Annotated in this window: 45 protein-coding genes (1 of these 45 only partly in view); 15 read left to right on the top strand and 30 right to left on the bottom strand. The window is 72.1% G+C overall.

Annotated features, from left to right (window positions below; genetic code table 11):
* Positions 1–25 precede the first annotated feature (25 nt).
* Entirely contained in the window at positions 26–1204 is a 1179-nt protein-coding gene (locus tag ACIBKX_RS09920; RefSeq protein ID WP_363271364.1) for a serine hydrolase domain-containing protein, read from the bottom strand.
* 257 nt (positions 1205–1461) lie between these two features.
* Between ACIBKX_RS09920 and ACIBKX_RS09915 the strand changes: the two genes are divergently transcribed.
* A complete protein-coding gene (locus tag ACIBKX_RS09915; protein ID WP_363271363.1) occupies positions 1462–3519 on the top strand; it encodes a phosphocholine-specific phospholipase C in 2058 nt (685 codons plus the stop codon).
* 34 nt (positions 3520–3553) lie between these two features.
* On the opposite strand, the gene ACIBKX_RS09910 is transcribed toward ACIBKX_RS09915, so the two are convergent.
* A complete protein-coding gene (locus ACIBKX_RS09910; protein ID WP_363271362.1) occupies positions 3554–5509 on the bottom strand; it encodes a hypothetical protein in 1956 nt (651 codons plus the stop codon).
* A 142-nt stretch (positions 5510–5651) separates the two neighbouring features.
* Here ACIBKX_RS09910 and ACIBKX_RS09905 point away from each other — a divergent pair, with 142 nt between their 5' ends.
* On the top strand, positions 5652–6608 hold the full coding sequence (locus ACIBKX_RS09905; protein ID WP_363271361.1) for a phospholipid scramblase-related protein: 957 nt from the start codon (positions 5652–5654) through the stop codon (positions 6606–6608).
* Positions 6609–6625: 17 nt separating this feature from the next.
* On the opposite strand, the gene ACIBKX_RS09900 is transcribed toward ACIBKX_RS09905, so the two are convergent.
* Both ACIBKX_RS09900 and ACIBKX_RS09895 read right to left on the bottom strand, forming a co-directional pair.
* Positions 6626–7531, bottom strand: coding sequence for a DMT family transporter (locus ACIBKX_RS09900; RefSeq protein ID WP_363271360.1), 906 nt, complete (start codon positions 7529–7531; stop codon positions 6626–6628).
* A complete protein-coding gene (locus tag ACIBKX_RS09895) occupies positions 7528–8361 on the bottom strand; it encodes a phosphatase PAP2 family protein (RefSeq protein ID WP_363271359.1) in 834 nt (277 codons plus the stop codon). The genes ACIBKX_RS09900 and ACIBKX_RS09895 overlap by 4 nt, the downstream gene beginning before the upstream one ends.
* A 205-nt stretch (positions 8362–8566) precedes the next feature.
* On the opposite strand from ACIBKX_RS09895, the gene ACIBKX_RS09890 reads away from it, so the two are divergent.
* Entirely contained in the window at positions 8567–9220 is a 654-nt protein-coding gene (locus ACIBKX_RS09890; RefSeq protein WP_363271358.1) for a TetR/AcrR family transcriptional regulator C-terminal ligand-binding domain-containing protein, read from the top strand.
* 154 nt (positions 9221–9374) lie between these two features.
* Here the strand turns inward: ACIBKX_RS09890 and ACIBKX_RS09885 are convergent, their stop codons facing one another.
* From ACIBKX_RS09885 to ACIBKX_RS09860, 6 genes are all read right to left on the bottom strand, one after another.
* Positions 9375–10343 carry a DUF2510 domain-containing protein gene (locus ACIBKX_RS09885; protein ID WP_363271357.1) on the bottom strand — a complete coding sequence of 323 codons (969 nt, stop codon included), beginning with the start codon at positions 10341–10343 and terminating at the stop codon, positions 9375–9377.
* A 57-nt stretch (positions 10344–10400) separates the two neighbouring features.
* Positions 10401–12515 (bottom strand): tetratricopeptide repeat protein, encoded by a 2115-nt coding sequence (locus ACIBKX_RS09880; protein WP_363271356.1) that lies wholly within the window; start codon positions 12513–12515, stop codon positions 10401–10403.
* 4 nt (positions 12516–12519) lie between these two features.
* Positions 12520–13350, bottom strand: a complete 831-nt coding sequence (locus ACIBKX_RS09875; RefSeq protein ID WP_363271355.1) for a 5'-methylthioadenosine/S-adenosylhomocysteine nucleosidase — start codon at positions 13348–13350, stop codon at positions 12520–12522.
* A gap of 78 nt (positions 13351–13428) precedes the next feature.
* Positions 13429–14598 (bottom strand): anhydro-N-acetylmuramic acid kinase, encoded by a 1170-nt coding sequence (locus ACIBKX_RS09870; protein WP_363271354.1) that lies wholly within the window; start codon positions 14596–14598, stop codon positions 13429–13431.
* Between the two features lie 196 nt (positions 14599–14794).
* Complete coding sequence (locus ACIBKX_RS09865; protein WP_363271353.1) at positions 14795–15784, bottom strand: acyl-CoA dehydrogenase family protein; 990 nt, start codon at positions 15782–15784, stop codon at positions 14795–14797.
* On the bottom strand, positions 15784–16941 hold the full coding sequence (locus ACIBKX_RS09860) for an acyl-CoA dehydrogenase family protein (RefSeq protein WP_363271352.1): 1158 nt from the start codon (positions 16939–16941) through the stop codon (positions 15784–15786). Before ACIBKX_RS09860 ends, ACIBKX_RS09865 begins: the two co-directional genes overlap by 1 nt.
* Positions 16942–17117: 176 nt before the next feature.
* Between ACIBKX_RS09860 and ACIBKX_RS09855 the strand changes: the two genes are divergently transcribed.
* The 4 genes from ACIBKX_RS09855 (at position 17118) to ACIBKX_RS09840 (ending at position 22544) form a co-directional block, all read left to right on the top strand.
* Positions 17118–17900, top strand: a complete 783-nt coding sequence (locus ACIBKX_RS09855; protein WP_363271351.1) for an SDR family oxidoreductase — start codon at positions 17118–17120, stop codon at positions 17898–17900.
* Positions 17901–17915: 15 nt separating this feature from the next.
* Complete coding sequence (locus ACIBKX_RS09850; protein WP_363271350.1) at positions 17916–18563, top strand: TetR/AcrR family transcriptional regulator; 648 nt, start codon at positions 17916–17918, stop codon at positions 18561–18563.
* A 46-nt stretch (positions 18564–18609) separates the two neighbouring features.
* Positions 18610–19767, top strand: a complete 1158-nt coding sequence (locus ACIBKX_RS09845) for an acetyl-CoA C-acetyltransferase (protein WP_363271349.1) — start codon at positions 18610–18612, stop codon at positions 19765–19767.
* A gap of 128 nt (positions 19768–19895) precedes the next feature.
* Positions 19896–22544: an AAA family ATPase gene (locus ACIBKX_RS09840; RefSeq protein WP_363271348.1), complete on the top strand. Its 2649-nt coding sequence runs from the start codon at positions 19896–19898 to the stop codon at positions 22542–22544.
* Between the two features lie 167 nt (positions 22545–22711).
* On the opposite strand, the gene ACIBKX_RS09835 is transcribed toward ACIBKX_RS09840, so the two are convergent.
* From ACIBKX_RS09835 to ACIBKX_RS09820, 4 genes are read right to left on the bottom strand one after another with little or no spacing between them, the layout of a single operon-like run.
* Positions 22712–23752 carry a nitronate monooxygenase gene (locus tag ACIBKX_RS09835; RefSeq protein ID WP_363271464.1) on the bottom strand — a complete coding sequence of 347 codons (1041 nt, stop codon included), beginning with the start codon at positions 23750–23752 and terminating at the stop codon, positions 22712–22714.
* Between the two features lie 17 nt (positions 23753–23769).
* Complete coding sequence (locus ACIBKX_RS09830; protein WP_363271347.1) at positions 23770–24555, bottom strand: CoA-transferase; 786 nt, start codon at positions 24553–24555, stop codon at positions 23770–23772.
* Positions 24552–25415 carry a CoA-transferase gene (locus ACIBKX_RS09825; RefSeq protein WP_363271346.1) on the bottom strand — a complete coding sequence of 288 codons (864 nt, stop codon included), beginning with the start codon at positions 25413–25415 and terminating at the stop codon, positions 24552–24554. The genes ACIBKX_RS09830 and ACIBKX_RS09825 overlap by 4 nt, the downstream gene beginning before the upstream one ends.
* Positions 25412–26206 (bottom strand): enoyl-CoA hydratase family protein, encoded by a 795-nt coding sequence (locus ACIBKX_RS09820; protein WP_363271345.1) that lies wholly within the window; start codon positions 26204–26206, stop codon positions 25412–25414. The genes ACIBKX_RS09825 and ACIBKX_RS09820 overlap by 4 nt, the downstream gene beginning before the upstream one ends.
* Positions 26207–26274: 68 nt before the next feature.
* Here ACIBKX_RS09820 and ACIBKX_RS09815 point away from each other — a divergent pair, with 68 nt between their 5' ends.
* Positions 26275–27066: an SDR family oxidoreductase gene (locus tag ACIBKX_RS09815; protein WP_363271344.1), complete on the top strand. Its 792-nt coding sequence runs from the start codon at positions 26275–26277 to the stop codon at positions 27064–27066.
* Positions 27067–27141: 75 nt separating this feature from the next.
* Positions 27142–28092: an SDR family oxidoreductase gene (locus ACIBKX_RS09810; protein WP_363271343.1), complete on the top strand. Its 951-nt coding sequence runs from the start codon at positions 27142–27144 to the stop codon at positions 28090–28092.
* A gap of 62 nt (positions 28093–28154) precedes the next feature.
* Here ACIBKX_RS09810 and ACIBKX_RS09805 read toward each other — a convergent pair whose 3' ends face one another.
* From ACIBKX_RS09805 to ACIBKX_RS09795, 3 genes are all read right to left on the bottom strand, one after another.
* Positions 28155–29657 (bottom strand): SulP family inorganic anion transporter, encoded by a 1503-nt coding sequence (locus ACIBKX_RS09805; protein ID WP_363271342.1) that lies wholly within the window; start codon positions 29655–29657, stop codon positions 28155–28157.
* Positions 29658–29809: 152 nt separating this feature from the next.
* On the bottom strand, positions 29810–30187 hold the full coding sequence (locus tag ACIBKX_RS09800) for a hypothetical protein (protein WP_363271341.1): 378 nt from the start codon (positions 30185–30187) through the stop codon (positions 29810–29812).
* 223 nt (positions 30188–30410) lie between these two features.
* Positions 30411–31847 (bottom strand): MFS transporter, encoded by a 1437-nt coding sequence (locus ACIBKX_RS09795; RefSeq protein ID WP_399375719.1) that lies wholly within the window; start codon positions 31845–31847, stop codon positions 30411–30413.
* A 113-nt stretch (positions 31848–31960) separates the two neighbouring features.
* Here ACIBKX_RS09795 and ACIBKX_RS09790 point away from each other — a divergent pair, with 113 nt between their 5' ends.
* A complete protein-coding gene (locus ACIBKX_RS09790; RefSeq protein WP_363271340.1) occupies positions 31961–32632 on the top strand; it encodes a TetR/AcrR family transcriptional regulator in 672 nt (223 codons plus the stop codon).
* A 75-nt stretch (positions 32633–32707) separates the two neighbouring features.
* Here the strand turns inward: ACIBKX_RS09790 and pcaD are convergent, their stop codons facing one another.
* The 6 genes from pcaD to ACIBKX_RS09760 all read right to left on the bottom strand — a co-directional run bounded on the left by pcaD (position 32708) and on the right by ACIBKX_RS09760 (position 38047).
* The gene (gene pcaD / locus ACIBKX_RS09785; RefSeq protein ID WP_363271339.1) at positions 32708–33823 is read right to left on the bottom strand and encodes a 3-oxoadipate enol-lactonase; all 1116 of its coding nucleotides are present in this window, start codon (positions 33821–33823) and stop codon (positions 32708–32710) included.
* On the bottom strand, positions 33820–35175 hold the full coding sequence (pcaB, locus tag ACIBKX_RS09780) for a 3-carboxy-cis,cis-muconate cycloisomerase (RefSeq protein WP_363271338.1): 1356 nt from the start codon (positions 35173–35175) through the stop codon (positions 33820–33822). Before pcaB ends, pcaD begins: the two co-directional genes overlap by 4 nt.
* Complete coding sequence (gene pcaG / locus ACIBKX_RS09775) at positions 35172–35726, bottom strand: protocatechuate 3,4-dioxygenase subunit alpha (protein WP_363271337.1); 555 nt, start codon at positions 35724–35726, stop codon at positions 35172–35174. The genes pcaB and pcaG overlap by 4 nt, the downstream gene beginning before the upstream one ends.
* On the bottom strand, positions 35726–36511 hold the full coding sequence (gene pcaH, locus ACIBKX_RS09770) for a protocatechuate 3,4-dioxygenase subunit beta (protein WP_399375718.1): 786 nt from the start codon (positions 36509–36511) through the stop codon (positions 35726–35728). Before pcaH ends, pcaG begins: the two co-directional genes overlap by 1 nt.
* Before the next feature lie 82 nt (positions 36512–36593).
* Complete coding sequence (locus tag ACIBKX_RS09765; RefSeq protein ID WP_363271336.1) at positions 36594–37265, bottom strand: CoA transferase subunit B; 672 nt, start codon at positions 37263–37265, stop codon at positions 36594–36596.
* Positions 37265–38047: a CoA transferase subunit A gene (locus ACIBKX_RS09760; protein ID WP_363271335.1), complete on the bottom strand. Its 783-nt coding sequence runs from the start codon at positions 38045–38047 to the stop codon at positions 37265–37267. The genes ACIBKX_RS09765 and ACIBKX_RS09760 overlap by 1 nt, the downstream gene beginning before the upstream one ends.
* A 205-nt stretch (positions 38048–38252) precedes the next feature.
* On the opposite strand from ACIBKX_RS09760, the gene ACIBKX_RS09755 reads away from it, so the two are divergent.
* The gene (locus tag ACIBKX_RS09755; protein WP_363271334.1) at positions 38253–38720 is read left to right on the top strand and encodes a MarR family transcriptional regulator; all 468 of its coding nucleotides are present in this window, start codon (positions 38253–38255) and stop codon (positions 38718–38720) included.
* A 51-nt stretch (positions 38721–38771) separates the two neighbouring features.
* Here ACIBKX_RS09755 and ACIBKX_RS09750 read toward each other — a convergent pair whose 3' ends face one another.
* The 3 genes from ACIBKX_RS09750 to ACIBKX_RS09740 all read right to left on the bottom strand — a co-directional run bounded on the left by ACIBKX_RS09750 (position 38772) and on the right by ACIBKX_RS09740 (position 42814).
* Complete coding sequence (locus ACIBKX_RS09750; RefSeq protein WP_363271333.1) at positions 38772–39722, bottom strand: DUF3048 domain-containing protein; 951 nt, start codon at positions 39720–39722, stop codon at positions 38772–38774.
* A gap of 30 nt (positions 39723–39752) precedes the next feature.
* Positions 39753–41543, bottom strand: coding sequence for an FAD-dependent oxidoreductase (locus ACIBKX_RS09745; RefSeq protein ID WP_363271332.1), 1791 nt, complete (start codon positions 41541–41543; stop codon positions 39753–39755).
* 209 nt (positions 41544–41752) lie between these two features.
* The gene (locus ACIBKX_RS09740) at positions 41753–42814 is read right to left on the bottom strand and encodes an ATP-dependent DNA ligase (RefSeq protein WP_363271331.1); all 1062 of its coding nucleotides are present in this window, start codon (positions 42812–42814) and stop codon (positions 41753–41755) included.
* A gap of 73 nt (positions 42815–42887) precedes the next feature.
* On the opposite strand from ACIBKX_RS09740, the gene ligD reads away from it, so the two are divergent.
* Entirely contained in the window at positions 42888–43901 is a 1014-nt protein-coding gene (gene ligD / locus ACIBKX_RS09735) for a non-homologous end-joining DNA ligase (RefSeq protein WP_363271330.1), read from the top strand.
* Between the two features lie 75 nt (positions 43902–43976).
* Here the strand turns inward: ligD and ACIBKX_RS09730 are convergent, their stop codons facing one another.
* The 3 genes from ACIBKX_RS09730 to ACIBKX_RS09720 all read right to left on the bottom strand — a co-directional run bounded on the left by ACIBKX_RS09730 (position 43977) and on the right by ACIBKX_RS09720 (position 50934).
* On the bottom strand, positions 43977–46097 hold the full coding sequence (locus tag ACIBKX_RS09730) for a HEAT repeat domain-containing protein (protein ID WP_363271329.1): 2121 nt from the start codon (positions 46095–46097) through the stop codon (positions 43977–43979).
* A gap of 116 nt (positions 46098–46213) precedes the next feature.
* Positions 46214–48409 carry an OmpL47-type beta-barrel domain-containing protein gene (locus tag ACIBKX_RS09725; protein ID WP_363271328.1) on the bottom strand — a complete coding sequence of 732 codons (2196 nt, stop codon included), beginning with the start codon at positions 48407–48409 and terminating at the stop codon, positions 46214–46216.
* Positions 48406–50934, bottom strand: a complete 2529-nt coding sequence (locus ACIBKX_RS09720; RefSeq protein WP_399375717.1) for a ThuA domain-containing protein — start codon at positions 50932–50934, stop codon at positions 48406–48408. The genes ACIBKX_RS09725 and ACIBKX_RS09720 overlap by 4 nt, the downstream gene beginning before the upstream one ends.
* A gap of 199 nt (positions 50935–51133) precedes the next feature.
* Between ACIBKX_RS09720 and ACIBKX_RS09715 the strand changes: the two genes are divergently transcribed.
* Entirely contained in the window at positions 51134–52114 is a 981-nt protein-coding gene (locus ACIBKX_RS09715; protein WP_363271327.1) for a multicopper oxidase domain-containing protein, read from the top strand.
* A 269-nt stretch (positions 52115–52383) separates the two neighbouring features.
* Here ACIBKX_RS09715 and ACIBKX_RS09710 read toward each other — a convergent pair whose 3' ends face one another.
* On the bottom strand, positions 52384–53862 hold the full coding sequence (locus ACIBKX_RS09710; protein ID WP_363271326.1) for a hypothetical protein: 1479 nt from the start codon (positions 53860–53862) through the stop codon (positions 52384–52386).
* Positions 53863–54058: 196 nt separating this feature from the next.
* Here ACIBKX_RS09710 and ACIBKX_RS09705 point away from each other — a divergent pair, with 196 nt between their 5' ends.
* Both ACIBKX_RS09705 and ACIBKX_RS09700 read left to right on the top strand, forming a co-directional pair.
* Positions 54059–55648, top strand: a complete 1590-nt coding sequence (locus ACIBKX_RS09705; RefSeq protein WP_363271325.1) for a GMC family oxidoreductase N-terminal domain-containing protein — start codon at positions 54059–54061, stop codon at positions 55646–55648.
* 84 nt (positions 55649–55732) lie between these two features.
* Positions 55733–56284, top strand: the 5' portion of a protein-coding gene (locus ACIBKX_RS09700; RefSeq protein WP_363271324.1) for a LacI family DNA-binding transcriptional regulator. The gene runs 468 nt beyond the window's last position; only the first 552 of its 1020 coding nucleotides appear in the window; its start codon is at positions 55733–55735; its stop codon lies beyond the right edge, outside the window.

Below are 56284 nucleotides of genomic sequence, written 5' to 3'. Positions count from 1 at the left end.
ACCGCCCGCTGCCCTTGGCCGCCCGCTACCGCATCCCCTCGTACACCGCCCCCACCAGATGCACGCTCCGGAGGTCCTCCCCGGACGTCCCGGCGCCCATCCGGTTCATCACGTACGCGTACGCCACCCCGTTCTCCGGATCGGCGAACGCGTACGAACCGCCCATGCCCCCGTGGCCGAACGCCCGGGGATTGGGCCCGCACTGGCCGAACATGTTCAGCATGTAGCCGAGTCCCCACTCCCACCGCGCGCCCAGCGACGTCCCCGCGGCGAACACCAGGTCGGGTTCGTCGGGGTCGCCCTGGCGTGTCCGCAGCCGGTCAAGGGCCGCCTCGCCGACCAGCTCGCCCGCGCCCAGCGCCGCGTACACCGTCGCGAGTCCCCGCGCGGAGGCGTGCCCGTTGGCCGCCGGAATCTCGGCGCTGCGGTAGGCGGCGCTGTTCACGCCGCCGACCGGCAGATACTGCAGCGCCAGCGTGACGGCGGCCAGCGGATCGGCGTCGAGGGAGCGCACCGGAGGGGGCGGCGGCGCGTACAGGCTGCTCGGCGGCCCCGGCGTGGGCAGCGGCCGCGCCATGTCCGCGCAGCGCGCGTGCTCGCTCTCCGGAGTGCCGACGTACACATCCGCGCCGAGCCGCCGCGTCACCTCCGTGCGCAGGAAGGTGCCGAGCGAGACCCCGGTGATCCGGCGCACCACCTCGCCCACCAGATAGCCGTAGCTCACGGCGTGATACCCCTGCGCCGTGCCCGGCTTCCACCAGGGACGCGTCGCGGCGAGCGCCGCGCACACCTTGTCCCAGTCGTACAGATCGTCCGACGTCATCGGTTCGCTCGGCGCGATCACCCCGGAGCGGTGGCAGAGCAGCCAGCGCACCGGAATGTCCGCCTTGCCCTCCTGTGCGAACTCCGGCCAGTAGCGGGCCACCGGCGCGTCCAGGTCAAGCTCGCCCCGGTCGGCCAGGATGTGCGCGCACAGCGCGGTCATCCCCTTGGTCGTCGAGTAGACGTTCACCAGCGAATCGCGCTCCCACGCGCGCGTGCCCGTCCTGTCCGCGTCGCCGCCCCACAGGTCGACGACGAACTCCCCGCCGACCGTCACCGCGACGGCCGCCCCGAGTTCGCCGCGCTCGGCGAAGTTCCGCTCGAACTCCTCGCGTACGCCCTCGAATCCGGGGGCGCAGGTGCCATGGACGCGCACGGTCATGACTCTCCTCGCTCGCTGTGTCCGCCGATCGCGGGCGGTGTCCGCCGACCCGCCGCATCCTCCCGCATGGTTGCCCCCGGCATCCAGTGTCAGGACGGGACCGGCACGACCGACCGCCCGGACCGGCATTTGTGTCCCACGCACCAGAGGTTGGACTTCTCTTCACATCCAGGTCACGGGCCCTTCCCCCGCGCTTGCTCCCCTTGACACACTTCACCCGCCCGCGTCCCCCACACCCCACGAGGTCGAATCAACCCATGCCTGAAATCAATCGGCGCCGCTTCATGCAACTGGCCGGTGGCACCGCGGCCTTCGGTTCGCTCTCGCAGAGCATCGCCCGCGCCGCGTCCCTGCCCGCCCGGCGCCGCTCCGGCTCCATCGAGGACGTCGAGCACATCGTCGTCCTGATGCAGGAGAATCGGTCCTTCGACCACTACTTCGGCGCCATGAAGGGCGTACGCGGCTTCGGCGACCCGCGCCCCGTGACGCTGCCCAGCGGGAAACCGGTGTGGAACCAGTCCGGCGGCGGCAAAGAGGTGCTGCCCTTCCACCCGGACGCCGAGGACCTCGGCATGCAGTTCATCGCCGGCCTCGACCACGACTGGGCCGGCGGCCACAGCGCGTTCGGCAACGGCACGTACGACAACTGGATCGCCGCCAAGTCCGAGCGCACGATGGCGTATCTGACCCGCGAGGACATCCCGTTCCACTACGCGCTCGCCGACGCGTTCACCATCTGCGACGGCTACCACTGCTCGTTCATCGGGGCCACGGACCCCAACCGCTACTACATGCTGTCGGGCCACGTCGGCAATGACGGCAAGGGCGGCGGCCCGGTCCTCGGCAACCAGGAACTGGGCTACGACTGGACGACGTACGCCGAGCGCCTGGAGCAGGCCGGGGTCTCCTGGAAGGTCTACCAGGACATCGGCGACGGCCTGGACGCCGCGGGCAAGTGGGGCTGGATCGACGACGCCTACCGCGGCAACTACGGCGACAACTCGCTGCTCTACTTCAACAAGTACCGCAACGCCAAGCCCGGCGACCCGCTCTACGACAAGGCCCGCACCGGAACCAACGTCAAGGCGGGCGACGGCTACTTCGACGTCCTCAAGGCGGACGTGCAGGCCGACAGGCTGCCGAAGATCTCCTGGATCGCCGCCCCCGAGGCGTTCTCCGAGCACCCCAACTGGCCGGTGAACTACGGCGCCTGGTACATCGCGCAGGTCCTGGACGCGCTCACCTCCAACCCCGAGGTGTGGGGCAAGACGGCCCTGTTCATCACGTACGACGAGAACGACGGCTACTTCGACCACATCGTCCCGCCGTACGTCCCCAAGGGCGCCGACCAGGGCAAGTCGACGGTCGACACGGCGCTCGACTACTTCCCCGGCAACGCGCAGTACGCCGCCGGACACTACGGCCTCGGCCAGCGCGTCCCGATGCTCGTCGTCTCCCCGTGGAGCACCGGCGGCTATGTGAACTCGCAGGTGTTCGACCACACCTCGATCCTCCGCTTCATGGAGAAGCGCTTCGGCGTCCAGGAGCCGAACATCTCGCCGTGGCGCCGCGCCGTCTGCGGCGACCTGACCTCGGCCTTCGACTTCGCGGGCAAGGACACCGACCCCGCCGAACTGCCCGCCACCGGCGCCTACGAGCCGCCGGACCACGAGCGCCACCCCGACTACGTGCCCAAGGCGCCCGCGAAGGGGACCCTGCCCAAGCAGGAGTCCGGCTCCCGGCCCGCCCGCGCGCTGCCGTACGCCCCGCTGGTGGATGGCGCGGGCACGCCCGCCGACGGGAAGTTCACGCTGACCTTCGGCGGGGGAGACGCGGCGGGCGCCTGCTTCCACGTCCGCTCGGGCAACCGCACGGACGGCCCCTGGACGTACACGACGGAGGCCGGCAAGACGATCTCCGACACCTGGAACACCGCGTACTCGAAGGGTGTGTACGACCTGTCGGTGTTCGGCCCGAACGGCTTCCTGCGCACCTTCCAGGGGCCCGGCAAGACCGCGGGCCCCGAGGTCACCGCCCGCCACGACAAGGCGACCGGCAACCTCAAGGTGACCCTGCGGAACGCGGGCGCAGCCGACGTGAACCTCACCCTCACCAACGCCTACGGCGGCGAGCCGCAGACGTTCAAGGTGAAGGCGGGCGGCACCGTCGAGCACACCGTCGACCTGCGGGCGGGCAAGCGCTGGTACGACGTCACGGTGAAGTCGGACGCGGACGCCACGTTCCTGCGCCGCCTCGCCGGGCACGTCGAGAACGGCGAGGCGGGCGTCAGCGACCCCGCGATCGCCTCCGCCTGACGGACGGGCTCACGACGGGGTCGCCGGCGGAGCGCTACAGCTCCGGCGGCGGCCCCCACGCCCCCAAGTCGGGCCGTCCCCACGGCAGTCCGGCACGCTCGCAGGCAAGCCGCAGCTCCTCGGGGTCGGGGACGTTCAGGGTCTCCTTGCGGATGACCTGGCCCGTCGGCGACCAGACGAGCAGCGCCTCGACGCCGTTGTCGTGGTCGTCGACACCGATGCCACCGATCGCCGGGCGGGGATGCTCCCACTCGGCCTTGCCGCGTCCGCCGTCGGCCGCCATCCGTACGCCGCTGCGGCCGAGCACCAGCGCGGGCCGCCGCCGGTCGTAGACCCAGCCGCCGAGCGCGCCGACCGCCGCACCGGCGGGGACGCCCCAGGCCGCCCAGCTGAGGCCGCTGTCGAAGAGGTAGCGGAGCTTGAAGGCGAGGACGCCCATGACGACGACGCCCGCGACGACTCCGGTGATGTAGTACCACTTGCGGGTGCCGCCGGGCATGCCGACGGTCACGTCCACGGCTGCTTGCGGGGGAACGGACTGCGGCCGCACCGGCGCCGTCGGTGCCGAAAGCCCCGCGAACGCCGCCGACTCGTACGCGTCCCGCTCCGGATCGCTCACCGGATACCCCAACGCCCGTGCCTGGTCCCGCAGTTCGCTCCGGGAGACCCGCAGCGCGCCGAGCGGCGCGTGCAGCAGCTCCTCGCCGCCGGAGCCGCGCAGGCGCAGCCACGGGTGGCCGGAGCGGGTGTGCAGCTCCAGGCCGCCGATCTCCGCGCGCGGGATGCGGATCGCGCCCTGCTCGCCCTCCCAGCCGACGTGGTCGACGCCGAGCGCGAACCGCGCCTCGGGCAGCACCTGGTGGGGCAGGAAGCCCGGGTTCACGTCGTAGGCGCTGCTGTGCGGCTGGTCCACGACGACCCGGTAGCCGCGCGAGCGCAGCACGGCGAGCAGCTCGTCCGGCGGGATGTCACCGGAGTAGGCGGTGCCGACCAGCGCCAGGTCGTGGCCGTAGAACTGCGTGATCAGCGAGACGCTGACCTTGCCGTCGCCCAGGTCGCGGGTCAGCTCGGTGGGCACGATCCCGGCGATCGAGGTCGCGGGCAGCTCGGTCGTGCCGAACCACGGGTCGCGGACGGTGATGCCCTGCGGGCTCACCGTCCAGTGCGCTGGCGGGGTGCGGAGCACGTTGTGGAGGGAGCCCGCGGCCCACACCAGGACGGCCATGGCGAGCGCGCTGATCAGCGCCACCCGCCCCTCGACGGCGTCGTCCGACGGCATGGCGGCGACACCGAGCCCGACGAGCCCCACGATGCAGAACGCGATCCGCCGCCCCAGCTTGCGCGTGCGCACGTCGGGTTCGGGGCGGCTCAGCTCGATCGGCCCGGTCGCCTGCGCGGGCAGCGGGCCCTCCGCCGCGGCCGAGAGCAGTGCGGCCTCGCGCCGGGCGAAGCCCGCCTCACGGGCGGCCGCGTTGCCCTCCGGCTCACCGGGGCCGTCGAAGAGCTGGAGCGGGGCGCCGAGCCGCCGGGTGGTGACCCAGAAGGGGAACATCGCGATCGTCATGTCCTCCAGGCCCATCGCGCAGAGGTTGCCGACCTTGGTCGAGCCGTAGTCGGTGGGCGCGCGCACCTCCAGGGCCATCGCGCTCAGGAGCAGCGGGCGTTCCCGCGAGAAGGAGTACGTCGCCGTGGCCTTCCCCGAACGCAGCCGCTCCAGCCCCACGCCGCTCAACCGCCAGACGGTGTCCGCCCGCAGCTGCGGCCGGAGCGCACCGATGAGCCAGCCGAGCAGGGCCGCGGCGAGCGGGATCAGCGTACGGACGAGAGTGTCGTCGGCCAGCAGGTACGCGAGGACTCCGGCGGCGAGCGCGGTCAGCGGAGGCATCCACCAGGGGGCGAAGACGTTCCGCGGCCGATTGGACTCGATGAACGGTCCCGTGACCTGTGCCGCCGCGTCCCGTCGCGCCGTCGAAGCGCGTGCTGATCCCATGTCATGCCTCCCCGTGAGTGGACCGAGCCTCCCGTCGTAGTCGGGAGCACGTCAAATCCCGTGCGGCGACTAGATGAGGCCGACGTCACAGGACCCGCGAAGGGCTGGCGGACCGCCCCGTCCATCGGGGTACTGTGCCCCGGTGACAACGCATTCGAACACTCCTGCAGGCTGGTATCCGGACCCCCAGGGCGCACCCCAGCTGTTGCGCTGGTGGGACGGCTCCCAGTGGACTCAGCACACCAGCGCGGACCAGCAGGGCGGCGGCCAGCAGCCGCAGGCCCAGCAGGCCCAGCAGGTCCCGCAGCAGGCGCAGCCGGCTCAGCCGCAGCCGGCGCAGGGCCAGTTCGGCCAGCAGCAAGGACAGTTCGGGCAGCAGCAGGCGCAGCCGCAGGGTCAGTACGGCCATCCGCAGCAGGGCGTGCCGCAGGCCGACCCGGCCAAGGTGCAGCGTCAGGTGCAGCAGCAGGCGGGCGTCGCGCCCAGCGCGCAGGGCGGTGGCACGCTGTTCACCGAGCCGGTCCTGGTGGTGAACCAGAAGGCGAAGCTCATCGAGCTGACGAACGAGTACAGCGTGATGGACCAGTCGGGCAACGCGCTCGGCTCGGTGGTCCAGGTGGGCCAGAGCACGCTGAAGAAGGTCGCGCGCTTCGTCGCCAGCGTCGACCAGTTCATGACGCACAAGCTGGAGATCCGCGACGCGTACGGCCAGCCGGTGCTCCAGCTGACCCGGCCCCGCAAGTTCATGAAGTCGCGGGTGATCGTCGAGCGCGCGGACGGCCAGCCGATCGGCGAGATCGTCCAGCAGAACGTGATCGGGAAGATCAACTTCGCGATCGAGGTGAACGGCCAGAAGGCCGGTGCGATCAAGGCCGAGAACTGGCGCGCCTGGAACTTCTCGATCGTCGACCACGCGGACAACGAGGTCGCCCGGATCACGAAGACCTGGGAAGGCCTCGCCAAGACGATGTTCACGACGGCGGACAACTACGTCCTGCAGATCCACTACCAGCTGCCCGAGCCGCTCCTGAGCCTGGTCGTGGCGACCGCGCTGACGGTCGACACGGCGCTGAAGCAGGACTCGCGCGGCCTCGGATAACGGGATCCGGCGTACTGCTAGAGCTTCACCGCGGAGGGCTCCGCCTGGGCCGGGATGGACGGGAGGAAGTCCTCCGTCGGCGTTTCCGGGGTGGCCTCGGAGTGCGGTGAGCGGGTCAGGACCACCACGCCGTACGCCGCGAGCCCCGCGCCGGCCGCCGCGAGGAGCAGTCCTGCCACCCCGCCCTGCAGCCGCTCCCCGAGCAGGGTCACGCCGATGAGCGCGGCCGCGATCGGATTGGCGAGGGTTACCACCGCGAGCGGAGCGCCCAGGCCTCCCCGGTACGCGGTCTGGGAGAGGAAGAGGCCGCCCACGGCGAACGCGGCGACGAGCAGCGCCACGACGATCACCTGCGGGCTGAGCAGCGGGCCCGAGCGGTCCGTCACGGCGACCGTCACCGTCTGGGTGAGCGCCGACGCGACACCGGACGCGAACCCGGAAGCGGTCGCGTGCCGCAGCCCCGGCCGGGTGCCCGGCCGGGAGAGCACCCCGATGACCGCCATGGTGATGCCCGCGACGGCCAGCGCCTCCGGCAGCTTCAGCGTGTCGTCGGGCGCGGGCCCGGACGCGGTCAGGAGCAGCGCGCCGAGCCCGATGAGCGTGAGCCCCGTGCCGCGCCACTCCAGGCGGGTGACCTGCCGCCCCGCGAGCCGCGCGCCCAGCGGCACCGCGGCGACCAGCGTGAGCGCGCCCAGCGGCTGCACCAGGGTGAGCGGCCCGTACTTCAGGGCCGCCACGTGCAGCAGCGCGGCGGACGCGTTGAGCCCGACCGAGGACCACCAGGCACCGCTGCCGAGCAGCCGGAGGCCGCCGTTTCCGGTGGCGGAGATCCTGGCGGCGAGCCGTTCCTGGGCGACGGCGGCGGTGGCGTACGCGGCGGCGGAGACGAGGGAGAGCGCGACGGCGAGCAGCGTGGCGTTCACCGGCCGGCTCCTGAGGCGGCCGGCTCGCGCGCGGGGGCGTGCCCGCGGACGACGAGGGAACGTCCCGGCGGGGGCAGCCTGAGCACGGCGAGCGCGATGCCGAGCAGCGCGGTCACCACGATCGCGTCGAGCCAGTAGTGGTTGGCGGTGCCGACGACCACGAGCAGCGTGATCAGCGGATGCAGCAGCCACAGCCACCGCCACCGCGAGGTGGTCGCGACGATCAGGCCGACGGCGACCATCAGCGCCCACCCGAAGTGCAGCGAGGGCATCGCCGCGAACTGGTTGGCCATCGAGTCCGTCTGCGGAGCCGCGCCGTACACCGTCGGCCCGTACACCTGACCCGTGTCCACGAGCCCCGCCGCGTCCAGCATCCGGGGCGGCGCGAGCGGGAACGTGAGGTGCAGCACGAGCGCCGCCGCGGTCAGCGCGGCGAGCACCCTGCGGGCCCAGACGTAGTGCCGGGGCCGCCGCAGATAGAGCCAGACCAGGAACAGCGCGGTGGCCGGGAAGTGCACGGTCGCGTAGTAGGTGTTCGCCATGTGCACCAGCGAGTCGCTGCCGAGCAGCCAGCCCTGGACCGTGCCCTCGCCCGGCAGGTGCAGGGACCGTTCGGCGTCCCACACGTGATGGGCGTTGCGGAAGGCCTCGCCGGTGTGGCCGTTGGCCAGCTGCCTGCCGAATTTGTAGACGAGGAAGAGTCCTGCGACGAGGAGGAGCTCGCGGACGAGGGGCGGTCGGGCAGATGTGTCGGGTTTCCCGACGGCTATGTCTGACTCCCGGACGGATATGTCCGGTTCCCTTTCGGCAGGCTCGGTTCGGGATTCCATCCCCCGGCCCCTTTACGTGACGACTGGGTGGTGCGGGTGGTGAGTGGAGGTTCGCCCCACTTGGTGAGCGGGGATCGCCCACTCATCGATACGCCAGTGTACCGATACGCGAGTGTACCGATACGCCACCGTACCGGTACACTGGCGTATCGATAGGGGCTGATTCGCCGGGACCGATGAAGCCGCCGCATCGAGGAGAAGAGTCATGACGTCGCGGGACCAGGCACCAGACGCAGCGACAGCAGCCCCCGTGGGGGCGGCGGATCCGGCGGGCTCGACGCGCCGCTCAAAGATCACACCCGAGCGTGAGCAGGAGTTCTACGACGCGGTCCTCGACCAGCTCCGCGAGTGCGGCTACGACGCCGTGACGATGGAGGGCGTGGCCGCGACCACCCGCTGCAGCAAGTCCACGCTCTACCGCCAGTGGAAGACCAAGCCCCAGTTCGTGGCGGCCGCGCTGCGCGCCAACCGCTGTGTGCGGTTCGCGGGCATCGACACCGGCTCGCTCGCGGGTGACCTGCGCGAGGCGGCCCTGGCGGCGGGGGAGTGGTCGAGCCAGGACTCGATGCTGGTGCAGGCGCTCAGCCACGCGGTCCTCCAGGACGCGGACCTGCAGAGCGCGCTGCGGGAGGCACTGGTCGAGCCCGAGACGAAGGCGCTGGAGGAGATGGTCGGCCGGGGCGTGGCCCGCGGCGAGATCGCGGCGGACCATCCGGCGACGAAGTTCATCACGGCCCAGCTCATCGGGGTGGCGCGGGTGCGCCCCGTCCTGGAGGGCAAGCCGGCGGACAGGGAGTATCTGTCGCGCTTCGTGGAGGCGTGCGTACTGCCCGCCCTCGGGCTGACCGACCCCCACTGATCGTGGACCGGGGCCACCTGGATGACCGGCCCCGATCTGCCCGCGCCGCGCCGCACCGTGGGGACGGGGGTGGCGTGGCCCTCGCCGGGCGGGCCGGAATCATGCAGTGTTCCGGCCCGCCCGGCCAAGACTCCCCGGAGCGGCGCCCCGCGCGTCAGACCTCCTGGCCGTTGCCGCCGCCCTCGGCGGCCTTGATCCCCTTGGTGATCTCGTCCATCACGGACACCTTCGGCGCCTTGTCGTTGACGTCGATGCCGAAGCGCACGATGACGAGCCGGGACTTGTCGGCCGGCGACGGGAACGCGAGCGACTGGACGTATCCGTCGTCGCTCTTCTCCGTGACCGCCTTCCAGCGCACCAGATAGCCCTTCTGGCCCGCGACCGTGACGGCCTTGGACTCCAGCTCCTTGTGCGAGGTGATCTTGCCGTAGGTCTTGCCGCCGTAGGACTCCTTGGCGTTGTCGGCGATGTCCGCCTTCGCGGCCGCCTCGGCCGACTTCTCCTTGATCTTCAGCTCCGACGCGGGGATGGAGTAGGCGCCGCCGCGGGTGCAGGTCTTGGAGGTCTCGCCGGGGCACGGGTAGGGGTCCACCGTCACCGAGGCGCCACCGGTCCGGCCGCTCTGCCCGGTCCACTCGTCGGGGACGGGAAGACTGATGCCGCTGAGTACGTCGGTGGCGTACCCCTCCTCGGCCGGCGGGGCGCCGGGGGGCTCGGACGAGTCGGGGTTCTGCGGGTCCTGGGGGTTCTGCGGGTCCTGGGGCGTGCCGGGCCGTGAAGGGGCGGAGGACGAGGGCGACTTGGCCGCGCTGTCGCTGTCCCCGTCGTCATCGGCGGTCAGGAAGTACACACCGCCGCCGATGCCCGCGAGGACGACGAGGGCCACGCCGACGGCTATGCCGGTGCGCAGGCCGCGGCGCGGGGCCACGGGCTGCCCTGGATAGCCCGGGTGGTGCGGGTAGGCGGGCGGATGGGCGGGCGGCGCCCCGCCGAACCCGGTGGCGGCACCCACCGGTCGCACCTGGTCCGTCCACACGTTTCCGTCCCACCAACGCTCGGTGCGCGGACCGTCAACTGTCTGTCCGGGGTCGGGGTACCAGCCGGGAGGGGTTACCTGGGTCATGGGCGTCAGGGTATGAGCATTCGGTTAGAACGGGATGAGAGGGGGCGGGTACGGGAGCTATTGGGCGGCCCGGCTGCGGGAATTGGCCGCTTCCGTGGGGGCGTTGGCGCGGTCGTAGGCGTCGGCGGAGCGGAGCAGGGCGGTGCGGGCCGAATCGGGCTGGTCGGCGATCTCATGGGCGGCGGCGAGCTCGTGGTAGCCGAGGCCCGCCCCGTACCAGTCCCCGATGTCCATGCACATGGCCACCGCCTTCACATAGGCGTCGATGGCCTCCTCGACACGGCCCGCCGTGCGCAGCTCGCCGCCGAGGTTGTGCCAGGCCCTGCTCTCGCCGCCGAGGTCGCCGACCTGCTGGTACAGGTGCAGGGCGTTGGTGTGGGCCTCGACCGCGTCCGCGTTGCGTCCCGCCTTCCCGAGCGCGATGCCCAGGTTGTTCCACGAGGTGGCCTCGCCCCTGACCTGGCCCTCGCTGCGGAACAGGTCCCCGGCATGGGTGTGCGCCTCGATGGCCTCCTGCTGCCGGCCCGCACCGCCCAGCGCGTTGCCCAGATTGTCCCAGGCCGCGGCCGCGCCGCGGGGATCGTCGACGGCCTCGTACAGCTCGGCGGCGAGCTTGCCGGCGTCGACGGCCTCCTCGATCCGGCCCTGCTCGCGCAGGGCGATGCCCACGAGGTTCCACGCCCCGGCCAGGTCGGCGTCGTTCTCGGTGCGCTCGGCGGCCCGTTGCGCACACCAGCCGACGGTCATCATGTCCTCGAAGTGCCGCCGCCAGTCGAGATAGCCCCACAGGTTCAGGGCGAGGCTGATGGCTGTGGGCGCGTGCCGGTCGTGCCCGGCCCACTGCGCCGCGGCCACGAGATTCGCCCGCTCCGCGTCCAGCCAGTCCAGCGCCTGCGTACGCCCCTCGAACAGCCCGGGATCCGGGTCCCCCAGCATCCGCTGCAGATGGTCGTCGGCGACCACCGTCCAGTCCCGGTAGTAGTCGAGCAGCCGCGCACGGGCCGCCTCCGCCTCCTCGGTCGCCCACTTGTCGCCGGCGCCGAGCCGCGCCCCGTACGCCCGCACCAGGTCGTGCAACCGCCACCGCAGCTCGCCCGCCTGCTCCTGCACCGGCGTCACGAAATGCGCGGAGGCCAGCTCGTCCAGGAGCCAGAGCGCCTGCGCGGAGGACAGATCGGCCAGCGCCGCCGCCGCGTCCGTGCCCACCTCCGCGGTCGGCGCCAGCGAAAGCAGCCGCAGCAACCGGGCCTGCGGGCGCGGCAGCCGGTCGTACGACACGTCGAAGACCGGACGCAGCGCGAGTACGTCGGTGGGGTCGGCGGCGGCGCGGATGTCGGCGACCAGCGAGGCGATGCTGCGGTGGCGCCGCTTGCGCAGCATCGAGGCGGCGATCTGCAGGGCGAGCGGATGGTGGCCGCACACGGCGGCGAGTTCGGCCAGCGCCCCCGGCTCCCGCGCCGGGCGGTCGTCCCGGTCGTCGCTCAGCCGCAGCGCCAGGGCCAGCAGTTCGGCGGCGGCCTCGGCGGAGAGCGTGTCGAGGTCGATCAGCCGCGCCGGAAGGGCGGTCAGCCGGTCGCGCGAGGTGATCAGGACGCGGTGCTGCCCCGCTCCGACGCCCGGCAGCAGCGCGGTGATCTGCGTCGCGTCGGACGCGTTGTCCAGGAGGAGCAGCAGGGGCTGCCGCTCCTGGGCGAGCAGGGTCCGGTAGAGGGCGTACTGCGCGGCCGTCGTCTGCGGCAGCAGCGCGCCGCGGACCCCCAGCGCGTCGAGCAGCGCGAGGACCGCCTGGTCCGCGGTGACCGGATTGTCGTCGTACCCGCGCAGATCGACGAAGAGTGTGCCGCCGGGGAACCAGCCCTCGATGTCCGCGTGCTGGGCGGCGTACAGGGCGAGCGAGGTCTTGCCGATGCCGCCGAGTCCGGAGACGGCGCAGATGACGACGGGCAGCCCGGTGTCCGCGCCGGTCGGGTCGAGGACCGGCAGGAGCCGGGCCAGGTCGCCGTCCCGGCCGGTGAACCCGGCGGGCGGCGCGGGCAGCGAGGAGGTGGCGACCGGCACCGGACCGTGGTGGTAGTGGTGCTGGTGCAGGCCGCCCTCGACCTTGCCTATGACGCTGTCGTTGAAGGTGCCGCCGCCGAAGTCGGGGTGGTCGCCGCCGTATGTCGTGGTCACCCCGTCACGCCCCAGGTCCGTTCACGATCTTCCCGACGACCGGGCCGTTGAAGGTGCCGCCGCTCATGTCGATGTGGTCGCCGCCGTACCGCCGTGACGGCACCGCGGCGTCGCGGTCCGGCGGGAGCACCATCTCGCGGACGACCGCCACCGCGGCCTCGGCCGCGTTCCGCGCGGCGAGCTGCTGGTTTCCCGCGGCGTCGGCCGCGGCCTTGCCCGCGTCCGCCTTGTCGCTGATCCCGCGGACGATGAGGGCGCCCAGATCCCCGGCGAGATGCGCGGCGTGCGCGACGCCGCTGCCCTCCATCTCGATGGCTACGGCGTCGTTGTAGTGGGTGCGCACATGCTCGGCGATCGCGGACGACGCGTCGGCGAGGACCACGTCCCCGACGGCGATCGGCTTGAACAGCGCACGCCCGCGCAGGGCTTCGCGCGCCGCCTGCTCCAGGGCGTGCGGCGCCCGCCAGGCCTCGGGGCGCACGAGGAAGCCCTCGGGGGTCTGCTTGCCGCCGTGGATGCCGTACACCTTCGTCGCCACGACCACGTCGCCGATCGCGACGTCGTCCTTCAGGCCGCCCGCGACGCCGACGAAGATCACGGCCCGCGGTTCGAGCCAGGTCGCGACGCGTTCGGTGAGCGCGGCGGCGGTGAGCGTGCCCTCGCCGATTTCCGACAGGGCGAGGTGCCAGGGGCTTTCGGGGAGCGGACCGCGCACCGCACGGGTGCCGTGGCGCGGATGGACGAGCTTCTCGGCCTGCGGAAGATGGCTCCGCACGGCGGCGTACTCGAGCGGGAGGGCGGTGAGCACGGCCACGGTGGGTGGTGTCTGCGGCATGTGCCTAAAGTACTGCGGTTCAGGGCATTCGGGCCGCAGCGTGCGGTCATCGCGCGTGGCCGCAATTGCCGCGCAGGCTCAGCGAGTTGCCCCGTCCACCACCAGTCGCACCGGCACCACCCCCACGTCGGCGGGCGCCGGAAGGCCGCGCCGCCCCGGAGTGACCGAGCCGAGCACGCTGGCATGCCGCGCCCCCGTGCTCTCCGGGACCGTCCCCGGTAGTCCGTGCGCGGTCAGGAAGCCGAGTACGGCGAAGGCGTACGCCTCCTTCGCGGCGGACGGAAGCCCCAGCTCGTCGGAGGTGCGCACCGGGACCCCGGAGCCCAACTCGGCCCGCAGGAACGCCATCAGCGTCGGATTGCGCGTGCCGCCGCCGGACGCGACGACCTCGGTGGCACCGACCGCGCGGACGGCGTCGGCGACCGTGCGCGCGGTCAGCGCGGTGAGGGTCGCGACGACGTCCTCGGGGGCGAGCGCCTCGTACCCGACCAGGGCCGCCCGCAGATAAGGCAGATGGAAGAGCTCCTTGCCGGTGGTCTTCGGGGCGGGCCGCGCGTAGTACGGCTCGGCCGCCAGGTCCGCGAGGAGGCCCTCGTCGACCGTGCCGCGCGCGGCGAGTTCGCCGTCGAGGTCGCAGCTGAGCCGGTCGCCGGTGAGATCGCGCACCGCCGCGTCGATCAGGGCGTTGGCGGGGCCGGTGTCGAAGGCGCTGCCGTCGGGGGCGGTGATGTTGGCGATGCCGCCCAGATTCAGCGCGGCGGGGGCGCCGGGCCTGCCGCGCAGCCACATCCGGTCGACGAGGCTGACCAGGGGCGCGCCCTGGCCGCCCGCCGCGATGTCGCGCGGGCGGAAGTCGGCGACCACGGGGAGCCCGGTCGCCTCGGCGATCCACGCGGGCTGGCCGATCTGCAGCGTGCCGTGCACCTGGCCGTCGTCGACCCAGTGGTAGACGGTCTGCCCGTGCGAGGCGACCAACTCGGCCCGCCTGTCGCACAGTTCACGGTCCGCCTCGGCCGCCGCCGCGGCGAACGCCTGGCCGATACGGGTGTCCAGGCGGCAGACGTCCGCCAGTGTGGTGGCCGCGGGCGGCAGGGCGGCGCCGAGCGCCGCCCGCAGCGATTCGTCGTAGCCGCGGGTGATGAGCCCGAGCGGGGTGAGCACCAGCCGGTCGTCCTCGATCGTCAGGTCGGCCGCGGCGGCGTCGATGGCGTCGTACGAAGTCCCCGACATCAGCCCGATTACGCGCACGTGCTGCCCCTTTCGCTCACCTCACCAGTGCGTTTGATCATCGCAGCGAAGACGGGGCGAGCGCACTCGCACGTACGAACCAGTTCAGGCCGGATTGGTGGCCGCCCGGGATCCGTCCGTCATCCGCATGGCACCCGCTTGCCACCCCTCTGCGATCCGTCTGCGATCTGTCTGCCATGCGTCTGCCATCCGTCTGTCAGGCGTCACCCCCGGTCAGCACCCGCTTCCGGCAGTCGGCGGGGCTGCCCCACGCGGTGCGCAGCGCACGCGCCTTGGTCAGCCACAGCGAGAGGTCGTACTCGGAGGTGTAGCCGATCGCCCCGTGCAACTGGAGCGCCGTGCGCGCCGCGGCGTACGCGGCTTCGCCCGCCGCGACCTTCGCGGCGGCGACATCGGCCGGCTTCATCGTCAGCGCCGCCCCGAACAGCAGCGGCCGGGCGAACTCGAGCCCGATCAGGGTGTCCGCGAGACGGTGCTTGACGGCCTGGAAGCCGCCGACCGCCGTGCCGAACTGAGTGCGCTGCTTGACGTACGCGACGGTCTTGTCCAGGAGCGCGAGGCCGACGCCCAGCGCCTGCGCGGCCGTGGCCAGCGCCGCCCAGTCCGCAGCGGACCGCGCGGCCGCCGTCACCGACGGCCCCGACGCGAGGAGTTCACCGGTGGCGTCAAGCCGGCCGAGGTGGCGGGCCGGGTCCAGGGAGCGGCCCACGCGCGCGTGCCCCGACGCGAGGCGCAGCTCACCCCCGGAGGCGGTGAGCGCGAGCGCCGCCGCGTCCGCGTCCAGCGCGAACGGACCGCCCTCGGGGAGTGTCAGCGTCGCCACGCTGTCACCCGCCGCCAGCGGCGGCAGCAGCCGTTTGGCCGGTTCCGCCTCGCCCAGCTCGGCGAGGCGGGCCAGGAGCGCGGCCGCAGCCACCGTCTCGACCACCGGGCCCGGCACGGCATGCCGCCCCAACTCGACGAAGGCGACGGCCACTTCCACGGGGAGCGGGCCCACCCCCTCGTACTCCTCGGGGGCCGCGAGGGCGAACACGCCCGCGTCCGCGAGCCGCGCCCACACGGCACGCCCCGGAGCGGGGTCCCCGGCGGCCCAGGCCCGCGCGGCGGCCGGGGTGTCCGCCGCCGTCAGCATCGCGTCCAGGGAGCGCGCGAACTCGCGCTGCTCGGCGTCGAGCAGGAACCTCATCAGCGGCGTCCCTTCGGCAGGCCGAGCAGCCGCTCGGCGATGATGTCCCGCTGGATCTCGTTGGTGCCCGCGTAGATCGGCCCGGCGAGCGAGAACACGTACCCTTCCGCCCACTCGCCGTCGTCCGCCAACTCGCCCTCTGGGCCCAGGAGATCCAGCGCCGTCTCGTGCAGCGCGATGTCGTACTCGGACCAGAAGACCTTGTTCAGGCTCGACTCGGCGCCGATCGTCTCGCCCGCGGCGAAGCGCGAGGCGTTGGCCCAGGTGAACAGCTGGTAGGCGCGAGCGCCGATGACGGCGTCGGCCACCCGGTCGGCGAGGGCGGTGTCCGCCGGGTCGCCGTGCGCGCGCCACTGGGCCGCCAGGCGCTCGGCCGCCGCGACGAAACGGCCGGGGGAGCGCAGCGTCAGACCCCGTTCGTTGCCCGTCGTCGACATCGCGATGCGCCAGCCCTGGCCCGGCTCTCCGATCACGTCCTCGTCCGGTACGAAGACGTCGTCAAGGAAGAGCTCGGCGAAGGCCGGCTTTCCGTCCAGGCGGCCGATGGGGCGGACGGTCACGCCGTCCGCGTCGAGCGGGAACATCAGATACGTCAGACCGCGGTGTGGCTTGCCCGGATGCCGCTCCGGCGGATCGCTGCGGAACAGGCCGAACGCGCGGTCGGCGAACGCGGCCCGCGAGGACCAGGTCTTCTGGCCGCTGAGCAGCCAGCCGCCCTCCGTGCGGCGGGCGGTGGAGCGCAGGGACGCGAGGTCGGAGCCCGATTCCGGCTCGGACCAGGCCTGCGCCCAGATGACCTCGCCGCTCGCCATCGGCGGCAGGATCCGCGCGCGCTGCTCGGCCGTGCCGAAGTCGAAGAGGGTCGGCGCGAGGAGGTTGATGCCGTTCTGCGAGACGCGGCCGGGGCCGCCCGCCGCGAAGTACTCCTCCTCGAACACCAGCCACTTGACGATGTCGACGCCCTGTCCGCCGTACTCCTCGGGCCAGGACACCACCGACCAGCGGTCGGCCGCGAGCTCGTGCTCCCAGGCGCGGTGCGCGGCGAAGCCCTCCGCCGTCTCCAGCGACGGCAGCGGCTCGGCCGGCACATGCGCGGCGAGCCAGGCGCGCGCCCGCTGCCTGAACTCCTCTTCTCCGGCGGTGAAGTCGAGGTCCATCAGTGGCCCACCTCTTCGGTCCTCTTCGATTGGTCTGGTCGATCCGATCCGATCCGGTCGGTTGGGTCGGTTCGGTCGGATCTTCTCTGCACTCTTCCCTAACAAGTGTTTGGTAGATTACCGTGAAGGGAGCCGGTCGTCGAGGGGCGGCGGGAGTGAACCGAAGGAGGTCGCGCATGACAGCGCCCGAGTACGAACCGGGGCACGGTCTGCTCGCCGGCCGCACGGCCGTCGTCACCGCCGCGGCCGGGGCGGGCATCGGCGGCGCCACCGCGCGCCGCTTCCTGGAGGAGGGCGCCCGCATCGTCATCGGCGACGCCCACGCGCGCCGCACGAAGGAGGCGGTGGCGGCGCTCGCCGAGGAGTTCGGCGCCGACCGGGTCGCCGGCACCCCGTGCGACGTCACGGACGAGACCCAGGTCCAGGCGCTCTTCGACCTGGCGGAGGAGCGCCACGGCGGCCTTGACGTCGTCGTGAACAACGCGGGCCTCGGGGGCACGGCCGAGCTGACGGAGATGACCGACGAGCAGTGGGACAAGGTCATCGACGTGACGCTGACCGGCACCTTCCGTGCCACGCGCGCGGCCCTGCGCCGGATGCGCGCCGCGGACCGCGGCGGCGTCATCGTGAACAACGCGTCGGTGCTCGGCTGGCGCGCCCAGGCCGGCCAGGCGCACTACGCCGCGGCGAAGGCCGGCGTCATGGCCCTCACCCGCTGCGCGGCCGTCGAGGCGGCCCCGCACGGGATCAGGATCAACGCGGTGTCGCCCAGCCTCGCCATGCACCCGCATCTGGTCAAGGTCACGTCTCCGGAGCTGCTCGAAGAGCTCACGGCGCGCGAGGCGTTCGGGAGATACGCGGAGCCCTGGGAGATAGCCAACGTCATCGTCTTCCTGGCCAGTGGCTACGCCTCGTACATGACGGGGGAGACGGTCTCGGTCAGCAACCAGCACGCGTAGGCGGAGAATGACCGTGTGTCGAAACCGAAACAGAGCACCAGTGACCAGCAGGGCGCCGGCAAGAAGAAGCCCCCGGTGAGCCCCTCGCCCGAGCGCCGCCGCGAGCTGCTCGCCATCGCCGCGGACGTCTTCGCCGAGCAGGGGTACAACGCGACGACGGTCCGCAAGATCGCCGACGCCGCGGGCATGCTCGCCGGCAGCCTCTACTACCACTTCGACTCCAAGGAGTCGATGCTCGAAGAGATCCTCCGCACGTTCCTCACCGAGCTCTGGGACGGGTACGACAACGTGCTCCAGGCCCAGCTCGACCCCCGCGAGACCCTCGAAGCCCTCGTCACCGAGTCCTTCCGGGAGATCGACCGGCACCGCGCGGCCGTCGCGATCTACCAGAAGGAGTCCAAGCACCTGGTCGCGCAGCAGCGCTTCCAGTACCTGTCCGACTCGCAGCAGCGCTTCGAGAAGGCCTGGCTCACGACGCTGGAACGGGGCGTCGCGGAAGGCGTCTTCCGCGACGACCTGGACATCCGGCTCGCCTACCGCTTCGTGCGCGACACCGTCTGGGTCGCCGCGTCCTGGTACCGCCCCGGCGGAGGCCACAGCCCCGAGGAGATCGCCCGCCAGTACCTGTCGATGGTCCTGGACGGCATCTCCGTACGTACGTGAGCGGTCCGTCGCACGACGGCACCGCACGACCGAGGAGTACGCAGTCATGGCCGAGGCCTACATCGTCGAAGCGGTCCGCACCCCCGTCGGCAGGCGCAAGGGCGGCCTCTCGGCCGTCCACCCCGCCGACCTGGGAGCCCATGTCCTGAAGGCGCTGGTCGAGCGCACCGGCGTCGACCCGGCCGCCGTCGAGGACGTCGTCTTCGGCTGTCTGGACACGGTCGGCCCGCAGGCCGGCGACATCGCCCGCACCAGCTGGCTCGCCGCCGGACTGCCCGAAGAGGTGCCCGGCGTCACCATCGACCGGCAGTGCGGCTCCTCGCAGCAGGCCGTGCACTTCGCGGCCCAGGGCGTCCTCTCCGGCACCCAGGACCTGGTCGTCGCGGGCGGCACGCAGAACATGTCGATGATCCCGATCGCCTTCGCCTCCCGGCAGGCCGCCGAGCCGCTCGGCCTCACCGAAGGGCCCTATGCGGGCAGCGAGGGCTGGCGCGCACGCTACGGAAACCAGCCGGTCAACCAGTTCCACGGCGCCCAGCTGATCGCCGAGAAGTGGGGCATATCCCGCCGCGACATGGAGGAGTTCGCCCTCCGCTCGCACCAGCGGGCGCTCCGCGCGATCGACGAGGGCCGCTTCGACCGCGAACTCGTCGCCTACGGGGACGTGACCACCGACGAGGGCCCGCGCCGCGACACGACCCTGGAGAAGATGGCCGGCCTCAAGCCCGTCATGGACGACGGCACCATCACCGCCGCCTGCTCCTCCCAGGTCTCGGACGGCGCGGCCGCGATGCTCATCGCGAGCGAACGGGCCGTCCGGGAGCACGGGTTGACGCCGCGGGCCAGGATCCACCACCTCTCGGTGCGCGGCGAGGACCCCATCCGGATGCTGTCCGCCCCCATCCCCGCCACGGCGTACGCGCTGAAGAAGACCGGCATGAGCATCGACGACATCGACCTCGTCGAGATCAACGAAGCCTTCGCGCCGGTCGTCCTCGCCTGGCTGAAGGAGACCGGGGCGGACCCGGAGAAGGTCAATGTCAACGGCGGCGCGATAGCCCTCGGCCACCCCCTCGGCGCCACGGGCGTCAAGCTGATGACGACTCTCCTGCACGAACTGGAGCGCACCGGCCGCAGGTTCGGCCTCCAGACGATGTGCGAAGGCGGCGGTCAGGCCAATGTGACCATCGTCGAGCGGCTCTGACGGCGTCCTCCGACGGCAGCTGTCTCACCCCTTGTGGCGGTTGCTGCCCGGACCCCGCACCGTGAGGCCCTCCACCCGGCTAGTCTCGAGGTCTGTACGTCGATTGAGCGACCTCAGGAGGTAGCGCGATGACGCAGGGACGGCCCGGAGGAGCCACCTGGGCCCCGCTGTGGGAGCGCGACGCGGAACTCACCGCGGCGGCACGGGCCGTCGACGAGCTGTGCTCCGATTCGATGACGTCGGGCGGTCTGCTCGTCTTCCGCGGCGAGGCGGGCATCGGCAAGACGGCACTGCTCGCCGAGGTACGGAGGATCGCGGAGGGCCGGGCCACGGTCTGGTCCGCGCGCGGCGGCGAGACCGTCACCTCCGTCCCCTTCAATGTCGTACGCCAACTGCTGCAGCCCGCACTGGTGTCGCTCACGCCCGACGAGGCCCGCGAGTATCTCGGCGACTGGTACGAGATCGCGGGACCCGCGCTCGGCATAGCCGAGCCGGGCGGTCGCCAGGCCGATCCGCAGGGCGTGTGCGACGGCCTGGTCGAGGCCGTCGCCCGCCTCGCGGGGCTGCACTGGCCGCTCGTCCTGCTCGTCGACGACGCGCACTGGGCCGACCAGGAGACCCTGCACTGGCTGGCCGCGTTCGCCCAGCGCCTTGCCGAACTGCCGGTTCTCGTCGTGGTCGCCCACCGTCCGGACGAGGCCACCGGCGACAGCGCGCGCCATCTCGCCGCGGTCGGCGCGGCGGCAGGCCCCTCGACCACCCTGCGCGCGTTCACCCCGGACGCCGCGGCCGGACTCACCCGCGCCACCCTCGGCGAGCACGCCGACGCCCCGTTCTGCCGCGAGGTCTGGGCCGTCACCGGCGGCAACCCGTACGAATCGGTGGAACTCCTCGCCAAGGTGCAGGACAGCGAGCTCGAACCGGTGGAGAGCTCCGCCGCCGAGCTGCGCGCCCTGAACCGCTCGGCGCGCGGCCACGGACTCGTCGCCCGCCTCGAAGGACTCGGCACGGACGTCACCCGGTTCGCCTGGGCCGCCGCGATCCTCGGCACGGCGATCCCACTCGACCTCGCCGCCTCGCTCGCCGGGATGCGGCGTGACGCCGCCGAGCGGTGCGCGGAGCGGCTGCGCACGGCCCGCATCCTGATCGGCGACGACGAGGGCATGGAGTTCGTCCACCCGCTGATCGGCAGCACCGTCTACCGCTCCATCCCGGCCGCGACCCGTACGGCGATGCACGGTCAGGCGGCCTGGGCCGTCACCCTGTCGGGGCGCGGCGCCGCGGCCGCTTCCCGGCATCTGCTCGAAGTCCATCCGGACGACGACCCCGAGCTGGTCGACCAGTTGCGCGAGGCCGCCGCCGAGCATCTCGCGGTCGGTGCCCCGGATGCCGCCCGGCGCTGCCTGGAGCGGGCCCTGCGGGAACCGCCGCTGCCCGAGCTGCACGCGCGCGTGCTCTACGAACTGGGCTGCGCCACGCTCCTCACCTCGCCCGCCACCACCATCGCCCACCTCAGCGAGGCGCTGCACACGGAGCGACTCGACCGCACCCTGAGAGTCGACGCGGTCTGCCGCCTCTCCCAGGCGCTGGTGCACAACGACCAGTTGGAGGAGGCCCTGCGCGTCGTGGACGCCGAGGCCGCCCGCCTCGAGCCGGGACCCGACCGGATGCGGCTGCAGGGCGTCCACTACATGTGGGAGGGCATCCACGCCGGCGAGGAGGACGCCCCCGGCCGCTCACGCCGCCTCGCCGCGCTCGCCGGACCGCTGCCGGGACGCGACAACTCCGAGCGCGCCCTGCTGATCCTGCGCGCCTTCGACGCGATGACCCGCGGGGAGAACGCGGAGGAGATCGTCGAACTCTGCGACCGCGCCCTGGTCAACGGCCGGCTCGCGCCCGGACTCGGCTGGACCGACACCGAGTGGGGCTTCGAGCTCCTGATGATGCTGGGCAGCGCGTATATCTTCACCGACCGCCTCGACCGTGCCGAGAGCCTCTTCTCGGAGGCGGTCCGTGCCTACGAGACCGCGGGCTGGAGCGGCGGACATCTGGCGCTCGCCAAGGCCTGGTCCGGTCTGGTGTACCGCAGGCGCGGCCGGCTCGCCGAGGCGGAGGCTTCGCTGCGGGACAGCCTGCGCCTGGCCGACCGTGTCGGCAGCGGCCTGCCGATGCACTGGGACGCCGCGTGCATGCTCATCGACACGCTGCTCGCCCGCGGCAAGGTCGACGAGGCCGAGGAGGTCGCCGAGCGGTACGGCATCGCGCCGCCGTACCCGTCCACGATCTTCGTGCCCGACATCCACTCCGTGCGGGGCCGGTTGCTCATCGCGACGGGCCGGCGGAGCGAGGGCGTCAACGAACTGGAGGTAGCGGCGAAGGCGTCGAACGCGCGTGGCCGCTACAACACGATCGTCGCCCCCTGGGCACACGACCTGGCCCGCGCGCTCGCCTCGGAGGATCCGCGGCGGGCCGCCGAACTCGCCGCGGACGCACGGGTCCAGGCGGAGCTGTTCGGCACGGAGACGGCGATCGGCGAGGCACTGCGCTGCGCGGCGTCCCTGGAGACCGGCCAGCGCGCGGTCGCCCTGTACGCCCGTGCGGTGGCCTGCCTGGAGGCCTCCCCGTGCGCGTACGAACACGCGGTGGCCCGAGTGGAGTACGGCATCGCGGCGGGCGCGGCAGGGGAGTTGACGCGCGGCCTGGACCTTGCGGAGGCATGCGGGGCGGACGGGTTGGCGGCACGGGCGAGGGCGTCGCTGGAGGCGGTGGGGGTGTGAGGCGGGGCGGCGCCGTCCTCGCCGCCCCTTCGCGGCGGATCTGTCCCGCCCAGCCACCCGATTCCCCCGGCGAACTCGGCGAAGCCGATGATCCACGGCTGCCACCTTGAGGCCGACGGAACCGGAAGGGATTCGGGTAGCGGCTGGAATGCGCAGAAGAACTGCCCTCACCCCAGCCGCTTCACCACCTCGGCAGCCTCCTCCATCACCCGCGCCACCAACTCCTCGCAGGACGGCAGATCCTCGATCACCCCCGCCACCTGCCCGGACGCCATCACGCCCGCCTCCGGCCGACCGTCCACCATCGCCGCCTTCAACAACATCGGCGTATTCGCGGCCAGCAGGATCTGACTCCACGCGAGCTGCTTGCCGTGCCGCATCGCCAGGCCGTCCTTGATCATCTCGGCCCAGCTCATCCCGGACATCTTCCGGAACGCCGCCGCATGCCGCACCGCCCGCGCGAGGGACGGGACACGGCCGGACTTCTCCAGGGCGGCGACCAGTTCCGTGCGCAGCATGCGGTGGGGCAGGCCGTCCACCTTCGTCGTCACGGTCACGTCCTTGACGGACGCCGCGAGGTACCGCTCCTTGACCGCGTCCGGCACCGTCGAGTCCGAGGTCAGCAGAAAGCGCGTCCCCATCGCGACCCCCGCGGCGCCGTAGGCCAGCGCCGCGACAAGCCCCCGCCCGTCACGGAATCCGCCCGCAGCGATCACCGGGATGTCCACCGCGTCCACGACCTGCGGCAGCAGCACCGTCGTGGCGACGTCCCCCGTGTGTCCGCCGCCCTCACCGCCCTGGACGACCACCGCGTCCGCGCCCCACGCCGCCACCTTCTCGGCATGCCTGCGCGCACCGATGGAGGGGACGACGATCACCCCGGCGTCCTTCAGCTCGGCTATCAGGTCCTTGGAGGGGGCCAGCGCGAACGACGCGACCCGGACGCCCTCGTCGACGATGACCCGCACCCGGTCCCGCGCGTCGCCCGCGTCCGCCCGCAGATTCACCCCGAACGGCTCGTCCGTACGGGACTTGACCTCCCGGACGGCCGACCGCAGCTGGTCGACGGTCATCGTGGCGGACGCCAATATGCCGAGGGCGCCCGCGTTCGCCGTCGCGGAGACCAGACGGGGTCCGGCCACCCAGCCCATGCCGGTCTGCACGATCGGGTGGCGCACCCCCACCAGTCTGGTCAGCGCCGTCTCCATGGTCGCCGGCGCCGACGTCATCCGCGCACCTCGCGGTCCCGCAGCCCGCGCGGGTCCACCACGTCCCGGATCAGCCGCAGTTCCTCCCCGGTCGGCTCCCGCGTGAACGGCACGTCGTCCGGCACGACGAGCGCGAAGCCGGTCGCATCCCGGACCTGCTCGACCGTCACTCCCGGATGCAGCGAGACCAGGCGCATCGCGTGGTCGGCGGTCGCGAAGTCGAAGACCCCGAGGTCCGACACGACCCGGCGCAGATCATGGAACCGCGTCGCGGACGGACCTGCCGCCGCCGCGCTGTCGTAACCCACCCCGCTGATCATGTCGACCTTGTCGACGAAGACGCGCGTCGAATGCCGCGGAATCCAGTAACTCACCGGATTGTTCAGGGTGTTGACCGGCGCCCCGCGCACACCGAGCAGCTGGCTCTTGGGCCGCTCCCAGTCGCCGATGCACGAGATGTTCTGATTGCCGAAGCGGTCGATCTGGCTCGCGCCCATCATCACGTGCCGCCGGCCGCCCATGACCATCGTCAGATGCCTGCGGTACGGCAACCAGCCCTCCGTCACCGCCGACTGCGCCCCCACGGCGGGCACATCGCCGATCAGCAGCGCCTCCCCGTCCGTGAGCAGCAGGTCCGGCGAGAACGTCAGCTTGGCCAGGCGCGCCGCGATCGACGGCACCGTGCCCATCGGGCTCGCGAGGATCTCGCCCGCGTCCCGCCAGGCCTCGGCGCAGGCGATCACGCAGTACTCGGCGCGGGTGGCGGCGGTCGCGGCGGGCGCCGTCGATTCGGTCTGCGTCATCGCTGCTCCTTGTGCCAGGTCTGGACGGCCGTCTGATAGTCCTGCTCGGTGCCGGAGAGGAAGCGCTCCTCGAACGCCCGCCAGGCGTCCGGGTCGCCCGCCGCCGTGACGTACGCCTTCTGGAAGGGCTCGTCCCGGCCGTAGTCCGGCACGCACGAGGTGAAGTGCGCGCCCTTCGGCGTCTGAGTCACGCCCGTCACCGCGTGCCGGGAGATCAGCATCGTCTGCGGTGCCGCGTGCTCGGTGAGGGCGCTCGACTCGACGATCCGCTCGCACGACACGTACGCCGTGTCGGCCGCCTCGCAGAACAAGTCGTCGAAGTACGGGTCCGGGCCCAGGTACTGCGCGTTGCCGAGCCGGTCCGCGCGGTTCATGTGCACCAGCGCCGCGTCCATCCGCAGGGCGGGCACCGCCACCAGCTCCTCCCCGTCCTCGTACGGCGAAGTGACCGTACGCAGCTGGGGGTTGACCCGCAGCACGTCCGAGCCGAGGCCCGCGCGGATCGGCAGGAACGGCAGCCGCTGGGCGCCCGCCGTAAGGCCCTGCATGAACATCGCCTCATCCAGCTCGACGAGTTCGAAGGCGGCGCGCTCGCGTGCCGCGCGGAAGTGCGGCTCCAGGGGGATCGAGTCGAGGGTCGTGAACGCCGTGACCAGCTTGCGGATGCGGCCCGCCGCGGCGAGCAGGCCGACGTCGGGACCGCCGAACGACACGACCGTGAGGTCCGTGACCTCGGAGCGCAGCAGCGCCCGCACCAGGGCCATCGGCTTGCGGCGCGAACCCCAGCCGCCGATGCCGAGGGTCATGCCGCTGCGCAGCCGCCCCGCGATCTCGTCGGGCGTCATGATCTTCTCCGTCATGCCCTGCCTCCTGTTTCCCGCTCGTCGGTGTTCTTCGATGTGCCGGGCCCGTCCGTCTTGCCGAAGTCGTCCCGGACGCGGTCGGCCAGGCCGCTGAGATTGGCCTCGAAGGTGAAGCCCTGCTCGAAGCGGTAGCTCCTGTGCACGTCGACCGGGTCGATGCCGTTGATCGCGGCCTTGGCGAAACGCAGCAGCGTGCCGTCCTTCCGCGCGATCTCGCGGGCCAGGTCGAGGGCGGCCTCGCGCAGCTCCGCGCGCGGGACCACCCGCCAGACCGAGCCGTGCGCGTGCAGTTCGGCGGCGGTGGCCGTGCGCGACGTGTAGTACAGGGCACGCATCAGGTGCTGCGGCACCAGGCGGGCGAGATGCGTGGCGGCGCCGAGCGCGCCCCGGTCCAGCTCGGGCAGGCCGAACGTGGCGTCGTCGCTGGCGACGATCGCGTCCGCGTTGCCCACCAGGCCGATGCCGCCGCCCAGGCAGAAGCCGTGCACCGCGGCGACGACCGGCACCTCGCACTCGTACACCGCCGAGAACGCTTCGTAGCACCCGCGGTTCGCCCCTATCAGGGCCGTGTGCCCGCTGTCGCGCTGCATCTCTTTGATGTCCACGCCCGCGTTGAAGCCCCGGCCCTCGGCGGCCAGCACGACGCAGCGCGTGTCGGGGTCCCGGCCGGCCGCGCGCACGGCGGCCGCCAGGTCGTACCAACCCTGTACAGGCAGGGCGTTGACCGGCGGGAAGTCGACGGTGACGACGGCCACGCCCTTGTCCGGGGTCGAGGTGGAGACAGACATCAGAGGATCCGCTACCTTTCAACCAGGCACTTTCAACCAAACATTTGTTAGTTGGAAAGGTAGCAGCCATGACTGACACGCGACAGAGCGTGCGAGCGGGAGAGCGGCAGGTGGTCGTCGTCACCGGCGGCACCCGGGGCGTCGGCGCCGGCATCGCGCGCAGCTTCCTCGCCACCGGCGCGGACGTCGTGGTCTGTGCCCGCAGACCGCCTCAGCGGCCGGTGGAGGCCGCGGGCGCGGCGGCCGAGTTCCGCCCCGTCGACCTGCGCGACCCGGAGGCGGTGCGCACGTTCATGGCCGAAGTGGCAGCGGATCACGGCCGGTTGGACGCGCTGGTGAACAACGCGGGCGGATCCCCCTTCGGGCTGCTCGCCGATACGGCGCCCGCCCGCCAGGCCAAGATCGTCGAACTGAACCTGCTGTCGCCGCTGTACGCGTCACTCGCCGCGTACGAGGTGATGTGCGGGCAGGAGCCGGGCGGCGGCAGCATCACCATGATCGGGAGCGTCAGCGGCACCCGGCCGTCGCCGGGAACGGGCGCGTACGGCGCGGCCAAGGCGGGCCTGGAGAACCTGGCCCGCACGATGGCCGTCGAATGGGCCCCCGCGGTGCGGGTGAACACCGTCGTGCTGGGCCTCGCGCGGACCGAGAGCGCGCATCTGCACTACGGCGACGAGGACGGCATCGCGGAGGTGGCCCGCACGGTGCCGCTCGGCCGGCTTGCCGAACCGTCGGACGTGGGGGAGGCGTGCGTGTTCCTCGCGTCCGAGGGCGCGCGGTACGTCAGCGGCGCGGCCCTGCATCTGCACGGGGGCGGCGAGCGGCCCGCGTTCCTGGACGCCGCATCGGTGAACAAGTGACGAGGCGCCCGAACAAGTGACGAGTCGCCCCGACAACTGACGAGTTCTCCACATCGAGCGAAGGAGTTTCCCCTGATGAGCGAAGAGTTCTCCGCCCCCTCCGAGGCGGCGGCCGAGGCCGGGATCTGCGCGGGGCGTGTCGTGATCGTCACGGGCGCGGGGCGGGGCCTTGGCCGGGCCCACGCGCTCGCATACGCCGCCGAGGGCGCGCAGGTCGTCGTGAACGACCTCGGCGTGGGGCCGGACGGCTCCGGTGCGTCCGGCGGACCCGCGCACGACGTGGTCGCGGAGATCCGCGCGGCGGGCGGCGAGGCCGTCGCGCACGGCGGTGACATCGCCACGTCCGAGGGCGCGGCGTCACTGGTCGCGGCGGCCGTCGACACGTACGGAGGTCTTGACACCCTCGTCAACAACGCGGGGTTCCTCCGCGACCGGATGCTGGTCAACCTCGGTGAGGACGACTGGGACGCGGTCATGCGGGTGCACCTGAAGGGCCACTTCCTGCCGCTCCAGGCCGCGGCCGGCTACTGGCGCGCCGAGGCGAAGGCCGGGCGTGCGCGGCACGCGTGCGTGGTGAACACCAGCTCCGGAGCGGGCCTGTTGGGCAGCGTCGGCCAGGGCAACTACAGCGCGGCCAAGGCCGGAATCCTGGGCCTCACGATGGTCGCCTCCGCCGAATTCGCCTCCTACGGAGTGCGGGTGAACGCGATCGCGCCCGCGGCGCGGACGCGGATGACGGAGGAGACGTTCGCCTCGACGATGGCCGCTCCGGAGGGAGACGCCTTCGACGCGATGGCTCCGGAGAACGTGTCGCCCCTGGTGGTGTGGCTCGGGTCGGCGGCGTCCGCCGGGGTGAGCGGGAGGGTGTTCGAGGCGGAGGGCGGCCGGGTGACCGTGATGGAGGGCTGGCGGCCGGGGCCGAGCGTGGACAAGGGCGCGCGGTGGCGGGCGGCGGAAGTGGGCGAGGCGACCCTGGAACTGCTGTCCCGTTCGGAGCCGCCGCAGCCGGTGTACGGGGCCCGGTAGGGCGGCGTACCGCCCTACCGGGCCCGAGGAGCGGGGGCCCCGCTCCTCGGGCGCCGGGGCGGCTACACCCCGGAAGCCACCTTCACCGGTTCGGTGCCCTCGGCGCTGTGCCGGGCCGCCCAGTTCTCCAGGGACGTCCTGCACGCGTGGTCCAGATGCCTCAGCCCGCTCAGATCGAGCTCGATCGGCCGGTCCTGCGGCAGCGCCTCCAGGGAATCCAGCAGCTTCGGAAGGCGCAGGAACGTCGCGTTGCCCGACAGGTGGGCCCGAATCGGTCCCGCTCCCTTGTCGACGACCTCGACGTGCACATGGGACGTCTCCCACGCGGTCTTGACGACGGCGAGGGCAAGACCGATCAGGACGCCCTCGAACATGCTCACCGAGACGATCGCGACGGCCGTCACGACCAGCACCACCGCCTCGCCCCGGTGCTCACGCCACAGCCCCGCCAACTGCCGCACGGGCACCAGCTTGCAGCCCGCGTGCACCAGCACACCGGCCAGCGCGGCGACGGGGATGAGCCCGAGCGCGGCAGGCAGCAGCGCGGCGAACAGCAGCAGCCAGATGCCGTGCAGCACACGGGACGCCTTCGTGCGCGCCCCCGCCTGGACATTGGCCGCGCTGCGGACGATGACGGCGGTCATCGGCAGCGCGCCCAGCAGCCCGCACACGGTGTTCCCCGCGCCCTGGGCGATCAGTTCCTTGTCGTACGAGGTGCGCGGGCCGTCGTGCAGCCGGTCCACCGCCGCCGCGCTGAACAGGCTCTCCGCGGAGGCGATCAGGGTGAAGGCGAGGACGGTGCCTATGGCGCCCGCACCGGCGAGATCGCCGAAGGACGCGGCGTCCGGCACCCGCACCGCCTCGATGAGCCCCTGGACCTCGACCGTGGCCACGGGCAGGGAGAAGAGCAGCGAGGCGGCCGTGGCGAGCGCGACGGCGGCGAGCGGGGCGGGCACCACGCGGATCTTCGCGGGCAGCCGGCGCCACAGCACGAGCACGGCGACGGTGCCTGCCCCGAGCGCGAACGCGGTCAACGCGCGCTGCGAGCCGAAGACGTCGCCGAGCAGCCCCGGCAGACCGGCGATCTTGCCGAGCCCGCTCGCGGGGGCTTCGAGGTCCGCCATGGAGTACAACTGCCCGGCGATCAGGACGAGTCCGATGCCGGCGAGCATGCCCTCGACGACGGCCACGGAGATGGCCCGGAAGAAGCGGCCGAGCCGCAGGGCGCCCATGGCCAGCTGGAGGAGACCGGCGGCCAGCACGAGAACGCCGAGCGCGGCGATGCCGAACTCCTGGACGGCTTCGTAGACGAGGACGGTGAGCCCGGCGGCGGGACCGCTGACCTGGAGGCTGCTGCCGGGAAGGAGGCCGGTGACGATACCGCCGACGATGCCGGTGATCAGGCCGAGTTCGGCGGGCACTCCGGAGGCGACGGCGACGCCGACGCACAGCGGGAGCGCGACGAGGAAGACGACTACGGAGGCGGTGAAATCGTGCCGTGCGGTGCCGGAGGGGCTCAGTAGCGCACGGGCGCGATCTTGAATGGAGGCAGGGGAAAGCTGCATGTCGATGACTCCTGAGCGTCGTGGGGGACGCATCGGTGTGACGTGGACGTGTCGGTTCCGGCAACGAACGCCTGGAGGCGCGGAACAGCCTCGGGGCGCGTAGCCGCGTCAGGACGCGGACACGCGGACTGTGTTCGTGCCGAAGGAACCGATCAGCAGCGGAAGACCTGCAGCAGCGCGGGCAGTTCCCCGCCTCTGGCGGGTCTTGTCCCGTCGTCGGGGCGGACGACCGGGTGGTACGCGCGCGTGGTGGCCACCGGGCACGTCGCCGCCCCGGCGTCGGGGCGCGCGACGGCGGCGGGGGAGAGGTCACGGCAGGTCGGGCGGCCACGGGCCCGGAAGCGCTCGGAGGTCTCTTCGGGGTGGGTGTCGTCGCCGCACTGCGCGTACGGCGCCGCGGCCGGTGCCGTGCGGGATTCCTGCGCGGACGCGGTCTCGTTGAGCCCGTGCGCGAAGAACTGGACGATCACCAGGGCCACGGCGATCACTGCCGCGAACAGCGCCGATCGGCGCGCACGGGCTCGCGGCACGGCGGAAGAGGCCTCACGTGGCTGCGTAACTCTCATGGTCACCAAGTAACTTAACCGCCAAATGTGTCACCCAAGTGACCAGGCGGCGACATGACGCGATAGTCACCCTTCGTTCACGCGTACGTGGCGCATTTGCACCGGGTACGGGCCGGAACCGCCCCCGTCGGCGGCCTGGAACCGCCCCCGGCGACAAACCCGCCACCGCACCCGGTCACGACATCCGTCAGTGTGCGTGCGGACCTCCGGTCATCCGCGGATTCCCGCGCGGCACCAGCACCCAGGTGATGGCGGCGCTCACCCCGGCCGCCACCGCGCACACCACGAACGCGTCGGAGAACCCGTCGCCGCCCCCGCCCTCGATGCCGGCCGCGGCGACCGTGGAGACGACGGCGACGCCCACCGAACCGCCCACTTCGTGGAACGTGTTGACCACTCCGGAGGCGACGCCCGCCTCCTCCGGGACGATGAATCCCAGCGCGGTGGTGGTGGCCGCCACGAAGACCGGGCCGAGCCCGAGCGCCGCCACCGCCATGCCCGGCACCACGGTCGCCCAGGGGCTGCCGCCGGTCCCGGACGCGGCGAGCAGCGCGGTGCCGGTCGTGGCGAGCACGAGCCCCGCGGAGGCCGTCGGCCGCACGCCGATGCGCCCCACGAACTGCCCGCCCAGGTGCGCGCCGACCGCGGTCGCCACGGCCACCGGAAGGAACAGCAGCCCGGTCCTGAGGGCGCTGAGACCGCGTACCTCCTGGAGGAAGACCGACCCCAGGAAGAACAGCGAGATCAGCAGCGCGGTCGCCACCAGCATCAGATACGAGCCCACGACGACCGGACGGCGCCGCAGCACCGCGAGGTCGATCAGCGGGGTGCGCTGCGCGCGCTCGACGGCGGCGAACGCCGCGTAGCCGGCCGCCGCGCCCGCCAGCGGCAGCAGTGTCCGCGCGTTTGACCAGCCCGTGTCGCCCGCCGCGACCAGGCCGTAGACGAGCGCCCCGGTGGCGGCCGTGACGAGCAGCGCGCCGGGAACGTCGAGTCGGGCGGGCCGGGGCGCGCGGGCCGGGACGAGCGCGGGCAGGGCGAGCAGCAGCCCCGCGCCGATGGGCACGTTGACGTAGAAGATCCACTCCCAGCCCGGTCCGTCGGTCAGGACGCCGCCGAGCAGGACGCCGATCGCCGCGCCCGCCCCGCCGATCGCCGCCCACACGCCGAGCGCGCGATGGCGGTCGCGGCCGTGGAAGGACGTCGTGACGATCGCGAGGGCGGCCGGGGAGAGCAGCGCGGCGCCGATGCCCTGGGCGGTGCGCCCGACGAGCAGTGTCGCGGCGTTCCCCGCGAGCCCGGTGACCAGCGAGGCGGCGGTGAACACGGCCAGCCCCGCGAGCAGGGTGCGGCGCGCGCCGAGCACGTCCGCGAGCCGGCCGCCGAGCAGCATCAGACCGCCGAAACAGAGGGTGTACGTCGTGACGACCCAGGTCAGCGCGGTCCGGCCGAGGTCGAGGTCGGCGGCCATGCTCGGCAGCGCGACGTTCACCACGGTCACGTCGAGCACCAGCATGAACTGGGCCAGACAGAGCAGCGTGAGGGCCGCCCAGGGGTGCGTGCCCATGGGCGGCGGGGCGCCGGTGTGGGGCGTGGTGTCCGGGGTCGGGTGGGGATGCGTCATGGCGATTCCTGAACTCCTAGGCGTGGTGTGGCGTGGCCTGGCGCAAGTGAACTGTACTGAGCAGTTCATGTGAACTCAACTGTTCAGTTCAGTTGGCTGGTAAAGTGCGGCGCATGAGAAGTGCGGGCAAGGGTGTGACGAGCGGCGCGACAGGGCAGGGCGAAGGGCCTTCGGGTCCGCGTGCGGAACGTAAGCGCGAGGCCATCGTCGGGGCCGCCCGCACGTTGTTCCTGCGGGACGGTTTCGGCGTCGGCATGGACGCCATCGCCGCCGAGGCGGGCGTGTCCAAGGTGACCGTCTACAACCACTTCGGCAGCAAGGAGGCGCTGTTCACCGCGGTCGTCGCGGGCGCGCTGGACGAGCCGCTCGCCGCTTCCTCGTCGGTGGCGGCGCTCGACGGTCTCACCGAAGCGGAGGACCTGCGCGAGGCGTTCCTGCGCGCCGCCCGGAGCTGGGTCGACGCGGTCCGCGGCGACCAGGAGATGACCGCGCTGCGCCAGCTGGTCGCCCGCGAGATCCACCGTTTCCCGTCGCTGGGCAAGGCCTGGGAGCAGCACGGCCCGGAGGGACATCACCCCGCGATCGCGGGCGCGCTGCGGGAGTTGGCCGACCAGGGGCGGCTCGACGTGCCCGACACGGAGGTCGCGGTCATCCAGCTGTACGCGCTGCTGGTCTTCCCGCACCTGGTCTTCGGTTCGTACGGCACCGACATCAGCGACGGCCTGACGGAGCGCCTGATCGTCGCCGGTGTCGACATGTTCCTGGGGTGCTACGGCGTCAAGTAGGACTTCTCGGAAGGAGGGCCGGGCTACCGTGAAGGCCGGGCCACAAGGAGGGCCGGGGCTACCAGGAGAGCCGGGCTACGCCTCCTCCTCCAGTACCTTCCGCGCCACCGCGAACGCCGAATTCGCCGCGGGCACCCCGCAGTACACCGCGGTCTGCAGCAGCACCGCCCCGATCTCCTCCGGGCTGAGCCCATTGCGGCGGGCGGCCCTGACGTGCATGGCCAGCTCTTCGTAGTGTCCGTGCGCGACCAGCGCGGTCAGCGTGATCATGCTGCGTTCCCGGAGCGCCAGCGTGGGGTCGGTCCAGATCTCGCCCCACGCGTAGCGCGCGATGAAGTCCTGGAAGCGGGCCGTCAGCGGCGTGGTGTTCGCCTGCGCGCGGTCCACGTGCGCGTCCCCGAGGACCGCGCGCCGCACCGCCATGCCGCTCGCCGCCGCTCCGAGGAAGTGCCCCCGCAGCGCCGCGACGACCGCTTCGGGCCGCTCGGCGGGCGCCAGATGCGAGGCCCCCGCCAGCTCGGTGAGGCTCGCGCCCGGCACCGCGTCGGCGATCTCCCGCGCGTGGGCCGGCGGTGTCGCCGGGTCCTCGCGCCCCGCGACGACCAGCGTCGGCGCGCTGATCGTGGGCAGCGACTCCCGGATGTCGTACGCCGCGAGCGCGTCGCAGCACGCGGCGTACGCCTCGGGATCGGTGTTCCGGTGGTCGTCCACCAGGCGGGGCACCGTGAATCCCGGCGTGAACCAGCGGTTCGGCGCGGACTCCGCGAGCGTGGCCAGGCCCTCGCGGCGCACGAGTTCGGCGCGCTCCTGCCACGGGGCCGACCCGCCGAAGTGCGCCGACGAGCAGATCACGGCGAGGCTCGCCACCCGCTCCGGGTGGTGCGCGGCGAGATGCAGTCCCACGGCGCCGCCGATCGAGACACCCGCGTACGCGAAACGCCCGATGCCCAGCGAGTCGGCGAGGTCCAGCACGAGCGCGGCCAGGTCGGCGACGGTCGCGCCCTGAACCACCAGGTCGGCCGGCGAGCCGCCGTGGCCCGGCAGGTCCCAGCGCACGACCCGGTGGGCGGTGGAGAGTTCGGGCGCCACGGCGTCCCACAGGGCGGTGGAGGTGCCCAGGGAGGGGCCGAGGACGAGGGGTGGCGCCGTCGGGGCACCCTCGATGGTGTGGTGCGGCAGCTTGCTGCTCATCGTCGCTCCAGGGCTCGGTCGGTCAGGGTGCCGGCGGAGCCGGTGTAGCGGGCGGGGTCGGTGAGTTCGGCGAGGTCGAGGCCGAGGCCCGTGAGGGACGGCTCGTCCGCGAGCACCTCCGCCAAGGCGCGGCCCTCGTCGTGGGTGCGGCGGGCCGCCGAGGTGAGCAGCTGCTTCGCGCGCGCCCGGCCGACGAGCGGCGTCAGCTCCGCCGCCAGCCGCTCGGAGACGATCAACCCATGGGTAAGACCCACGTGCCGGCGCATCCGCTCCGGGTGGACCCGGAGGTTCTCCGCGAGCTCCGCCGCGTTCCCGGCCGCCCCGCCGACGGTGCGCAGCAGGTCGCGGAGCGGCTCCCACTCCGCGTGCCAGGCGCCCGCGGGACGCTCGTCCTGCGCGGTCATCGACGCGTGGAGCGTCGCCGCGAGGGCGGGGGCACGGCGGGCCGCCGCCGCGATCAGCGTGGCCCCCACCGGATTCGCCTTGTGCGGCATGGCGGACGAACCGCCGCCCGACCCCTCGGAGAGTTCGCCGATCTCCGTGCGGCTGAGCGTGAGTACGTCCGCGGCGGCCTTGCCGAGCGCCCCGCCCGTGAAGGCCAGGGCCGAGGCCAGATCGGCGATCGGGGTGCGCAACGTATGCCAGGGGAGGACGGGTTCGGCGAGGCCCAGCTGGTGGGCGTAGGCGGCGACCAGCCCTTGAGCCGTGCCGTGCCCGCCGTCCGCGTACGCGTCGAAGGCGGCCAACGTCCCTCCTGCGCCCCCCAGTTGTGCCGGGAGTGACGCGCGGACGGCCGTCAGCCGGTCCCGCGCGTCGAGGACCAGCGAGCGCCAGCCCGCCGCCTTCAGGCCGAAGGTGGTGGGGACCGCGTGCTGGGTCAGCGTGCGGCCCGGCAGCACCGTGTCCCGATGCTCGGCCGCGAGCCGGGCCAGGGCCCGCTCGGTGCGGGACAGATCGGCCAGGACCAGGTCGAGGACGCGCGCGGCGACCAGCATCATCGCCGTGTCCATGATGTCCTGGCTCGTCGCGCCCCGGTGCACGTACGGCGCCGCCGCCTCGGGCACCGCGGCCGTCAGATCCGCCACCAGCGGGATCACCGGATTGCCGCCGGAGCGGGCGCGCAGCGCGATGTCGCGTACGTCGACGGGGGCGCCGGCCACCGCTTCGGCGACCGCGGACGCCGCTTCCCGAGGGGCGAGCCCCACCGTGGCCTGGGCGCGGGTCAGGGCCGCCTCGGCCTCCAGCATCGCCCGCAGGAACGCGCGGTCGCCGGTGGCCGCCTCGGCGGGGGAGCCCGCCCGCCCGGGGGCGAGCAGGCCGCTGTCGTACTCGGCTGACGAGTCCGGACTCATGGGAACTCCAGGAACACCGTCTCGCCCTCGCCCTGGAGGCGGATGTCGAAACGGTAGGTGCGGTGCGCCTCGGGGCGTGCGACGAGCGTCGCGCGCCGGGGCGCTTCGAGGGAGCCGAGCAGGGCGTCGCCGGGCTCGTCGGCCAAGTAGGCGCGGGTGTAGAGGTGGTGGAGCAGCCCGCGCGCGAACACGGCGACCGCGATGTACGAGACGCCGCCCGGCGGGAGCGTACGGACCGCCCAGTGGCCGTCCGCGTCGGTCGGCACCCGGCCGAATCCGGTGAACGCGACGCCGTCGCGGCCGATGACCTCACCGGTGACGGGGTCGTGCCGCAGCGAGCCGGGGGCGCCGGTGCGCGAGCCGTCGGGCGCGGGCTGCCAGGTCTCGATCAGCGCGTCGGGCACGGGGTCGCCCGCGCCGTCGTACACGTACCCGTGCAGAGTGATCGTCTCCGGGTGCCCGGCGGGCGCGACCTCGCCGCCGCGCGGGAAGGGCAGCGCGTAGCCGTAGAACGGGCCCACGGTCTGGGAGGGGGTCGGAGCGTACGGCATCAGTGGTGGTCGCCTTCCTCGAAGAGCGTCGCCGACGGGCCGTCGAGGACGATGTCCCAGCGGTAGCCGAGGGACCACTCAGGGGCGGAGAGATCGTGGTCGTAGGCGGCGACGAGCCGCTGCCGGGCCGACTCGTCGGTCACCGACCGCAGCACCGGGTCGTACGGGAACAGCGGATCGCCCGGGAAGTACATCTGCGTCACAAGCCGCTGCGTGAACGCCGTGCCGAACAGCGAGAAGTGGATGTGGGCGGGCCGCCACGCGTTGACGTGATTGCGCCACGGGTAGGCGCCGGGCTTGATCGTCGTGAAGGAGTACGTCCCTTCGTCGTCCGTCAGACAGCGTCCGAAGCCCGTGAAGTTCGGGTCGAGCGGCGCCGGATGCTGGTCGAGCTGATGGGCGTACCGACCGGACGCGTTGGCCTGCCACAGCTCGACCAACTGGCCGCGCACCGGGCGCCCTTCGCGGTCGAGTACCCGGCCGGACACGGTGATCCGCTCGCCGAGCGGCTCGCCCGGATGCCGGCGGGTCAGATCACGGTCGAGCGCGGTGATGTCGGTGACGCCGAACGCGGGACCGCTCAGCTCCACCGCCTCCGGGTCGCGCAGCGGGATCAGCGGCTGCTTCGGGTGGCGCAAGTGGCTGCTGCGGTAGGGCGGGTAGTCGCGCGGCGGATGGTTCACGGCGGTCGACGCGGACCGCGCAGCCTGCGCCTTCTCGACCTCGGCGTCCATCTCGCGCTGGCTCAGCCCGTCGGGGAGGGGTTGCGGCTCGGTGATCGTCATGTCCATCGGCTCCGGGGGGCTCCGTGCGTGCGGGATGCGTGCGGGATGTGAGCGGGGGTGCGTGCGAGACACGTACGCCGGCTCATGAGGCGACTTCTTCGGGGACGGCGCGGGCGAGGGCCTCGGGGACGCGGACCTCGGCCGCGGTCTTGGCGGTGATCTCGTCCGCGGTGACGCCGGGGGCCAACTCGACCAGTTCCAGGCCGGATCCGGTGACGTCGAGAACGCAGAGGTCGGTGATGATCCGGTTCACGCAGGCCTTGCCGGTCAGCGGCAGCGCGCACTCCTGGAGGATCTTGGGGGAGCCGTCCTTGGCGGTGTGCGTCATCGCCACGATGACCGTGCGCGCCCCGTGCACCAGGTCCATCGCGCCGCCGATGCCCGTGATCATCTTGCCGGGGATCGCCCAGTTCGCCAGGTCGCCGGCCGCCGAGACCTGCATCGCGCCCAGCACCGCCACGTCGATGTGGCCGCCGCGGATCATCCCGAAGGAGAGCGCCGAGTCGAAGTAGGAGGCGCCCGGCAGGACCGTCACGGTCTCCTTGCCCGCGTTGATCAGATCCGGGTCGACCTGCTCGTCGGTGGGGTAGGGGCCGACTCCGAGGATGCCGTTCTCCGACTCCAGGACCACCTCCACGCCGTCGGGCAGATGGTTCGGGATCAGCGTGGGCAGGCCGATGCCCAGGTTCACGTACTGCCCGTCGCGCAGTTCGCGCGCCGCGCGGGCCGCCATCTCTTCCCGTGTCCAGGCCATCAGCCGCGCACCGTCCCTCGTGCCGTGGGCGCGGAGACCGTGCGCCGTTCGATCTGCTTGTCGGCGGCCTGCTCGGGGGTGAGCGCGAGGACGCGCTGCACGAAGATCCCCGGCAGATGCACCTCGTCCGGGTCGATCTCGCCCGGCTCCACCAGCTGCTCCACCTCGGCGACCGTGATCCGACCCGCCATCGCCGCCAGGGGGTTGAAGTTGCGGGTCGACTTGTTGAACACGAGGTTCCCGTGCCGGTCGCCCTTCGCGGCCCGTACGAGCGCGAAGTCGGTGCGGATGCCGCGCTCCAGGACGTACTCCACGCCGTCGAACTCCCGCACCTCCTTGGGAGGCGAGGCCAGCGCGACCCCGCCGGAGCCGTCGTAGCGCCACGGCAGTCCGCCGTCGGCGACCTGGGTGCCCACTCCGGCGGGCGTGTAGAAGGCGGGGATGCCGGTGCCGCCGGCCCGCAGCCGCTCCGCGAGGGTGCCCTGCGGGATCATCTCCACCTCGAGCTCGCCGCCCAGGTACTGCCGCGCGAACTCCTTGTTGGCGCCGATGTACGAGCCGGTCACCCGGGCGATCCGGCCCGCCGAGAGCAGCACCGCGAGGCCGGAGTCCATGGCGCCGCAGTTGTTGGACACCACGCTCAGGCCCGAGACGCCCCGCTCGTACAGCGCCCGGATCAGCTCATTGGGCACACCGCTGAGGCCGAACCCGCCCACGGCGAGCGAGGCGCCGTCCTGCGCGTCGGCCACCGCATCGGCGGCCGAGGCCACCACCTTGTCCATCCGTCGAGCCCCATCTCTTCCGGGCCTGCGCTCGCGCAGACCCGCTCTTCCAGGCCTTCGATGCCCCGTCCATTAATCAGGGCACTGACTATTTCATCGAGGTTGAACTTACGCTGCCACTCGTATCCTGGGCCGTCAAGGGCGAGTATTGTTCAGTACACCTACGAAAAATCTCAGCGTATCCAGAAGGAAAATGGAGGCATCCATGGCCGCGGTGGACCTGACCACCCACCCCGGGCACCTGGCCCGGCGGCTGCAGCAGGCGCACTATCTGCTGTGGAACACGATGGTCTCCGAGGAGATCACCTCACCGCAGTTCGCCGTCCTGAACGCGCTGATCGCCGAGCCCGGCCTCGACCAGCGCACCGTCGGCGAGCGGGTCGGCCTCGACCGCTCCACCATCGCCGAGGTCATCAGCCGGCTCATCCGCCGCGAGCTGCTCGACAAGGTGCGCGACCCGCAGGACGGCCGCCGCTATCTGCTGCACCTGACCGACGAGGGCAGGCGCACCCACCGGAAGCTGACCGTCCGCACGGCCCGGATGAACCAGGTCTTCCTCGGCCCGCTCTCCGCCGACGAGCAGACCGTGTTCTTCGACCTGATCCGGCGGGTCTCGGACGCGGCGGAGGGGCTGCGCCATCCCGCGGAGCCGTTCACCGCGACCCAGGCCTGACCTCGGCTCACCGAGGCGCAGGGCACGTACGGCGCGACGCCTCGCCGCGCCTCACGCCTTCGCGTACACCACCCACACCTGCCCCTGCCTGAACGGCATCGGGTCGCCCGACCCGGTCGTGAACTCGGTCCCGTCCTGCGCGCCGGGACGCTCCCAGCGCGCTTCGTACGCGCGGCCGTCCCGCAGGACGTCGGCCTTGCCGGAGCCGACGGTCTCGGTGAACGGGGTGTTGTTGCCCGAGCGGTCGTGGAAGCGGGACTCGCTCACCTTCACGTACTGCACGACGACCGTGGACGCGGCGATCTGCTTGCCGTCGGAGGTGCGGGCCTGCTCCCCGTCCATGGCGACCAGCCAGCGCGCCTGCTCGGCCGACCACGTGAAGGTGAACCGCGCGGCCGGGAAGCGCACCGTGCGCTGCTGCTCCGGAGTGCCGCCCGAGGGCCGCGGACCGTACTCGAAGCCCGTGCCCGACAGGCCCTCGCCCGTGCCCGGCTCCAGGTTCAGGGCCTTGGGGCGCAGGAAGAGGTTGTGCGGCGCGGCCCTGCCGTCGTACCGGTAGTAGGCGTCGGCGGGCGCCTTGCCGGGCGTCAGGGCGCGCAACGGCGCGTCGGAGATGAGCGGGAGCAGCTTCGACTGCGCCCCGGAGAACGCGAGCGCCGGATCGTCGAACTGCCGCAGCAGCTCCAGGTCCGTCTCGCGCGCGCTGCGCACCGGGCCGACGATCGACGGCAGCCGTTCGGGGTCTCCGTAGACGGCCATCAAGCGGCTGAGTCCCGCCTCCACCTGCTCCGCGTAGACGACGTCCGCCTTGTCGAGCCCGGTCTGCGGGCGCGCGGGGCGGACATTGTCGATCTTCACGGCGAGTACGGGACCGTCGCCCGAGCCGTCCGACGGTCCCTTCCCGTTGCCTCCGGAGTCGTCCCCGAAATTGCAGGCGGGCGCCAGGGCGATGACGGCCGCGGCCATCACCGCCGTGCGCCGGATGTGCGTCCACCGTCTCATGCGGACCACCTACCCCGTCAGGACCTGACTTCAGCCTACGTCGAGGGCGTTCGGCAGGCCGAGCCGATAGCGGGTGCGGTCGTGCCGCTTGAGGAGTTCGATCGCCGGAGCGCGGTACAAGGAGGCCACCGTGCAGGGTTTGGAATCCGAACCCGCCCTCTCCAGGAGTGCGTTGACCGCCTGGCGTGCCGCCGTGTTGGCGCCCTCCATCGTGGCCAGGTCGATCGGCACGGCGACATAGTCGCCCGCCAGATAGAGGTTGGGGATCTTCGTGGCGGCCGACGGGCGGTTGTGGAAGGTGCCGACCGGGTGGATGAGCAGCTCGTCCTCGTTGGTCGGGTTCGGCGTTCCGATGCCGTCGACGCCCGGATCGAGGAACCACGAGTGCAGCTTCGAGTCGCTCAGAACGGTCTTGCCGGTGTCGTTGAGCGCGGCCTTGAGCTGTGCCCACACCTCCTTCGCGACCTCGTCGCGCGTGCACTGCTTGGCCGTCTTGCCGTAGAGGATCCCCGGCTTGTCCCACTCGGAGATGTCCACGGAGAGGCACTCGACCGCGACGCCGTCTCCGTAGTCCGCGGGGAAGTCACGGTCCGGCCAGTGGCCCGCCTGGGCGATTCCGGTCAGCGACCAGGGCGAGTCGATGCAGTTGAAGTGGCCCTTCACGGTCGGCGGACGCTCGGTCAGATAGAACTGGATGCCCGTCATCCAGTCCGTCTCCAGCTTGTCGCAGCGCGCCAGTTGGGGGTCGGCGGCCTTCAGCTCGGCGCTCCACGTCTTGCGCGCGTGCTCCACCGGCATGGCCTGCACATAGTGGTCGGCGGTGATGTCACGGCGTACGCCGTCCGGGTCCTCGACGACCGTCTTGGTGATCCGGCCGCCCGCGAAGCCCAGCTCGCGCACGCTCCAGCCGATCTTGAACTCCACGCCGAGCGACTTCAGATGGGTCACCCACGGGTCGATCCACGCCTCGTTGGTCGGCGCGTTCAGGATGCGGTCCGGCGGGCCGTCCGCGCCCTGGCCGAGGGCGTTGAAGACGAAGGCCTCGCCGAGCGTGCCGACGGTGCGGGTGCTCGCCTCCTCGGCCTTGGTCGCCACGATGTTGCGGGTGACGCCGATCGCGAGGATGCGCTGGTAGTCCTTCGACATCTGCTCGGCGCGCACGAACTCCCACCAGGGCGTCTCCTCCCAGGTGTCGTCTCGGCGCTCGTCGCAGCTGGTCAGGAAGACGAGAGCGCGGTTCACGAAGTACGCGACCTCGTGCGCGGGCAGATTGAAGGCGGTGTCAAGCAGCGCGGTCAGCGCCCGCGCGATGTCTTCCGGGGAGAGCTGCTCCGGCTCGCTGCCCGGCCACGGGATCGGCATGCGGATGTCCTCGCGGCCGGTCCGCGCGAACGACATCTCACGGGGCGCGTCGAGGTTGTCCCAGACGCCGTTCGCGTTCCCGGGGAAGGGGATACGGCGCATGGTGTCGGGGAGGTTGTGATAGATCCCCGGGATGAAGCGGAACCCGTGCTCGGCCGGCAGCGGCTTGCGATTGCCCTTCGCGCTGTCCGGTACGTCCATGCTGCGGGCCTTGCCGCCGAGCGCCCGGCGCTCGTAGACCGTGACCGCGAAGCCGCGCTCGGCCAGCTCATGGGCGGCCGTAAGTCCCGCGACACCACCGCCGAGCACGGCGACCGACTGCCTGGCCGCCGCCCGCGGGGCGCGCGTCCCGGCGGCCGCGGGAAGCGCCGTCACCCCCAGCGCCGCCACACCACCGGTCGCGGCCGCCCCTGCCACAAACGTACGCCGCGTGCTGCCCCCGACTCCCGAGCGCCCCATGTCCCGTCCCCCTTACCGTAGGTAACTCCCGTATCAGGCGCAGGAGCATACGGTCGGGGCCGATGACGCGGAAGCCGCGCGCGGCAGCGGGGTCGAACATTGGCGTGATTGCGTTGCGGGTGCACGGGATCGCGCCGCCGGTCCAACGGGCGTACGGCAGTGAACGGACATGGGGCAGCGATACGAAGGGTGCGTCGAAAAGGGTTCCGCTACCGCAGCACATCCGCGAGGTCGTACCGGACCGGCTCCTCCAGCTGGGTGAACGTGCAGCTGTCGGGGGTGCGGTCCGGGCGCCAGGTGCGGAACCGTGCCGTGTGGCGGAAGCGCTGCCCGCCCTCCATGTGGTCGTACGCGACCTCGCAGACACGCTCGGGGCGCAGTGGCACCCAGGAGAGGTCCTTCTTGCCGGACCAGCGGCTGGGGGCGCCCGGCATCCGGGAGGTGGCGTGCGCGGCATCGTCCGTCCAGGCCGCCCAGGGGTGACCCTCCGCCGACTCCATCCGCAGCGGCTCCAGCTCGTCCACCAGCTCCGCGCGCCGCTGCATGGAGAAGGCCGCGCAGACGCCGACGTGCTGCAGGGTGCCCGCGTCGTCGTACAGGCCGAGGAGGAGCGAGCCGACGATGGGGCCGCTCTTGTGGAAGCGGTAGCCCGCGACCACGCAGTCCGCCGTGCGCTCGTGCTTGATCTTGAACATGAGGCGTTCGTTCTGCCGGTAGCGCAGGTCGAGCGGCTTGGCGATGACACCGTCCAGGCCCGCGCCCTCGTACTGCTCGAACCACTTCCGCGCCAGCTCCGGGTCCGTGGTGGCGGGCGCGAGGTGGACGGGGGCCGTCACGCCCGCAAGGGCCTCGGCCAGCCGCGTACGCCGGTCGGTGAGGGGCGTGTCCAGCAGCGCCTCGTCGTCCAGGGCCAGCAGGTCGAAGGCCACGAACGAGGCCGGAGTCCGTTCCGAGAGCGTCCGTACGCGGGATGCGGCGGGGTGGATGCGTTCCGTGAGGGCGTCGAAGTCGAGCCGGCCGTCCCGCGCGATGACGATCTCGCCGTCGAGCACACAGCGGTCCGGAAGCCGCGCGAGCAGCGCCTCGACCAGTTCGGGAAAGTAGCGGGTGAGCGGCTTCCCCGTGCGGCTGCCGATCTCCAGCTCCGCCCCGTCCCGGAAGATGATCGCGCGGAAGCCGTCCCACTTGGCCTCGTACTGCATGCCCTGCGGAATCCTCGCCACGGGCTTGGCGAGCATGGGCTTGACGGGCGGCATGACCGGCAGATCCATGGCTTGATTGTGGACCGGTATGTCGCATGACGCCCGGTATGCGGTGTCAGCCCCGCGGGCCTAGCGTGACCGCATGGGTGGAAAAGCGGTGGAGCTCGACGCGGGTGGGCGGACGGTGCGGCTCTCCAGCCCGGACAAGGTCGTCTTTCCGGAGCCGGGATTCACCAAGCTGGACGTCGCCCAGTACTTCCTCGCGGTCGGCGACGGGATCGTGCGCGCCCTGCGGGACCGCCCCACGACGCTCCAGCGCTTCCCGGACGGCGTCACCGGCGAGTACTTCTACCAGAAGCGCGCCCCCAAGAACCTCCCCGACTGGATCCCCACCGGCACCATCGCCTTCCCCAGCGGACGCACCGCCGACGAGATCTGCCCCACCGAGATCGCCGCCGTGGTCTGGGCCGCGCAGTTCAACACCCTCACCTTCCATCCCTGGCCGGTACGCCGCGACAACCCCGACCACCCCGACGAACTCCGCATCGACCTCGACCCGCAGCCCGGCACGGACTACGCGGACGCGGTGCGCGCCGCCCATGAACTCCGGGCAGTGCTGGACGAGTTCGGCCTCCAAGGGTGGCCCAAGACGTCCGGCGGGCGCGGCATCCACGTCTTCGTGCCGATCGAGCCCCGCTGGAACTTCACCGGCGTACGACGTGCGGTCATCGCCTGCGGACGCGAGCTGGAGCGGCGCATGCCGGACGCGGTCACCACCGCCTGGTGGAAGGAGGAGCGCGGCGAGCGGATCTTCGTCGACTTCAACCAGACCGCCCGCGACCGCACCATCGCCTCCGCCTACTCGATCCGGCCCCGGCCGAACGCCGCAGTGTCGGCGCCCCTGCGCTGGGACGAGATCGACGACGCCGTCCCGCAGGATTTCGACATCGGCACGATGCCGCACCGGTATGCCCAAGTGGGCGATGTGCACGCCGACATGGAGAAGCACGCCTTCTCGCTCGACGCGCTCCTGGAGCAGGCCGACCGGGACGAGCACGACCGGGGTCTCGGCGACATGCCGTATCCGCCCGAGTACCCGAAGATGCCGGGCGAACCGAAGCGGGTGCAGCCGAGCCGGGCCAAGCACGAGGAGTGACCGGCCGGGAGGTCGGTCAGCCCGTGCCCTCTTGCGTCAGCCGTGCTCTCCTGCGTCAGGCCGTGCCCTCCTGTGTCAGCCCTCGCCCTCCTGCGTCAGCCGGTCGGCGATGCGGCGGCACCTGCTCAGCAGGAGCTCGTCATCGGCGATCGCGTGGCGCATGATGCCGGGTGAGCCGTCGTTGTTGTGGCGGCGGGTGGCGGCCAGCTCCGCGCGTACCAGCGGGAGGGCCGGTATCGCCTCCGTGCCCATCCGGTCCAGGCACGCGGCGATCGCCGGACGGTCGCCGGGCCGGCCCGTCCACTGGGCCAGGAAGGCCGGAAGGACCTCGGCGGCCTCGCCCCGCACCTTCCACAGCGCGATCGTCGCCTCCAGGGAACCCCCGGCTGCGGCCAGTTCCCGCAGCCGGGGCACGACTTCCGCGGCCTCCGGGCCGAGCGACCCGGCGATGCGCAGGGCGAGGCTCCGGTTGGACTGACGGTCCCCGGCCAGGGCCTCGCGCAGGACGGGCAGGACGCGCTCGGTCTCGCCCGTCACCGCGCGCAGCGCGTCGGCCGCCTCAAGACGGTGGCTGACGGTGTGGGAGCCGTCGGACACCAGCTCGCGCAGATACGGGGCGACGTCGTCCGCCGCTGCCCGCCCGTACCGGACGAGTGCCCGCAGCGCGGGCCACTGGGACTGCGCCCCGTGGTGGTCCCGCAGGACGCCGACGACCAGCGGCAGGGATTCGGCCAGGTGCAGGCCGCCGATGGCCGTGACCAGGCGGGAGGAGTCCCTCCGGGCGTCGTCCGGGCCCAGGGACGTCAGCCTGTGGTGCAGCACCGGCGCGAGGGGCGCCGCCGCCGGGCCGATCGCCCTGACCCACCGGGGCAGGTCCTCGGGGACGTCGCCGCCGCTCTCCAGGGCGGCGGCCAGATGGGGCACGACCCGCCCGTCGCCCTGCAGGGCCAGCGCCTTGACCGCACCGCCGAACAGCGAGGTCTCCCAGTCCTCCGGGCTCCACTCGTCCTCCCACTCGGCGAGGGCCGCGTCCAGCACGTTCGCCGTGACCCGGGCGATGGGAGCCGCGTACGCCAACTGGCGCAACGCGGCCCTGGACAGCCGCTCATCGCGCTCGACGAGCTGCCGCGCGAGCAGCGCGACCAGGAGGTCGTCCGGCGCGCGCCAGCCGCTCAGCAGGCGCCCGCCCATCTCGACCGCGGCCATGCGCTGTCCCCAGTCGGGGCTGCACAGCTGGTGGTTGAGCAGCTCGAACCGAGGGGTCGTCGCGTCGCCGAGCGCGTCGTGCAGGTCCGCCAGCAGGTCGTCGGCCAGGCTCGCGTCGATACGCGCGCGGCGCTCGGCCTCCAGGTCCCTGAGATGGGACAGCAGCGTGTCCGTGCGCGGCCGTTCGGGGGCGGCGGCAGTGGCCTCGGACGTCCCCTTGGTCTCGTACGCGATCCGCATCACCTCCGTGGCGATGTCGACGCAGTCCTGCGGCAGTTGGCCGGGAGCGCACCGGGCCAGCTGCGCCAGGACCGTCAGCCGCAGCTCCGGATCGGCGGTGCCGGACGAGATCACGTCGCGCAGACAGGCGCCGGCCTCCGCGCCGAGCGACGGCGTGTGACGGGTGCCCAGCACGCCGATGGCCCGCACCAGAGAACGTACGACCTCTGCCTCCTCCTCCATGGCCATCCGCCCACGCAGTGCGGCAAACACCCGCACGGGGTCGTCGTGCAGGTGGACCAGTGCCCCCGGAATCACCTCGCGCAGGCCCGGATCGGGGTCCGCGAGGCGCTCCAGGAAGAACTCGGCCCGCCCCCGGACCGTGGCACTGGCCGTGAGGAAGTTCGCGACCCAGGCCGCGTCCTCCTCCTCGTCCTCGAAGAGGCCGCCGATCTCCTCGGGATCGGGGTCCTCCTCGCCCGCGATGCTGCACAGCAGCTCCACCAGGGCACCCCGGTCGGCGACCGACGTGTCGGCGACGAGATCGAAGAGGAACGGGAGGCAGGCGACCGTGGAGTCGTAGACATCGCCCTGGTGATGCACCGCGCCGTACATCCCGTCGAGGGCTGTGTCCCGCTCGGCCGGGTCCGCCGATGCCAGGTCCCGCAGGAGCCGCGGCACGTCCGACGCGTCTCCGTAGGCATGCACCATCGACGCCCAGTCGATGTCGTCGATCCCCGTCGTCGCTCCCGCTGCCCCCGTGGTGGCCATCCCTGTTCCCCCGTGCTCGGTTCCGTTGATCAAAAGCATGCCGCACGCCACTGACAACGGCCCCCGCGCCCCTGGTCGGGGTGCGGGGGCCGAAGCCGGTGACCGATGCCGGGTGGCTACAGCTCCTTGATCCTGATGTCCCGGTACGAGATCACATCGGTGACCCCGTGCACCTGGAGCCCGACATGGCCGGACGCGAACCGGCGCCCGTCCGTGCCGGGGTCGTCGCCGCGCGGCGGGACGAAGTCCTGGCCGCCCGTGTTGTCGAACTCGTTGATCAGGACGCCGTTGCGGTAGACCGAGTAGTGCTGGTCCACCACCCGGATCTCGTAGTCGTTCCACGTGCCCTTCGGAGTGACGCCGGCGCCGCCGAGGCCCACCCGGTCGAAGCCGTAGACCGACCCCGTCTTGTACATGTCGCCGTCAGGCCGGTCCAGCACCTGTACCTCGTGCCCGTACTTGATGGCGACCCACTCCGGGCGCGGCTCCTCCGGGTGGTCGTGGACCTGCGGGAAGCGCACGAACACACCCGCGTTGGCATTGCCGTTGCCCGGTGCGTCGTCCCGCCACTGGAGCTTCAGCGAGAAGTCGCCGTACTTGCGCTCCGGGAACCACAGCATGCCCATGCCCGCCACGGAGGTGCTGCTGGTGATCGAACCGTCGCCGTTCAGGCCGAACTTGCCGCCGCCGACCTGCTCCCACTTGTCCAGCGACTCCTGGGTGCCGTCGAAGATCTTGCGGTAGCCCTCGGTCTGGCCCGGCTTGCCGATGCCGGACTGCTTCGCCGCGCGGTTGATCTTGTTGTACTCGCGCTGGTCGATCTCACCGGCCCTCAGAAGCTTGTCGGTGACGCTCTTGACGTGCTTCAGGAAGAGCGCGTGCGACGTCCACTCCTTCTCGTCCTCGATCAACTCGTTGATCCGGCACCGGTTGTTCGTGACCCGGTTCGGGATGCCCGTGTCGACCGTGCCGACGAACACCGTCAACCGCTCGTCGAACTCGGGGCAGTTGGGCGCCGGGACGCCGCCGCCCTCCGCGACGGTGAAGGAGGCGTTCTTCGCCTCCGCCACATTGCCGGCCTTGTCGCTCGCCCGGTACGCCACGGTGTGCCGCCCCACGCGGTCGACGACGACCGGATCGGCGTACGCGAGATAGGGGCCGCCGTCCAGCGAGTACTCGATCTTGTCGACCCCGGAGTCGGCGTCGGTCGCCGTGACCGTCACCTTCGCCTTGCCGAGGTAGGCGCCGTCCGAGTCCTTGTCGCCCTCGACCTTCGCGGTGGTCTCCGGCGGCGTCTTGTCCTCGACCGGCGGCGCGACCACCGTGAACTCGACGGACTTCTCCGCGGCGACGTTGCCGGCCTTGTCGGCGGCGCGGTAGCGGACCTTGTGCGCGCCCGTCTCGTGCACCATCACGGGCGCCGTGTACGTCGTCCAGGCGCCGTCCCCGATCGCGTACTCGATCTTGTTGACGCCGGAGCCGGTGTCGGACGCCGTCACCGTGACCGTCGCCATCCCGATGTACTGACCCTGGTCGTTCTTCTCGCCGGTCACCGTCGCCGAGGTCTCCGGCGGGGTCTTGTCGTCGGTCGACGGCGGGACGACCGTGAAGTCGACGGCCTTCTCCGCCGCCACGTTGCCCGCCTTGTCGCTCGCCCGGTAGCGGATCTTGTGGGTGCCGACCTGGTTCACGACCACGGGCGCCGTGTACGGCTGCCAGGCGCCGTCCGCGCCGACCGCGTACTCGACCTTGTCGACCCCGGAGCCCGCGTCGGTCGCCGTCACCGCGACGGTCGCCGAACCGACGTACGCGCCATCGGAGTTGGTCTGTCCCTCCACCTTCGCCGAGGTCTCCGGAGCCGTGGTGTCCGCGCCGCCGCCGTCGGTCACGACGAGGATGCCCTGCATCGACTCGTGGCCGGGGATCGTGCAGTGGTAGCGGTAACGGCCGGGCGTCAGCGTCACCTCGGCGGTGTGCTTGCCGCCCTGGTCGTCGTTCGGGTTGGCCAGGATGTTCAGCGGTACGTCGTTGTTGTACTCGGGGTCGGAGACGTCGAACGTCAGCGTGTGCGGCATGCCCGTGTCGTTGCCGGTCGCCGCGCTGTTCTCGAAGACGATCGTCGTCTTGCCCGCGACCGCTGTGGCGGGCGCGGACGCGTACTTGGTGATGTCGTTGTTCGCGGTCCAGGTCAGCGTCTGGTCCGCGAGGCCCGCGTTGTCGGGCCGCCCGTAGGCCGCCGTCGACGTCAGGCCGAGCACCATCAGGAGCGACGCGAGCAGCGCCGTCCAGAGTCTTCGCCTGCGTACCGTCATCCGGCCCTCCTCGCGAGGTCGTCGGCGGCCGGGGTCGGCGCGCCGCCCTGATAAGTGACCCGCCACAGCGCCGACTTGGCGTCCGAGGTGAAGAAGCCGCGGCCGTAGTCGAGCACGTACAGCGAACCGTCGGGCGCGAACCTCCAGTCCATGAGGTTCTTGATGCCGTCGTTGCCGATCGGGATGATCTTCTTCAGGGACTCGGCGTGCGTCGGGAGCCCGCCGCCGCCGACCGTCTTCGGGTCGGTCAGCACCGCGTGCCGCGGCTGGTCGGAGTCGTAGAAATCGCCGACGAACCACTTCCCGTCCCAGTACGAGGGCCACTTGTCGGCGCTCGTGTTCGCCGCGTCGTAGCGGTAGACCGGGCCGTTCATCGTGGCCTGGCCGCCGCCCTTGAGCCACGGCAGGAGCTGCTTCTGCTCCTCGTTCTTGTAGCTCGGGACGCCGTTGGCGTCGCGCGGGTAGTCGATGCCGCCGCCCTGCGGCGAGTACCAGATGTTGTTGGGCTCGGCCGGCGGGATGTTCACCAGGCCGTCGTTGTTGGGCGACTCGTTCTTGAGGTTCTTGCAGTCGTACCAGCCCAGCGGTTTTGTCGGGTCGGGCAGATTGCGGTCCCGGTAGGGCTGGTTGTTGCCCATGCAGTACGGCCAGCCGCGGTTGGAGGCGTGGGTGATCGCGGCGAACGTGTCGTACTTCGCCGGGCCCCAAGTCGTCGACGGCTGACCGGCGTCGGGGCCGACCCAGCCCGCGTACAGGGTGTCGGTCTGCTTGTCGATCGAGATGCGCGCCGGGTTCCTGACGCCCATCACGTAGATCTCGCCGCGCGTCTTGCCGCCGCCCTCGTCCGGCTCCTTGCCGGTGAAGAGGTTGCCCTCGGGGAGCGTGTACGTCCCGTCGGCCTCCGGGTGGATGCGCAGGATCTTGCCGTTGAGGTTGTTGGTGTTGCCCGCGGTGCGGCGCGCGTCGGCGAACGAGACGCCCTTGAAGTTGGGCTGCGGGTTGTTGCCGGAGTAACCGTCGCTGAACCGCGAGGAGTTGTTGTCACCGGTCGCGATGTAGAGATTGCCCTTGGAGTCCCAGGCCATCCCGCCGCCCGCGTGGCAGCAACTGTGAATCTGCACCGGCCACTTGAGAAGGACCTTCTCGCTGTTCAGGTCCAGCTTGTTGGTGGCCTGGTCGAGCGTGAAGCGGGAGACGTACCGCTCGCCCATGTGCGTGTCGCGGTTGATCTTCGAGTGGGGCGTGTAGTGCAGATACACCCACCCGTTCTCACTGAACTTCGGGTCCAGCTCGATGCCCAGCAGGCCCTCTTCGACCTTGATCAGCTCATCTCCGCCGCCCTTGTTGCCGAAGACCGTCAGCGCGCCCGCGAGGGTCACCTTCTTGGTCTTCGGGTCGTAGACGTGGATCTCGCCCTTGCCCTTGCCGATGTCCGGGTTGTTCCAGTCGGTGACGACCGGCTGCGAGGAGTCGGCGCCGCCGCGGCCGATGTAGAGGACCCGGCCGTCGGGGGCCGTGACCAGGCCGTGCGGCTCGCCGATCTGGTCGTTCTGGCCCGGCTGGTTGGCCTGGGTCAGCCGCTCCGCCTTGTAGTTGGCGTTGATCGCCGCCTTGCAGTCGGCACGCGCGATGCGGGTCGTCCAGAGCAGGGCGCCGCGCAGGTGCTGCCGGAAGTCGGTCTCGTCGTAGGAGTCGGCCGTGCCGCCCATGCCGGTGTAGAAGGAGCGCCCGCCGTCGTAGTCGCGGCACCAGGACACCGGGTGGTCCCAGCCGTTCTTGCTCTCGCCCGGCTGGTACGTCGCCTCGCGCACGCGGGCCACCGTGTGCACGTCGCCGGACGGGTTCTTCGTCCAGTTCAGCCACCGGTCGGGGCGTTTCCACTGGAGCGGCAGGTCCTTGGCGGCGGGGTGCTGCCGGTCGCCCACCTCAACGGTCGCACGCTGTACGTCCGTCGGGCTGGAGTCGGCGGGACGGGCACCGATCAGGCCGGTGAACCAGGTCGAGTACGGCTCGGCGCGGGCCGCGTCATGGATGCCGAGGAAGCCGCCGCCCGCCTCCATGTACGCCTCCAGACCCGCCTCCTGCTCGGGGTCGAGGACGTCGCCGCCGCCGGTCAGGAAGGCGACCGCGTTGAACTTGCCGAGCTTGGCCTCGTTGGTGAAGACCGCCGGGTCGTCCGTCGCCTCGATCCTGAACCGCTGGGCGGCCGGGCCCGATTGGCCGATCTTCTCGATGGCCGCGATGCCCGCGTTGACCACGGGGGACTCGTCGCCGCCCGCCGCCGATCCGTGGAAGACCAGGACGCGGACGTTCGCCCCGCCGGGCGGCGAGGGGAGAGACATCGTTGTCAACGGCGGTTCCGGGTACGGCCGCGCGGTCGCGGCCTGTGCGGAGAGCGCGCCGGTGACCAGGGCCCCGGAGAGCAGGGCGGCGGCCCAGGCCCGGTGCGAGCGTCGTCTTCCGCGATCCCTGCGTCTGCTCAACCCTCGTATGCCCAAGGGTTTTTGATGCGGTGTGAGCCGCATGAGTACACCCACCCCTCGTCGGTCACAGCAACAGCGCCGATGAAGCTAGACCTCTTTTCGTCACTCGCCAATAGGTATGACCGCAAGAGCGCGAACTTTGTCCTGAGTGTGGATAAACGAAGATTCCCCCAGTACCGTGTGGCCGTCCCGGGGGCAACCGCTGCCCCGTCAGCCTCCGTACCGCAGTGGGGAGTTCGGCATGGACAGACGGAGCTTCAACCGACGGATGCTGGTGGGCGGCGTGGCCGCGACGGCCGGGGTGACATCGTTGTCGATGGCCACGGCGCCCGAGGCGAGCACGGCCGAGGGGCCGAAGACCGCGCCGGCCGGCGGCGAGGTCAAGCGCATCAAGATGTACGCGGAGAAGCTTCCCGACGGGCAGATGGGCTACGGCCTGGAGAAGGGCAAGGCGACCATCCCCGGCCCGCTCATCGAACTCAACGAGGGCGACACACTGCACATCGAGTTCGAGAACACGATGGACGTGAACGCGAGCCTGCACGTCCACGGCATGGACTACGAGATCTCCAGCGACGGCACCAAGCACACCAAGAGCGACGTCGAGCCCGGCGGCAAACGCACGTACACCTGGCGCACCCACGCGCCCGGCCGCCGCAAGGACGGCACCTGGCGGCCGGGCACGGCGGGCTACTGGCACTACCACGACCACGTCGTCGGCACCGATCACGGCACCGGCGGACTGCGCAAGGGGCTCTACGGCCCGCTGATCGTGCGGCGCAAGGGCGATCTGCTCCCGGACAAGACCTTCACCATCGTCTTCAACGACATGACGATCAACAACAAGCCGGGTCACCAGAGCCCCAACTTCGAGGCCACGGTGGGCGATCGGGTGGAGTTCGTCTCGATCACGCACGGCGAGTACTACCACACGTTCCACATCCACGGTCACCGCTGGGCGGACAACCGCACGGGCCTGCTCACCGGCCCCGACGACCCCAGCCAGATCCTCGACGACAAGATCACCGGGCCGGGGGACTCGTTCGGCTTCCAGGTGATCGCGGGGGAGGGCGTCGGGGCGGGCGCCTGGATGTACCACTGCCATGTGCAGAGCCACTCGGACATGGGGATGGTCGGCCTCTTCCTGGTGAAGAAGGCGGACGGGACGATCCCGGACTACGAGCCGCATCACGCCGCGAAGAGCGAGGGGCACGAGCACTAGGACCTGTCCGGCGGATCTTGCCCGGGACGCGGCGGCCTGGCAAGCGGTGGCCCGGCACGCGCAGCTGCGGCGTTGTCGTCCATCACCATCGCTGTCGTCCATCACCGTCGCTCCGCGATGCCTCGATCCGCCGCCTTGCAGCTGCACGCACCAGACCACCGCTCACCGGCACAGACAAGACACCGCCCACAGGCAGTCGGCCAGATCCGCCGGACAGGCCCTGGCGGAAGCCGGCGGCGGCAGGCGGGACCGACGCCGCCGGACGGGAACTAGGCGGCCTCCCGCACCGCGTCCAGCAGCTCGGCGAGCATCTCCTCGCGGTCCGCGACGTCCGGGAACGCGCCGGTGTCCGCGCAGCGGTCCGCCCAACGGGAGGCGGCCAGCCGCTCCAGCCGTTCGGCGAGTCCGGGCCGGATGTCGGACGGGAGCCGGAAACCGTCGGCCAGGGCGGCGATCTTGAACGCCGTGATGAAGTGCCAGTGCATGTCGGGGTTCTCGAACTCGCGCAGCAGCCAGTCGTACGCGTCCGGGGTGCCCTGCCGCAGCGCGTCCCGCATGCTCTGCGCCCGGATCTCCGCGACGGGCGACTGCGCGTACCGGCGCAGGGCGTCACCGGCGGCTTGCGCGTTGGCCTTGTCGGCGCACCGCATGCCCGCGAGGCTCCCGGCGGTCATCCAGCGCACGCCGTCCTCGGGATCGTGGTCGAGGACGTCGATCAGGGCCCGCACCACGCGGCCTTCCTCCGGGCCGCCCACCGCGAGCTCCTCAAGGCCGGTGGCGGCCCCGGTGCGCACGCGTTCGTCGGCGTGGCCCAGGCAGTCGAGGAAGAGCGGCAGCGGCGGATCGGTCAGCGGCACGGACCGGTGCAGCGAGTCGTAGCAGTCCAGGACCTGGCTCAGCGCGAAGGGCTCCAGGTCCCGCGCGACCAGTCCGTCGAGCGTCGCGCGCACCGCGTCATAACGCAGTACGTGGTTGAGGTTCAGGAGATGGGCGAGCGCCTCGACACCGAGCGTGACCCGCCGGGGCTCGCCGGTGGCGCACTGGGCGACGGCCTCGTCGATCTCCAGCCCGATCCGCGGCCAGTCCGTCCAGGACGGCTCGGCGGGGCCCTGCGCGAGGGGGACGAGCAGCTCGGCCCGCGCCTTGCTGTTCGGCTCCGTGGCCAGCGCCTCCTCCAGCGTCGCCCGCGTCCTGGCCCGCAGCCGCTCGGCCTCGGACTCCGGCAGCGGTGTGGCCCGGCGCAGCACCACGCAGGCCAGCATCACACCGACGCCGAACTGCATCTCGTACGCGACACTGTCCGGCCGCCCGGCCCCGGTGATCCCCTGTGCCGTCCAGCCGAGCTCCCGGAGCTGGCCGAGCCGGTCACGCGCGTCCTCCCGCAGGTCGGCGGAGACCTCGTGCGGGGCCGCGGGGCCGCCGAGTTCGGCCACGAGGGCCGTCCACTGGCGCACGAAACTCTCGGGGTCCGCCAGATTCGCGGTGAAGACCGCCTCCGCCCGGCGGCGCAGCTCCCGGTCGCGCCAGAGCGCGTCGGCGAAGCCGCCCGCCATCGACGTGAAGGGCTCCTCGGTGGCCGTCTCGCGCTCCATCGCGAGGGCCAACTCGCAGAGAGCCCACGCGGGTTGGGCGCGCTCGGCCGCTTCGACGGCCGCCTTGCCGCGGACATCCGGGTCCGCGTCCCACAGCGCGGCGGCCAACTCCTCGTGCAGCTCGGCCTGCTTGCGCGCTCGCCAATTCTTGAACATGCACTGCAGCGTAGGCGGCGCCCCCGCGTGGGCCGGAGACGGGCTTGTGGAGATCCTGTAGGACACATCTTTCGGCGCGCCAACCCTTTCCCCGGAGGAGCGCGTTGGGTGTACTCCTTGTACGGATCATCCCTGCGCCACCCCGCACGTCGTCCTGTACGCACGCCGCCGCGAACCGTCCCCCGAGGGAGCCGAGTTGAGCAAGGACAGCGAGTACGACTACGTCATCGTCGGAGCCGGATCAGCGGGGTGCGTGCTGGCCGCGCGGCTCTCGGAGAATCCCGCGACGCGGGTGGCGCTCGTCGAGTCCGGGCCGCGCGACCGCAAGCCCGAGATCCGGATTCCGGCCGCCTTCCCGAAACTCTTCAAGACGCCGTACGACTGGAACTACTCCACCACCAAGCAGTCCGCCCTCGACGGCCGCGAACTCTTCTGGCCGCGCGGCCACACCCTCGGCGGTTCGTCCTCGATGAACGCCATGATGTGGGTGCGCGGACACCGCGACGACTACGACGCCTGGGGCGCGGCCGCGGGGGAGGAGTGGTCCTACGCCCAGTTCGAACGCTACTTCCGGCGGGCCGAACGGTGGGCGGGTCCGGCGGGCGCCTCCAGCGTCCACGGGACCGACGGGCCGCTCTGGATCTCGCCGCTGCGTCAGCCCAACCCGACCACGGCCGCGTTCCTCGACGCCTGCCGTGACGCGGGCCTGACCGAACTGCCCGAGCTGAACGGCCCCGACAACGGCGGTTTCGCGCCCACCCCGGTCAACCAGCGGGCGGGCCGCCGCTGGAGCGCCGCCGACGGATATCTGCGGCCCGCCCTCCGCCGCCGCAACCTCCACGTCCTCACCGGCGCGCGCGTCCGCAGGCTCGACTTCGACGGGACACGCGTCGCCGGCGTGGTCGCCGACGGCGTGGCCGGCAAGCTGATCGCCCGCCGCGAGGTGATCCTCTGCGCGGGCGCCATCGGCTCGCCGCAGCTGCTCCTGGCGTCCGGCGTCGGCGACCCGGACGAGCTGGCCAGGGCGGGCATCGACACCCGCGTCGCCGCACCGGACGTGGGCCGTCACCTCCAGGACCACCTCGTCTACACGGTCACCGTGCGCTGCCCGCGCCCCGTCACGCTGACCGGGGCCGATTCCCTCGCCAACGTGGGCCGCTTCCTGCTTGCCGGGCGCGGCCCCCTCACGTCGAACGTCGGCGAGGCCGTCGCCTTCATCCGGACCAGGCCCGAACTGGCCGCCCCCGACGTCGAGTTGATCTACGCGCCCGTCCCGTTCGTCAACCACGGTCTCGAACCGCCCACCGAGCACGGCATCACGATCGGCGTGGTCCTCCTCCAGCCGCAGAGCGAGGGCCGGATCACGCCGACCGGTCCGGGGGTCTCCTCGCCGCCGCGCATCGACCCCGACTACCTGGCGACGCAGGCCGACGTCGACACCCTCGTCGCCGGTGTACGCCGGGCCGAGGAACTGTTCGCCGGCCGCGCACTCGCCCCGCACACGGCCGGACCGATGGGGCCGTACCCCGGCGTCGTCGACGACGAGAGCCTCGCGCGGGCGATCCGGGGCGCCGCCGAGACGCTCTACCACCCGGTCGGCACCTGCCGGATGGGCGACGACGACGGTTCCGTCACCGATCCGGCGCTCCGGGTACGCGGCGTGCAGGCGCTCCGGGTCGTGGACGCCTCGGTGATGCCGCGGATCACCCGCGGTCACACCCACGCCCCCACGGTCGCCATCGCCGAGAAGGCCGCCGAGCTGATCAGGGCGGACGCACGGAAATGAGGGTCGCGGCCGCTGCCGTCCGGTGCGCCGGGCGGCCTTATCCTGACCGGCGGACGATCCGCCGCAGTCCTTGAGGAGCCCCAGGTGACCGAGCCGCCGACGAGCGCAGCCCCGCGCCCCACGCTGGAGGCGGTGGCCGCGCGGGCCGGGGTCTCACGGGCCACGGTGTCCCGTGTCGTCAACGGCGACACGGGGGTGCGGGACGCGCTCGCCGAGAAGGTGCGGCGCGCGGTGGACGAGCTCGGCTATGTGCCGAACCGGGCCGCCCGCAGCCTCGTCACGCGGCGCCACGACGCGGTCGCCGTCGTCATCGCCGAACCGGAGACACGGGTCTTCGCCGACCCGTTCTTCGCGCTGCAGCTGCGGGGCATCAGCAAGGAGCTGACCTCGCGCGACGTGCAGCTGGTGCTGCTCCTGACGGAGGGCCGCGCCGATCATGAGCGGGTCGGCCGCTATCTGTCCGGCGGGCACGTCGACGGGGCGCTGGTCTTCTCCCTGCACCTGGACGATCCGCTGCCCGGCATCATCCAGGGCGCGGGGGTGCCGACGGTGTTCGGCGGCCGTCCGGGGTGGCCCGAGGGGACGGCCACTTCTCCGTACGTCGACTGCGACAACCGCGGGGGTGCGGCGGCGGCC

The sequence above is a fragment of the Streptomyces sp. NPDC050658 genome, assembly GCF_044457025.1.
Lineage (GTDB): Bacteria > Actinomycetota > Actinomycetes > Streptomycetales > Streptomycetaceae > Streptomyces.
Note: the sequence above shows the minus strand (reverse complement) of the source record. Positions and strands in the feature narration are given on the sequence as shown.

What these genes read in the sequence shown, in the direction of transcription:
- ACIBKX_RS09920 (WP_363271364.1), bottom strand. Translation starts at nt 1,204, where the DNA reads ATGACCGTGCGCGTCCATGGCACCTGCGCCCCCGGATTCGAGGGCGTA.
- ACIBKX_RS09765 (WP_363271336.1), bottom strand. Translation starts at nt 37,265, where the DNA reads ATGGCCTGGACACGGGAAGAGATGGCGGCCCGCGCGGCGCGCGAACTG.
- pcaH (WP_399375718.1), bottom strand. Translation starts at nt 36,511, where the DNA reads ATGACGATCACCGAGCCGCAACCCCTCCCCGACGGGCTGAGCCAGCGC.
- ACIBKX_RS09825 (WP_363271346.1), bottom strand. Translation starts at nt 25,415, where the DNA reads ATGACGGAGAAGATCATGACGCCCGACGAGATCGCGGGGCGGCTGCGC.
- ACIBKX_RS09750 (WP_363271333.1), bottom strand. Translation starts at nt 39,722, where the DNA reads ATGAGACGGTGGACGCACATCCGGCGCACGGCGGTGATGGCCGCGGCC.
- ACIBKX_RS09840 (WP_363271348.1), top strand. Translation starts at nt 19,896, where the DNA reads ATGACGCAGGGACGGCCCGGAGGAGCCACCTGGGCCCCGCTGTGGGAG.
- ACIBKX_RS09830 (WP_363271347.1), bottom strand. Translation starts at nt 24,555, where the DNA reads ATGACGCAGACCGAATCGACGGCGCCCGCCGCGACCGCCGCCACCCGC.
- ACIBKX_RS09725 (WP_363271328.1), bottom strand. Translation starts at nt 48,409, where the DNA reads ATGACGGTACGCAGGCGAAGACTCTGGACGGCGCTGCTCGCGTCGCTC.
- pcaG (WP_363271337.1), bottom strand. Translation starts at nt 35,726, where the DNA reads ATGCCGTACGCTCCGACCCCCTCCCAGACCGTGGGCCCGTTCTACGGC.
- ACIBKX_RS09915 (WP_363271363.1), top strand. Translation starts at nt 1,462, where the DNA reads ATGCCTGAAATCAATCGGCGCCGCTTCATGCAACTGGCCGGTGGCACC.
- ACIBKX_RS09820 (WP_363271345.1), bottom strand. Translation starts at nt 26,206, where the DNA reads ATGTCTGTCTCCACCTCGACCCCGGACAAGGGCGTGGCCGTCGTCACC.
- ACIBKX_RS09890 (WP_363271358.1), top strand. Translation starts at nt 8,567, where the DNA reads ATGACGTCGCGGGACCAGGCACCAGACGCAGCGACAGCAGCCCCCGTG.
- ACIBKX_RS09795 (WP_399375719.1), bottom strand. Translation starts at nt 31,847, where the DNA reads ATGACGCATCCCCACCCGACCCCGGACACCACGCCCCACACCGGCGCC.
- ligD (WP_363271330.1), top strand. Translation starts at nt 42,888, where the DNA reads ATGGGTGGAAAAGCGGTGGAGCTCGACGCGGGTGGGCGGACGGTGCGG.
- ACIBKX_RS09745 (WP_363271332.1), bottom strand. Translation starts at nt 41,543, where the DNA reads ATGGGGCGCTCGGGAGTCGGGGGCAGCACGCGGCGTACGTTTGTGGCA.
- ACIBKX_RS09815 (WP_363271344.1), top strand. Translation starts at nt 26,275, where the DNA reads ATGACTGACACGCGACAGAGCGTGCGAGCGGGAGAGCGGCAGGTGGTC.
- ACIBKX_RS09810 (WP_363271343.1), top strand. Translation starts at nt 27,142, where the DNA reads ATGAGCGAAGAGTTCTCCGCCCCCTCCGAGGCGGCGGCCGAGGCCGGG.
- ACIBKX_RS09755 (WP_363271334.1), top strand. Translation starts at nt 38,253, where the DNA reads ATGGCCGCGGTGGACCTGACCACCCACCCCGGGCACCTGGCCCGGCGG.
- ACIBKX_RS09910 (WP_363271362.1), bottom strand. Translation starts at nt 5,509, where the DNA reads ATGGGATCAGCACGCGCTTCGACGGCGCGACGGGACGCGGCGGCACAG.
- ACIBKX_RS09895 (WP_363271359.1), bottom strand. Translation starts at nt 8,361, where the DNA reads ATGGAATCCCGAACCGAGCCTGCCGAAAGGGAACCGGACATATCCGTC.
- ACIBKX_RS09710 (WP_363271326.1), bottom strand. Translation starts at nt 53,862, where the DNA reads ATGTTCAAGAATTGGCGAGCGCGCAAGCAGGCCGAGCTGCACGAGGAG.
- ACIBKX_RS09790 (WP_363271340.1), top strand. Translation starts at nt 31,961, where the DNA reads ATGAGAAGTGCGGGCAAGGGTGTGACGAGCGGCGCGACAGGGCAGGGC.
- ACIBKX_RS09885 (WP_363271357.1), bottom strand. Translation starts at nt 10,343, where the DNA reads ATGACCCAGGTAACCCCTCCCGGCTGGTACCCCGACCCCGGACAGACA.
- pcaB (WP_363271338.1), bottom strand. Translation starts at nt 35,175, where the DNA reads ATGAGTCCGGACTCGTCAGCCGAGTACGACAGCGGCCTGCTCGCCCCC.
- ACIBKX_RS09730 (WP_363271329.1), bottom strand. Translation starts at nt 46,097, where the DNA reads ATGGCCACCACGGGGGCAGCGGGAGCGACGACGGGGATCGACGACATC.
- ACIBKX_RS09855 (WP_363271351.1), top strand. Translation starts at nt 17,118, where the DNA reads ATGACAGCGCCCGAGTACGAACCGGGGCACGGTCTGCTCGCCGGCCGC.
- pcaD (WP_363271339.1), bottom strand. Translation starts at nt 33,823, where the DNA reads ATGAGCAGCAAGCTGCCGCACCACACCATCGAGGGTGCCCCGACGGCG.
- ACIBKX_RS09875 (WP_363271355.1), bottom strand. Translation starts at nt 13,350, where the DNA reads ATGCCGCAGACACCACCCACCGTGGCCGTGCTCACCGCCCTCCCGCTC.
- ACIBKX_RS09720 (WP_399375717.1), bottom strand. Translation starts at nt 50,934, where the DNA reads ATGCGGCTCACACCGCATCAAAAACCCTTGGGCATACGAGGGTTGAGC.
- ACIBKX_RS09715 (WP_363271327.1), top strand. Translation starts at nt 51,134, where the DNA reads ATGGACAGACGGAGCTTCAACCGACGGATGCTGGTGGGCGGCGTGGCC.
- ACIBKX_RS09860 (WP_363271352.1), bottom strand. Translation starts at nt 16,941, where the DNA reads ATGGACCTCGACTTCACCGCCGGAGAAGAGGAGTTCAGGCAGCGGGCG.
- ACIBKX_RS09835 (WP_363271464.1), bottom strand. Translation starts at nt 23,752, where the DNA reads ATGGAGACGGCGCTGACCAGACTGGTGGGGGTGCGCCACCCGATCGTG.
- ACIBKX_RS09805 (WP_363271342.1), bottom strand. Translation starts at nt 29,657, where the DNA reads ATGCAGCTTTCCCCTGCCTCCATTCAAGATCGCGCCCGTGCGCTACTG.
- ACIBKX_RS09760 (WP_363271335.1), bottom strand. Translation starts at nt 38,047, where the DNA reads ATGGACAAGGTGGTGGCCTCGGCCGCCGATGCGGTGGCCGACGCGCAG.
- ACIBKX_RS09845 (WP_363271349.1), top strand. Translation starts at nt 18,610, where the DNA reads ATGGCCGAGGCCTACATCGTCGAAGCGGTCCGCACCCCCGTCGGCAGG.
- ACIBKX_RS09740 (WP_363271331.1), bottom strand. Translation starts at nt 42,814, where the DNA reads ATGGATCTGCCGGTCATGCCGCCCGTCAAGCCCATGCTCGCCAAGCCC.
- ACIBKX_RS09865 (WP_363271353.1), bottom strand. Translation starts at nt 15,784, where the DNA reads ATGAGGTTCCTGCTCGACGCCGAGCAGCGCGAGTTCGCGCGCTCCCTG.